The sequence below is a fragment of the Micromonospora sp. CPCC 206171 genome (genome assembly GCF_036906755.1).
GTDB lineage: Bacteria > Actinomycetota > Actinomycetes > Mycobacteriales > Micromonosporaceae > Micromonospora > Micromonospora purpureochromogenes.
The window spans coordinates 111,794-169,464 of record NZ_JBAKHT010000005.1 but is presented as its reverse complement, the minus strand read 5'-3'; the positions used below and the strand labels follow the sequence as shown (position 1 = coordinate 169,464).

Annotated in this window: 43 protein-coding genes, 2 tRNA genes and 3 pseudogenes (1 of these 48 cut by a window edge); 14 read left to right on the top strand and 34 right to left on the bottom strand. The window is 72.9% G+C overall.

Translation table 11 applies throughout. The annotated features are described in order from the left end of the window. Positions 1-347: 347 nt before the first annotated feature. Complete coding sequence (locus tag V6U89_RS09205) at positions 348-902, bottom strand: Uma2 family endonuclease (RefSeq protein ID WP_334570305.1); 555 nt, start codon at positions 900-902, stop codon at positions 348-350. Between the two features lie 84 nt (positions 903-986). After that, on the bottom strand, positions 987-1,364 hold the full coding sequence (locus V6U89_RS09200; protein ID WP_334570419.1) for a hypothetical protein: 378 nt from the start codon (positions 1,362-1,364) through the stop codon (positions 987-989). Between the two features lie 404 nt (positions 1,365-1,768). Between V6U89_RS09200 and V6U89_RS09195 the strand changes: the two genes are divergently transcribed. Then, positions 1,769-4,597 (top strand): ricin-type beta-trefoil lectin domain protein, encoded by a 2,829-nt coding sequence (locus V6U89_RS09195; protein WP_334570304.1) that lies wholly within the window; start codon positions 1,769-1,771, stop codon positions 4,595-4,597. Between the two features lie 157 nt (positions 4,598-4,754). On the opposite strand, the gene V6U89_RS09190 is transcribed toward V6U89_RS09195, so the two are convergent. Continuing rightward, positions 4,755-5,015, bottom strand: coding sequence for a hypothetical protein (locus V6U89_RS09190; protein WP_280838027.1), 261 nt, complete (start codon positions 5,013-5,015; stop codon positions 4,755-4,757). 506 nt (positions 5,016-5,521) lie between these two features. On the opposite strand from V6U89_RS09190, the gene V6U89_RS09185 reads away from it, so the two are divergent. After that, positions 5,522-5,722 carry a hypothetical protein gene (locus tag V6U89_RS09185; protein ID WP_334570301.1) on the top strand — a complete coding sequence of 67 codons (201 nt, stop codon included), beginning with the start codon at positions 5,522-5,524 and terminating at the stop codon, positions 5,720-5,722. Between the two features lie 119 nt (positions 5,723-5,841). On the opposite strand, the gene V6U89_RS09180 is transcribed toward V6U89_RS09185, so the two are convergent. Beyond that, entirely contained in the window at positions 5,842-6,561 is a 720-nt protein-coding gene (locus V6U89_RS09180; RefSeq protein ID WP_334570299.1) for a hypothetical protein, read from the bottom strand. 191 nt (positions 6,562-6,752) lie between these two features. Here V6U89_RS09180 and V6U89_RS09175 point away from each other — a divergent pair, with 191 nt between their 5' ends. Next, a complete protein-coding gene (locus V6U89_RS09175) occupies positions 6,753-7,328 on the top strand; it encodes a TetR/AcrR family transcriptional regulator (RefSeq protein ID WP_334570298.1) in 576 nt (191 codons plus the stop codon). 6 nt (positions 7,329-7,334) lie between these two features. Here V6U89_RS09175 and V6U89_RS09170 read toward each other — a convergent pair. Further along, a pseudogene (locus tag V6U89_RS09170) lies at positions 7,335-7,571 on the bottom strand (transposase); the annotation flags it as partial. Here V6U89_RS09170 and V6U89_RS09165 point away from each other — a divergent pair. Next, on the top strand, positions 7,546-7,773 hold the full coding sequence (locus V6U89_RS09165) for a hypothetical protein (RefSeq protein ID WP_334570426.1): 228 nt from the start codon (positions 7,546-7,548) through the stop codon (positions 7,771-7,773). The pseudogene V6U89_RS09170 and the gene V6U89_RS09165 sit on opposite strands and share 26 nt — an antisense overlap. A 188-nt stretch (positions 7,774-7,961) precedes the next feature. Further along, the gene (locus V6U89_RS09160) at positions 7,962-9,140 is read left to right on the top strand and encodes a hypothetical protein (protein WP_334570297.1); all 1,179 of its coding nucleotides are present in this window, start codon (positions 7,962-7,964) and stop codon (positions 9,138-9,140) included. Positions 9,141-9,182: 42 nt separating this feature from the next. Here the strand turns inward: V6U89_RS09160 and V6U89_RS09155 are convergent, their stop codons facing one another. From V6U89_RS09155 to V6U89_RS09135, 5 genes are all read right to left on the bottom strand, one after another. Next, entirely contained in the window at positions 9,183-9,398 is a 216-nt protein-coding gene (locus tag V6U89_RS09155) for a hypothetical protein (protein ID WP_334570296.1), read from the bottom strand. A 161-nt stretch (positions 9,399-9,559) separates the two neighbouring features. Continuing rightward, positions 9,560-9,636: transfer RNA gene (locus V6U89_RS09150), tRNA-Ile, on the bottom strand. A gap of 129 nt (positions 9,637-9,765) precedes the next feature. Then, a complete protein-coding gene (locus V6U89_RS09145; protein WP_334570295.1) occupies positions 9,766-11,007 on the bottom strand; it encodes an NAD(P)/FAD-dependent oxidoreductase in 1,242 nt (413 codons plus the stop codon). Next, the gene (locus tag V6U89_RS09140; RefSeq protein WP_334570294.1) at positions 10,997-13,120 is read right to left on the bottom strand and encodes an MMPL family transporter; all 2,124 of its coding nucleotides are present in this window, start codon (positions 13,118-13,120) and stop codon (positions 10,997-10,999) included. The genes V6U89_RS09145 and V6U89_RS09140 overlap by 11 nt, the downstream gene beginning before the upstream one ends. A gap of 299 nt (positions 13,121-13,419) precedes the next feature. Continuing rightward, positions 13,420-13,492: transfer RNA gene (locus V6U89_RS09135), tRNA-Asn, on the bottom strand. A 284-nt stretch (positions 13,493-13,776) separates the two neighbouring features. On the opposite strand from V6U89_RS09135, the gene V6U89_RS09130 reads away from it, so the two are divergent. The 4 genes from V6U89_RS09130 to V6U89_RS09115 all read left to right on the top strand — a co-directional run bounded on the left by V6U89_RS09130 (position 13,777) and on the right by V6U89_RS09115 (position 20,224). Beyond that, the gene (locus tag V6U89_RS09130) at positions 13,777-14,166 is read left to right on the top strand and encodes a hypothetical protein (protein WP_334570293.1); all 390 of its coding nucleotides are present in this window, start codon (positions 13,777-13,779) and stop codon (positions 14,164-14,166) included. Positions 14,167-14,449: 283 nt separating this feature from the next. Beyond that, positions 14,450-17,770, top strand: a complete 3,321-nt coding sequence (locus tag V6U89_RS09125) for a ThuA domain-containing protein (protein ID WP_334570292.1) — start codon at positions 14,450-14,452, stop codon at positions 17,768-17,770. Between the two features lie 85 nt (positions 17,771-17,855). After that, positions 17,856-18,929, top strand: coding sequence for a sugar phosphate isomerase/epimerase family protein (locus V6U89_RS09120; RefSeq protein WP_334570291.1), 1,074 nt, complete (start codon positions 17,856-17,858; stop codon positions 18,927-18,929). Positions 18,930-19,039: 110 nt separating this feature from the next. Continuing rightward, positions 19,040-20,224: an ROK family transcriptional regulator gene (locus V6U89_RS09115; RefSeq protein WP_334570290.1), complete on the top strand. Its 1,185-nt coding sequence runs from the start codon at positions 19,040-19,042 to the stop codon at positions 20,222-20,224. A gap of 81 nt (positions 20,225-20,305) precedes the next feature. Here V6U89_RS09115 and V6U89_RS09110 read toward each other — a convergent pair whose 3' ends face one another. The 22 genes from V6U89_RS09110 to V6U89_RS09005 form a co-directional block, all read right to left on the bottom strand. Beyond that, entirely contained in the window at positions 20,306-21,313 is a 1,008-nt protein-coding gene (locus V6U89_RS09110) for a sugar phosphate isomerase/epimerase family protein (RefSeq protein ID WP_334570289.1), read from the bottom strand. A gap of 221 nt (positions 21,314-21,534) precedes the next feature. Then, positions 21,535-22,497 (bottom strand): sensor histidine kinase, encoded by a 963-nt coding sequence (locus V6U89_RS09105; protein WP_334570288.1) that lies wholly within the window; start codon positions 22,495-22,497, stop codon positions 21,535-21,537. Between the two features lie 113 nt (positions 22,498-22,610). Then, positions 22,611-24,722: a ThuA domain-containing protein gene (locus tag V6U89_RS09100; protein WP_334570286.1), complete on the bottom strand. Its 2,112-nt coding sequence runs from the start codon at positions 24,720-24,722 to the stop codon at positions 22,611-22,613. A gap of 74 nt (positions 24,723-24,796) precedes the next feature. After that, complete coding sequence (locus V6U89_RS09095) at positions 24,797-27,664, bottom strand: PQQ-dependent sugar dehydrogenase (protein WP_334570284.1); 2,868 nt, start codon at positions 27,662-27,664, stop codon at positions 24,797-24,799. A gap of 342 nt (positions 27,665-28,006) precedes the next feature. Continuing rightward, entirely contained in the window at positions 28,007-29,074 is a 1,068-nt protein-coding gene (locus V6U89_RS09090; protein WP_334570282.1) for a polyprenyl synthetase family protein, read from the bottom strand. Beyond that, complete coding sequence (locus V6U89_RS09085; protein WP_334570280.1) at positions 29,071-30,594, bottom strand: alkaline phosphatase family protein; 1,524 nt, start codon at positions 30,592-30,594, stop codon at positions 29,071-29,073. Before V6U89_RS09085 ends, V6U89_RS09090 begins: the two co-directional genes overlap by 4 nt. Next, positions 30,591-31,841 (bottom strand): metabolite traffic protein EboE, encoded by a 1,251-nt coding sequence (gene eboE, locus V6U89_RS09080; protein ID WP_334570279.1) that lies wholly within the window; start codon positions 31,839-31,841, stop codon positions 30,591-30,593. Before eboE ends, V6U89_RS09085 begins: the two co-directional genes overlap by 4 nt. Continuing rightward, positions 31,841-32,695, bottom strand: a complete 855-nt coding sequence (locus V6U89_RS09075) for a TatD family hydrolase (RefSeq protein ID WP_334570278.1) — start codon at positions 32,693-32,695, stop codon at positions 31,841-31,843. Before V6U89_RS09075 ends, eboE begins: the two co-directional genes overlap by 1 nt. After that, complete coding sequence (locus V6U89_RS09070; RefSeq protein WP_334570277.1) at positions 32,696-33,295, bottom strand: EboA domain-containing protein; 600 nt, start codon at positions 33,293-33,295, stop codon at positions 32,696-32,698. Positions 33,296-33,325: 30 nt separating this feature from the next. Next, entirely contained in the window at positions 33,326-34,243 is a 918-nt protein-coding gene (locus tag V6U89_RS09065; RefSeq protein WP_334570276.1) for a sugar phosphate isomerase/epimerase family protein, read from the bottom strand. Then, entirely contained in the window at positions 34,240-35,106 is an 867-nt protein-coding gene (locus V6U89_RS09060) for an SCO3242 family prenyltransferase (RefSeq protein ID WP_334570275.1), read from the bottom strand. Before V6U89_RS09060 ends, V6U89_RS09065 begins: the two co-directional genes overlap by 4 nt. A gap of 76 nt (positions 35,107-35,182) precedes the next feature. Beyond that, entirely contained in the window at positions 35,183-36,331 is a 1,149-nt protein-coding gene (locus tag V6U89_RS09055) for an inositol-3-phosphate synthase (RefSeq protein WP_334570274.1), read from the bottom strand. 509 nt (positions 36,332-36,840) lie between these two features. Next, a complete protein-coding gene (locus V6U89_RS09050) occupies positions 36,841-38,016 on the bottom strand; it encodes a Gfo/Idh/MocA family protein (protein WP_442933897.1) in 1,176 nt (391 codons plus the stop codon). Between the two features lie 53 nt (positions 38,017-38,069). Continuing rightward, positions 38,070-39,122, bottom strand: coding sequence for a substrate-binding domain-containing protein (locus tag V6U89_RS09045; RefSeq protein ID WP_334570272.1), 1,053 nt, complete (start codon positions 39,120-39,122; stop codon positions 38,070-38,072). Positions 39,123-39,245: 123 nt separating this feature from the next. Beyond that, positions 39,246-40,358: an ABC transporter permease gene (locus V6U89_RS09040; RefSeq protein ID WP_334570271.1), complete on the bottom strand. Its 1,113-nt coding sequence runs from the start codon at positions 40,356-40,358 to the stop codon at positions 39,246-39,248. A gap of 31 nt (positions 40,359-40,389) precedes the next feature. Continuing rightward, positions 40,390-41,901: a sugar ABC transporter ATP-binding protein gene (locus tag V6U89_RS09035; protein ID WP_280838118.1), complete on the bottom strand. Its 1,512-nt coding sequence runs from the start codon at positions 41,899-41,901 to the stop codon at positions 40,390-40,392. 181 nt (positions 41,902-42,082) lie between these two features. Beyond that, positions 42,083-43,261: an ROK family protein gene (locus V6U89_RS09030; protein WP_334570270.1), complete on the bottom strand. Its 1,179-nt coding sequence runs from the start codon at positions 43,259-43,261 to the stop codon at positions 42,083-42,085. Between the two features lie 212 nt (positions 43,262-43,473). After that, positions 43,474-44,559, bottom strand: coding sequence for a YihY/virulence factor BrkB family protein (locus V6U89_RS09025; RefSeq protein ID WP_334570269.1), 1,086 nt, complete (start codon positions 44,557-44,559; stop codon positions 43,474-43,476). A 64-nt stretch (positions 44,560-44,623) separates the two neighbouring features. Further along, a complete protein-coding gene (locus V6U89_RS09020) occupies positions 44,624-45,433 on the bottom strand; it encodes an ABC transporter permease (protein ID WP_334570268.1) in 810 nt (269 codons plus the stop codon). A 9-nt stretch (positions 45,434-45,442) separates the two neighbouring features. Further along, the gene (locus V6U89_RS09015) at positions 45,443-46,231 is read right to left on the bottom strand and encodes an ABC transporter permease (protein WP_154942545.1); all 789 of its coding nucleotides are present in this window, start codon (positions 46,229-46,231) and stop codon (positions 45,443-45,445) included. 134 nt (positions 46,232-46,365) lie between these two features. Beyond that, positions 46,366-46,902, bottom strand: a complete 537-nt coding sequence (locus V6U89_RS09010; RefSeq protein ID WP_334570267.1) for a hypothetical protein — start codon at positions 46,900-46,902, stop codon at positions 46,366-46,368. Positions 46,903-46,967: 65 nt separating this feature from the next. Continuing rightward, positions 46,968-47,900, bottom strand: coding sequence for an ABC transporter ATP-binding protein (locus tag V6U89_RS09005; protein ID WP_280838061.1), 933 nt, complete (start codon positions 47,898-47,900; stop codon positions 46,968-46,970). Between the two features lie 360 nt (positions 47,901-48,260). Here V6U89_RS09005 and V6U89_RS09000 point away from each other — a divergent pair. The 5 genes and pseudogenes from V6U89_RS09000 to V6U89_RS08980 form a co-directional block, all read left to right on the top strand. Further along, positions 48,261-50,333: pseudogene (locus tag V6U89_RS09000) on the top strand (TRAP transporter permease); the annotation flags it as partial. 127 nt (positions 50,334-50,460) lie between these two features. Then, a complete protein-coding gene (locus tag V6U89_RS08995; RefSeq protein WP_442933893.1) occupies positions 50,461-51,480 on the top strand; it encodes a TAXI family TRAP transporter solute-binding subunit in 1,020 nt (339 codons plus the stop codon). 65 nt (positions 51,481-51,545) lie between these two features. Then, positions 51,546-53,969, top strand: coding sequence for a sensor histidine kinase (locus tag V6U89_RS08990; RefSeq protein WP_334570266.1), 2,424 nt, complete (start codon positions 51,546-51,548; stop codon positions 53,967-53,969). After that, positions 53,966-54,358: a roadblock/LC7 domain-containing protein gene (locus V6U89_RS08985; protein WP_154942541.1), complete on the top strand. Its 393-nt coding sequence runs from the start codon at positions 53,966-53,968 to the stop codon at positions 54,356-54,358. Before V6U89_RS08990 ends, V6U89_RS08985 begins: the two co-directional genes overlap by 4 nt. After that, a complete protein-coding gene (locus V6U89_RS08980) occupies positions 54,355-55,323 on the top strand; it encodes a TAXI family TRAP transporter solute-binding subunit (RefSeq protein ID WP_334570263.1) in 969 nt (322 codons plus the stop codon). The genes V6U89_RS08985 and V6U89_RS08980 overlap by 4 nt, the downstream gene beginning before the upstream one ends. Before the next feature lie 7 nt (positions 55,324-55,330). Here V6U89_RS08980 and V6U89_RS08975 read toward each other — a convergent pair whose 3' ends face one another. Next, a complete protein-coding gene (locus tag V6U89_RS08975; RefSeq protein WP_334570262.1) occupies positions 55,331-55,867 on the bottom strand; it encodes a hypothetical protein in 537 nt (178 codons plus the stop codon). Further along, positions 55,867-57,671, bottom strand: a pseudogene (gene dnaG, locus V6U89_RS08970) (DNA primase) (it continues 92 nt past the right edge of the window). The gene V6U89_RS08975 and the pseudogene dnaG overlap by 1 nt, the downstream one beginning before the upstream one ends.

The following is a 57,671-nucleotide window of genomic DNA, read 5'->3' as shown; positions in this document are numbered from 1 at the left end:
ACGCGCGACGGCGTCGACCGGAGGTGGTGACGTCCTTGTCCGGTGGGAGCTGACCCCGGCCCTGGCGCCCGGGACGGGGTCCACCGGGACGCGACGTGGCCGTGGACGCGGTCGGACCGGCGCGGCCGTGTCCGCCGGGACGGCCGGGCCGAGCCCGGCGATGGCGGCGTCCGACGGCGATGTGCTGTCGCCGTCGGGGTGAGGGATGGGATGTGGCCCGCCATCCGCAGCCTCTCCACCTGCATAAACAATGCGTCGGAAGGGGGTACGGCGTCCTGTCGGCTATCCGTCCACAGGGCTGACCGGGTGGCCGATTGCGACCCCGGCGAGGGCGTGCGGGTGCCGGCTCAGTCGAGGTGGTCGGCGGGCGACGTCTGCAGCAGCCAGGCCAGCGGCATTCTCGCCCGCTCCTCGTACCCGCCCTGCCCGGTGAGCCGGTGCAGCGTGACGGTCTGCCCACCGTCCCGGTCCACCACCCAGTACTGGGGGATGCCCGCCGTGGCGTACTCCCGGACCTTGGTCACGGAGTCCATGGCCTCCGAACCGGGCGAGACGATCTCGATCACCAGGGCGACGTCGGCCACCGCGGACCAGACTCCGCGAGGTGGGGGCTTGCGCCACACGGTCAGGTCGGGGATCCGGCCGCCGTCGCCGTCCGGCCCGGGGATGCGCACACCGGCGGCCTGGAGCACCTGCTCGGCGGGCCATCCGGCCATGATCAGCCAGGCGAAGAGGCGACTGGCGATCATCGCGTGTTCCGAGTCGGGCGGCGGCATGACCGACAGCACCCCCTCGGGGCTCGTCTCGTAGCGATGACCGTTGGGGTCGGCGGCGTTCATCGCCGCAACGTCGTCGAGCGTGACGACAGCGGGCATGTGCATGCCGACGGCCTCAGCGCTCATGGCTCCCATCCTAGGCGACGCGCGGCGCCGACCCGGTCAGGGCGACACTCGGCCACGACGGCGGCGCCTGCGGCGTCCCGTCCGTCAGCCCCGCCGGCGCCGCAGCAGGTGGGCGGCGCCGCTCACCACCGTCGTCCCGAGCCCCGTGCCGACCAGCACCAGCGCCGCCCCCACCGCCCAGAGCCCGCTGTCGTCGGTCGAGGCGGCGTGCACCGTCCAGGCGGCGGTGAAGGCGGCCGTCAGCACCGGGGCGACCAGCCACGGCCGGAACCGCCAGCCGCCCAGGGCGGCGACCAGGGCGAGGGTGAGCACGCAGCCGGCCACCTGCCACGGCTGGTAGGGCCCGCTGACGGCGCCCGTCTCGGGGTCGGTGGTGTAGCCGGTGTCCCACCCCAGCCAGGCCCACCAGGTGGCGACCGCCGCCACGGCGAGGACGAGGGCGGCGAGCAGGGCGCGCGTCATGCTGTTCACGCCCCGATCCTCGCGGTACGGACCGCGTCGCGGATGAGCATTCGTACTCACGATCGGGGTGCCGGTGCGGTCCCCCACGCGCCATGAACCAACCATACGGGCGGTACGGCCCCTGCCGGCGCGCTCCCGGCAGCGGTCCGTGGATGTCCACCGTGGACGTTCCGCTCACAAGCGGAGGTATCCCGCGAACTTCCGCAGGGTGTATCGAACTTTTGCATCTATGAACGAAAGCTATGGGCCTTTAGATAGAAGGCTGTTAATGTTGCCCATCACCGCAGCTCCGGACGCGTCATTCGTCGGCGTCGATGACTCGTCCGGGCTCGCCCGGCGGCTACCGCTCCCCCACCGCATCACACGGCATGCCGCCGGACCACCCCGACCTCCCAGGAGGAGCAATGGGCACACGGCTGCTGCGCCGATTCCGCAGTCCTGTCCTGACCACCATCGCCGCACTCGTCATGGCCACCGGCGTCTGGGCCGTCCCCGCCCAGGCCGCCCCCGCCCAGGAACCGGGCGTCACGCTGCGCGTCTTCGACGTGCAGGTGCCGCTGAACGAGATCTGCACCCTCAAGCCGGGGCAGACGCCGAACGTCGACAAGCTGATGCCCACCATCAACTGGACGTCGACCACCGACTTCGGCTTCGACCAGTACTTCGTCTCCCAGGTGCTCGGCAACCTGAACATCGCCCAGGCCGGCAGCTACACGTTCCGGCTGACCAGCGACGACGGCTCCCGGCTGTCGATCGACGACAAGGTCGTCATCAACCACGACGGACTGCACGGACCGACCCCGGCCAAGGAGGGCACCGTCACCCTCACCGCCGGGCTGCACCCGCTGCGCATCGACCACTTCGAGCGCGAGGGTGGGCAGCAGATCACCCTGGAGTGGAAAGCTCCGGGCTCGTCGGCCTTCGTCGTGGTGCCCAACTCGGCGCTGAGCACCGACGCCGGCGTGGTGCGGGTGACCGCCCCGGGCAGGAAGGAGTGCGAGGGCGGCACCGACTCCCCCGGCGACGGTCTGCCGCTGACCGGCGTGTATCCCGGCTACACCCTGACCAACCTGCGGCCCAGCGGCTTCCAGCCGAAGGTGACCGGGATGGACTGGCTGTCCGACGGCCGCCTGGTGATCTCCACCTGGGGCGGCAGCGACCAGTCCGGCACCTCCCAGGACGGCGAGGTGTACATCCTCAACAACACCGGCGGGTCGACCGGGCCCGGCAGCGTAACCACCAAGAAGATCGCCGGTGGCCTCAAGGAGCCGATGGGGCTGAAGGTCGTCGACGGCGTGGTCTACGTGTCGGAGAAGCAGCGGCTGACGAAACTGGTCGACGCAAACGGCGACGAGGTCGCCGACCGCCTCGACACGGTCGCCACCTGGCCGTACGGGGGCAACTTCCACGAGTTCGCCTTCGGCCTGCTCTACCAGAGCGGGTACTTCTACCTGAACCTGTCGGTGTCGATCAACTACGGCGGCGCGACGACCAACCCGCAGCCGGCCCCCAACCGCGGCACCACGATCAAGGTGAACAAGGACACCGGCGCCGTCTCCTACGTCGCCGGTGGCCTGCGTACGCCGCACGGCATCGGCTGGGGCCCGGAGGACGGCATCTTCGTCACCGACAACCAGGGCGGCTGGCTGCCGTCGTCGAAACTGCTGCACGTCAAGCAGGGCCGGTTCTTCAACCACTACATGAACCCGGCGGGCCCGTTCGACACCAACCCGGTGACCCCGCCGGTGCTCTGGATGCCGCAGAACGAGATCGCCAACTCCCCGAGCACCCCGCTGTACCTGAGGTCCGGCCCCTTCGCCGGGCAGTTCGTCATCGGCGACGTCACCTACGGCGGCCTCCAGCGCGCGTACGTGGAGAAGGTCAACGGCGAGTACCAGGGCGCCCTGTTCCGGCTCACCCAGGGCCTGGAGGCGGGCGTCTCGGAGGTCAACCTCGGCCCGGACGGCGCGATCTACGTCGGTGGCCTCGGCGCCGGCGGCAACTGGGGTCAGAGCGGCAAGCTCGCGTACGGCCTGCAGAAGCTGACTCCCAACGGCACCACCGCCTTCGACATCCTGGCCATGCGCGCGACCACCGGCGGGTTCGAGCTGGAGTACACCCAGCCGCTCTCCACCGACACGGCGGCGAACCTGGCCGGGCACTACAAGGTCAAGCAGTGGCGCTACGAGCCGACCGCCAGCTACGGCGGCCCGAAGATCGACGAGGAGACGCTGACCGTCACCTCGGCCACCCTCTCGACGGACCGCAAGAAGGTCAGCCTGACCGTCGACGGGCGCAAGGCCGGCCGGGTGGTCTACGTCCGCTCGCCCCGCCCGTTCACCTCCGAGAGCGGCCAGTCACTGTGGAGCACCGAGGCCTGGTACACCCTCAACGCCATCCCCGGCAGCACCCCGCCGCCGACCGGCGGAAGCAACCTGGCCCTGAACAAGCCGGCCACCGCCGACAGCTCCTGCACCACCACGGAGGGTCCCGACAAGGCGGTCAACGGCTCCGTCGCCGGCGGCAACACCGACAAGTGGTGCTCGAAGGGCACCACCAGGTACCTCCAGGTCGACCTGGGGGCCAGCACCAACGTGAACCGGTTCGTGGTCAAGCACGCCGGCGCCGGCGGCGAGAACACCGCCTGGAACACGAAGGACTTCACCATCGCCACCAGCCCCGACGGATCGAACTGGACGACCCGGACCACGGTGACCGGCAACACCGCCAGCACCACCACGCACGACATCGCCGCGGTGAGCGCCCGCTACGTACGGCTGAACATCACCGCGCCGACCAGCACCACCGACCCGGCCGCCCGGGTCTACGAGTTCGAGGTCTACGGCCCGAGCGGGTCCGGCACCATCACCGGCGTCGCCGGCAAGTGCCTCGACGTCAGCAACGCGGGCACCGCCGACGGCACGAAGATCCAGCTCTGGACCTGCAACGGCACCACCGCCCAGCAGTGGAGCCGGGTCGGCGACACCTACCGGGCGCTGGGCAAGTGCCTGGACGTCGACAACGGCGGCACCGCCAACGGCACCAAGGTCCAGCTCTGGACCTGCAACGGCACCGGCGCGCAGGTCTGGCAGCCGCAGAGCAACGGATCCCTGCTCAACCCGCAGTCCGGCAAGGTGCTGGAGACGGCCGGCGCCGGCACCGCCGACGGCACCCAGGCCCAGATCGGGACGTACGCCGGGGGCGCCCACCAGCACTGGGTGGTCAACGGCTGAGCGATGACGGCGGGCCGCCGGCGAAGAGGTCCTTCGCCGGTGGCCCGCCGGCTTCCATACGCCGGGTCAGCGCTCGACGCCCGCGTCGCGCAGCGGGATGTCCAGCCCATAGACGGCTCCGGTCCCGGTCACCCGGACGTCGGAGGTCCGTCTGGAGTCAGTCCGCTTCGATGCCGCCGGCCCGCAGGATCTGCCGGACCCGCTCGCGGGAGTAGCCCGTCCGCTTGACCAGATCCACCTGCCGGGTGCCGGCCCGGTACTCCGCCACCATGGCGCGGTGCAGCTCGGCGCGGGCCTGTTCAACCCGGGCGCGGGCGTCGGCCTTGATCTGCCGGGCGGCCTGCGCGGCACGTTCCTCCGCCTGCGGTAGCGCCTCTTCGGCAACCCTCAGTGCGCGCATAGCCCGGTCGAGATCCACTTGGCCATCTTCGCTGGCATCGAGATAGGCCAAACGTGTCGGGGTTCCAAATTGGCCAACCGAGGGCATTCACAGCAGAGGCCAACATAGCTACGGTTGCAAGTTGGCACTGTTGACCGACGCCCCCGGCTCGCGCGCGCACGCTGACCGGGGGACTTGATCGCACATCGGAGGTGCGACCCATGGCGAATCTACCGTTCGTTATCGACGGTTGCGGGGAACCAGCGGCCGTCCGCATCGAGGTCTACAGCGGTTCATCGGACGGCGGGTCGTTGGACGCCGTGGCGTACGCCTGCGCCGACCATCCCGAGCCAGCGGCCGACGCAATAACGGCGGCCGGGTTTACGGCAGCGGCCGCGGCCTCGGTGCCCGGCGTCGAACGGAAATGCGGAGACGTCCACGTATTCGCCACCGGGACGCTGGCGACCGACTGGCCGTTGCACCCCCGCTGGTGCGACCGGTCTGGGTGCCCCCAGCGCGGGGAACACCGGTCGCGGGTGACTGATGTGGACACCAACCGATCCGAGGCGTCGATCCTCACCGTGGGACTGGTGCAGACGACCCACCCGGCGGCCGAACCGGTCGTGGCGTTGACGGCGACAGTGTCCACTACCGCTCACCGGGTGGTGTTGTCGATCGGGCAAGCCCGGGTGCTGCGCTACCGGTTGAGCGCGTTGACCGACGCCACCAAGTACCGGCAGCGCTGATCTCTTGGCCGAACGCTACGAGCGCTCGGCCTCGCACTGCCCTCCAACCGGCGCGTCGAACCCGATGTCCCCCCCTGACCGCGATCGTGCGGCAGGGGGGTATCAGCGGCTACCCGGCGTCAGGCGAACACCACATTGTCGATGTCAATGCTGACCAGCTCGATGTCACGCACCACGGTTCCGTCCTCAGACAGTGGGTAGACGCGCCGCCGGGTCGGGACCATGATGCCGTCGAACTCCTTGTGGTCCGAGCAGTAGTGCGCGGCCGGCCCCGCGTTGAGGACCTCGGCCGTGTAGTCGTGCCGGCGCAGCAGCCCGTCCTGGTCGAAGTAGAAGGTCTGCTCCCGGGAGTGGGTGGCGATGTCCTCGGGGAAGACGGCCTTGAGGCGGTTCCAGGTCTCCCCCTCCTCGGTCACGGGAGACAGCTCCTCGGTCTGGAAGTCGGGCCTCGCGAAGGTGAACGGGGACGTCAGGTACGTCCACATGGCGTAGCCGGCGAAGTAGGCGACGTCCAGGTCGTCCCAGGGGGTCTCGAGGACGTGGCCGGCGAAGGAGGCACGGGGGTTGAGGCGCTCGGCCTTCACCTCGCCGGTGTCGCTCTCCACGGCCACCCGCTGAGCCGTGAACGAGGTGTGCAGGTCAGGCGCCTTGAACGTGAAGTGACTGGCGTGCTGCTGGCGCAGGTCGACCCGTACGGCGGCCTGGTCGAAAATCCCCTCCTGGCCCTTGATGGCCCACAGCGCTCCGCCGGAGCGGAAGTGGGCCGTGGCCGAGCTGAACTGCTGGTAGCGGTCCAGGCCGCCATGGGCCTTGATGACGGTGTTCGTAAGGTCGATCACGATCATTTTCTCCTCGGTGAGGTGGATCCGTCGTCCCGGGGTAGACACCGGTTGACCAGGCGCTGCTTACCCGGCCACCGGTTGAATATGACCGGTCGTCTTATCTGCGGCAACGAGCGCTGGATCACATGACGGTGAGCTTGACGCGGCCAAGACGACCGGTCATATTTCCCCCCGGGAGGTGGTCCGTCTTGGCCAGGAAGAGCACGCGCGAAGAGATCGTCACGGCCGCGCTCGACCGGTTCCACGCCCGCGGGTACAACGCCGCCGGCGTCAACGACATCACCCAGGCGGCCGGCGTACCGAAGGGGTCGTTCTACAACCACTTCGACAGCAAGGAAGCCCTCGCCATCGTGGCGCTCGAGCGGTACGGCGCCGGACGCCGGCTCGAGGACCTCGCCGACAGCTCGGTCCCGCCGTTGCAGCGGCTCCGGGCGCACTTCGAGTTCCTGCGCGACGAGGTCGTCCGGTACGAGTACCACCGCGGCTGCCTGTACGGGAACTTCGGCACCGAGATCGTCGACCACCGGGACGCCATCCGGAACGCCGTACGGGACAGCCTCGACAAGTGGGCCAGCCTCATCGCGACAACCCTGGTCGAGGCGCAGCGCGCCGGGACGATCCGCGCCGACGTCGACCCCGAGGTCACCGCCGGCTTCCTCGTCAACGCCTGGGAAGGCACGCTCATCCGGGCACGTACCGACCGCTCCCCCGCCGCCTTCGACGCCTTCTTCTCGATGTTCGACACCTTGCTCGCGCCGGCCTAAGAGCTCCTAACTCTTTGAGCGTTGGAGTCGGCGCCAGCAGATGATGGCGCAGCCGAGGGTGAGGAAGGCTTCGTGGATGTCGTCGCGGATCTCCCAGCGGATGCGTAGGCGGCGGAACCAGTGCAGTAGGGCGATGGTCTGCTCCACGACCCACCGTCGGGTCCCGAGGCCGGAACCGTGGCCGGTGCCGCGTCGGGCGATGACCGGGTTGATGCCCTTGGCGCGTAACTCACGGCGGTACTTCGACGGCCAGCCCGCCGTGCTGACGTACTGGCACCGACCACTGCACGCGATAGCCAACGAGTTCACCGCAGCCGGCTTCCGGATCGCCGTCGTGAGCGAACCACCTCCCGCACCCGGTGCCCGCAAGGCGTTCCCCGACCTCATGACCTCCCCCTCGGGTTTCATCCTGTGCTTCCTGTTCTTCGTCCTCGAGGCCGCCTAGCGCGACAGCGCAACGAACCGGGCGCACGTAGCCTGGAACGGCACCAGTCGCGCCCTCCGACACGGGTCACGCGGGGGATACCGAACCCGGCCGGGTGCCGATAAGGTCCACGGATCGCACCGCCCGTTCATCCGGAGGGCTCCGTCATGAGGTTCGGACTTCCGTGGCTGCCCCGAACGGTGGCCACCGTGCTGCTTCTTCTCGGAGGGGTCGGCGTGCCCGCAACGTCCGCCTCGGCGGCGCCGGCGGGTCCGGACCTCACTGTCGACCTGGCCGGCGGGACGATTCCGCTGGGGGTCACGAAGAAGACGCTTCACCTGAAGCTCAGCAACCGGGGCGACGCGACCCCGACCCAAGTCGTCGTCCGGGTCGACGCCTCGGATCTGGACAGGTTCGATTTCAGGATCATGTTCTGGCCGACCGGCGGGCCGCGTGACTGCGACGGCGATGTCTCCGGCTGGTACTGCAACCTGCTGCCGGATCAGCTTCCGGGGCCGGGCGAGACGGTGGAGCTTCCCATCCTCGCCACCGTCCAGGCCGAAGAGCCCCTCGCGGGCCGGATCAAGGTGACGGTCGAGGTCAAACCGGAAGACACGAATCCGGCCGATAACACGAAGTGGTTCCCGATCGAGGTGGTGGACAACCCCGAAGCCGACCTCTCGGTGGTCGCGCCGGACGTGACGCAGTCGGTGCGGAGCGCTGCCGACGGCAGCCTCGAACCCACCGGCACGTTGAATCCGGGTGAGACGGGCGCGGTGCGCTACACGATCGCCAACCAGGGGCGCAAGCCGGTCGATGGCGTCAAGGTCGAGCTGCGCGCGCCCGTGGGCGCGACGTTCACCAGGCCGCCCGGTGAATGCGTCCTCGGTGAAGCCGGGCGTGCGGCGGTCTGCACCTACGACCGGCTGGCCCTCGTTCCTGTCGACCAGGACACCGACCCGAACGACCAGCTCCACTCCGCCGTCGAGCTGTACCACCTGGTGACGGTGTCGGCCGCCACGAAGGCGCCGGTCACGTTGCGCGACGGGACCGTCCGGGTCGAGGGCCTGAGCGACCCGCGGTCGGACCTTTCCGCTCCGGCGCGGAGCGACCTTCCCACGAACGCCGTCGCCGTACGGGCCGTCGACGTGGACGACAGCGACAACCAGGACGGGTTCGCGGTCGTGGTGGCCGCGAACAGCAGCGGCGGAGGTAGTGGCGGCGACCCGGGTGACGGCGGCGACCCCGGTGACGATGGTGGCGCTGGTGGTGGCGGCTTGCCGATCACCGGGTTCCGGGCCGGGCTGACCGCCGGAACCGGCCTCGCCATGCTGGTGGGTGGCGGCGTGCTGCTGCTCCTGACCCGACGGCGCCGCGCCATCCGGTGACCCTCGACGGGTGATCGGTGCTGGCGGTGCGCAACTGGCCCTTCAGGACCCCGCCAGGCCGACGATCCCGAGGGCGGCGAGTAGCCGGAACGCGGGGTCCGGCCTGACCAGGGACGGAGTCGCGACCGACAGAGCGGGCGCCACCGCCAGTGGACCGGCGAAGCGCCCGTAGGCGAACACCCAGCGGGGACGTCGACGAGAGGGCCACGCGATCATCGACGCCGCCGCGATCAGCATCCCCGAGCCCAGCAGGTGCATGGCACCCGGACCTTCTCGAGGCCGCCCGCGACCAGGTGGCGGACCGCCTCGACCGGCGGCGGGTCGTGCTGCCGCGGACTCAGTGCGGACCGAGGGCGTCGGTCCGGACCTCGACGCGGTCCGTGCGGACGCCGGCACCATGGTTGAGCAGGGGTTTTGCCTGGTGGGGCGGGCGGGACTCGAACCCGCGACCGAGGGATTATGAGTCCCCTGCTCTAACCGGCTGAGCTACCGCCCCGATACCGCGCCGGATCGTAACCCGCTCGGCGGATCACCGGCCACCACCGAAACGGCCGACACAGACACCCGACCGGCACGATGGGCTACGCGAGGATAACAGTCAGCAGCCGCCGGAGAAGGCCTGGAATCACCCCACCGCGCGCAGCTCCGCCAGCACCGCCCCGGCCGTCCGCCAGCCGCTGGCCAGCGCCCCCTGGATCGACGGGCTGTCCCGGTGGTCGCCGGCCACGAACAGCCCGTCGCCGAGCGCCACCGGCTTGCGCAGTCGCCCCTGCGGCGGCGGCGCGGCGGGCAGCGCGGCGGGGACCTCGACGGTCGTCAGGTGGGTCCAGTCCGCGGTGGAGCGTCCGTAGAGCCGGTCCAGCTCGCGCCGGATCGCCGGCTCGGGCGGGGCGCTCGGGCCGACCACCGAGGTGGCCACCAAATGCCACCCGGCCGGCGCGTACGTCGGGACGGCGTTGCTGACCACGACGGTGTTGGCGACCATCTCCCGCCGGTCCCCGTCGACCAGCAGGATCGGCTCGTCCAGCGGGGCCTCCGGCGTGCTGTGATAGTAGGTCGTGTAGCTGTGCATGCGTACCCGGGCCAGGGTGGGCAGCAGCATTCCCGCCGCCGGCGGGTCGACGGCGACCACGACGGCGCGGCAGCCGACGTCGCCGGCCTGGGTGCGGACCCGGCCGGGCGCCACCTCGGCGACCGGGGTGTCCAGCTCGATCAGGTCGGCGGGCAGCGGTTCGGCGACGGCCCGGGGCAGCGCGGCCATCCCCCGGGCGGGCAGGCCGATCCGGCCGCGCGCGAAGGAGCGCAGGATCATCGCCAGTACGTGGCTGGAGGTCTCCAGCTCCCGGTCGATGAGGACGCCGGAGAGGAACGGCCGCAGCAACTCCTCGATGATCGTGTCGGAGAGCCCGGCCCGGCGCAGCGCGGCCTCGGTGGTGGTCTCCGGTGCGGTGAGCAGTCGGCTCTTCGGCAGGGTGGCGCAGCCGGTGGCGAGCGCGGCGAAGCGGATCCGGTCGAGCAGCGAGCCGATGCCGGCCAGGGCCGTGCCGGGTGCGCCGCCGGGCTCGCGCAGCGGGTTGACGAGCCGGTCGAGCCGGTCGCCGCGGCGCACCAGCACCCCGGAGGTGAACCAGCCCAGCTCCAGGCGGTCGACGTCGAGCAGGGTGCCCAGCCTCGGGTAGGCGGTGTTCAACACCTGGAAGCCGCGGTCGAGCAGGTAGCCGTCGACCGCGTCGGTGGCGACCCGGCCGCCGAGCCGGCCACCGGCCTCCAGCAGCCGCCAGGGCACGCCGGCGCGGTGCAGCCGGCGGGCGGCGGCCAGCCCGGCGAGGCCGCCGCCGACGATGATGACGTCCGTCTCAGCCAGCATGCCCGGCCTCCGTCCCGGTCCGGGCCGTCCGGGCCAGCCGGCTCGGCCACCAGATTTTCGGCCCGATGTCGTACGACAGCGCGGGCACCAGCAGCGAGCGGACCACGATGGTGTCCAGCAGTACGCCCACCGCCACCGCCACACCGAGTTCCACCAGCACCACCAGCGGCAGGACGGCCAGCGCGGAGAACGTCGCGGCGAGCACGATGCCGGCGGAGGTGATCACCCCGCCGGTCACCGCGAGGCCGGACAGCACCCCGGCCCGGGTGCCCCGCTTGACCGACTCCTCGCGGACCCGGCTCATCAGGAAGATGTTGTAGTCGATGCCGAGGGCGACCAGGAAGACGAACGCGAAGAGCGGGAAGGACGCGTCGACCCCGGGGAAGTCGAGGACGTACCGGAAGATCAGCGCGCACAGGCCGAGGGTGGCCAGGAAGGACAGCACCACGGTCGCGATCAGCAGCACCGGGGCGAGCAGGGCGCGCAGCAGCAGGGCCAGGATCACCGCGATGACCACCAGCACCACCGGGATGATCACGTTGCGGTCGCGGGTGGAGGCCGCGGAGGTGTCCACGTTGATCGCGGTGAACCCGCCGACCACGGCGTCGGCGCCGGCGACCCGGTGCACCGCCACCCGCAGGTCGCGGATGGCCCGCTCGGCGCCGTCGCTGTCCGGCGGGTCGGACAGCGTCGCCTCCAGCTGCACCTTGCCATCGACCACCTTGGGGGGCGCGTTGGGGTCGGGCGGACCGGCCCGCTCACCGGCGACCGGCCGTACGGCGGCGACGCCGCGGACGCCCTGCGCCACCCGGGCGACCTCCTGGGCGGCCTGCTGGTTGGTGAAGATGGTCGCCGGGCTGCCGGTGCCCGCCGGGTAGTGCCGGGCGATGACCTCCTGGCCGGCGACCGAGTCGGTCCGGTTGGTGAACAGGTCGGACTGGCCGAGGGTGGTGACGCCGAGCTGGGCCAGGCCGAGGGTGAGCAGGGCCAGGGCCGCGGCGGTCACCAACCAGACCGGGCGGGCGCGCCGGGCGACGAAGCCGGCGACCCGGCTCCAGATGCCGTGCTCGGCCCGCGGGTCGGCCTGGTCCGCCCGGGGCCGGCGGGGCCAGAACGCCCACCGGCCGCCGAGCACCAGCAGCGCCGGCAGGAAGGTGAGCATCACGACCAGCGTGGCGGCGATGCCGACGGCGGCGACCGGGCCGAGCGCCCGGTTGGAGTTGAGGCTGGACAGCAGCAGGCAGAGCAGGCTGACGATCACGGTGGCGCCGGAGGCGATGATCGCCGGGGCGGCGCCCCGCCAGGCGGTCTTCATCGCGTCCCAGGGCCGCTCATGCCGGTGCAGTTCCTCCCGGTAGCGGGCGATCAGCAGCAGCGCGTAGTCGGTGCCGGCGCCGAAGACCAGCACGGTCAGGATGCCCTGCGCCTGCCCGTTCAGTTTGATCACGTCGTTCTTCGCCAGGTGGTAGACGAACACCGACGCCAGCGCGTACGACATCCCGGCCGCGAGCAGCGGAAAGAGCCAGAGCACCGGGCTGCGGTAGACGATCAGCAGAATCACCAGCACCACGACCAGGGTGACCAGCAGCAGCGGCCCGTCGATGGCGCCGAACACCTCGATCAGGTCGGCCAGCAGCCCGGCCGGTCCGGCGACGTCGACGGTCAGCCCGTCCCGGTCGCCACCGGCGATCCCGCGCAGTTCCTCGACCACCCGGCCGATCTCCTCGCCCTCCGACTCGTCGATCGGTACGACGACCTGGAGCGCCTGACCGTCCTGGCTGGGGACCGGCGGCGGCAGCGGCCCGCGCACGCCCGGGAGCTGGGCGAACCGCGCGGTGTCGGCGGCCGCCCGCTGCCGGTCGGCGTCGGTGATGCCGGAGCCGCGCTCGTAGACCACCAGCGCCGGGGTGCTCTCCCGCTCCACGAAGCCGCCGGCGAGGTTCTGCGCCCGGGTCGCCTCGGCGTCGGCGGGCAGGAACGAGGCGTTGTCGTTGGTGGCGACCTCGCCCAGTTTCCCGGAGTACGGCCCGGCGATCCCGCCGACCACGAGCCAGCCGAGCACCACCAGCACCGCGATCAGCGTGGCCGCGGCAGGTCCCCGTCTTCCGGCCATCTCCACCCGTCCCGTGAATCGACGCACCAATCGACGCATCGAAAGACTAAGCCGACATCGCCCATCCTGCCGCCCGAGCACGCCCCGCCGGGCCGGAACTGCACGCCGACCCCACACCCGCCCTTCGTGATCCGTCTGAGTCGGTGATCAAGAGGTTTGCGTCTGGGGACGGCAGGTCGGTGACGCAAACTTCTTGATCACCGGGGAGGTCGCGGCCGGGACGGGGGCGAGGCGTGATCCGGGGGGTGGGAACGAGAAACGCCCGTCGGCGGGGCCGACGGGCGCGGGTGGAGCGGGAGCTCCCCCGTTTGGACTCGAACCAAAAACCTGCCGGTTAACAGCCGGCTGCTCTGCCAATTGAGCTACGGGGGACTGCTTGTCACCGCGCTCCGGATCTCCCCGGCGCTCGGCGACGGCACAAGAGTACAGGATTCCCGGGGGGTCTGGTCCAGGGGGTTACCTCCACAGCCCTCGCCGGGGAGGGCCGCGACACGGCAGGAATAAAACCGGACAAATCGTCATCACGGCACAACCAGGCATGAGCGCGGAGCAGGATGGGTAGTTAGCTGCCGACAGAGGACTAGGGCGCGACATGGTCGGACCCAACCGGATCTCCGGGCGGGAACGGCGGAGCGTCAGGTACGAAAGGAGCCGCCATGCGCGGAAAGATCATGTTCCTTGGCGGGCTGGCTGCGGGCTTCGTCCTGGGCGCCCGTGCCGGCCGGGAGAAGTACGAGGAGCTGGTCGTCCGGGGCCGTAAGGTGCTCGACCACCCGACCGTCCAGGAGGCGGCGGGTGTCGCGCAGGCCCAGGCGACCCGGCTCTACAGCGAGGGCAAGGACAAGCTCGGCCAGTCCAAGCTCGGTGAGAAGCTGGGCACCGGCAACGGCAACAAGCAGGAGCTGACCGCGGCGGACGACGCGTTCGCGGGCACGCCGGCCACCATCGGCGCGAAGTCGGGCAGCTCGTCGAGCTCCCCCAGCTCGTCGTCCACCACCGCGCGGCCCAAGCCGTCGGGCACGGGCACCAACGCCAGCACCCTCTAACCGCACCTTCCACGCGGGCCGGTCGTCGTCGACGACCGGCCCGCTGGCGTGTGGGCCGGAAACACGGCAGGTCAGACCCTCCCCCACCCCAGCCGGTGCCACTTTCGGCGATTTGAAGCAAAAGTTCGCACCAAACATCGAAAACTTCTGCCGTCAACCTCTTCTCTTTGGTCCTCCGCGCAAATATCGTCCTGCGTAGAACCTGGCCAGGCTCTTGGTACTCGTAGCGACCCTCCTCAGCGACGGCGCTGAGGCGGACCCGCCCCGACCAGAGCGAGGTTCGATGCGCAGACCCACCGGCCGAAGGGCCATCGCCTACCTCAGCCTTCTCACCCTCGTCGGCGCGACACTCGTCGCGACCGCACCACCGCAGCCGACGCCGGCGCTCGCCGCCCCGGTGCCGGCCAGCAACGGCATGGACTACAAGGTCCTCGTCTTCACCCGGTCCGCCGGCGGCAGCCACGCCGCCACCGCCGCCGGAGTGGACGCGATCCGGCAGCTCGGCAACGACCGGCGGTTCACCGTCGAGGTGACCGACGACGCCCGCAGGTTCGACGAGCCGCATCTCAAGCAGTTCCGCGCCGTGGTGTTCCTGAACACCGCCGGCGACGTCCTCACCGACGGCCAGCAGGCCGCGTTCGAGCAGTACTACCGCGACGGCGGCGGCTTCGTCGGCGTCCACTCGGCCATCGAGGCCGAGCCCGGCTGGTCCTTCCTGGACAAGGTCCTGGGCACCCGGGCGACCGGCGCCGCCACGTCGGCGAGCCCGGCCACCGTCACCGTGGCCGACCGGGTGCATCCCGCCTCGGAGCGGCTGCCGGAACGGTGGACGCACAGCGACCGCTGGTACAACTTCGCCGACCACGTCCGGGGCGTGTCGCACGTGCTGGCCACCGTGGACGAGAAGACGTACGCCGGCGGGTCGATGGGCTTCGACCACCCGGTCACCTGGTGCAAGGACTACCAGGGCGGCCGCTCCTTCTACACCGGACTCGGCGCGACGCCGGAGAGCTACGGCAGCACCGACCTGCGCGCCCACCTCGGCGGGGCGATCCAGTGGGCGGCCGGCGTGACCGACGGCGACTGCGGCGCGACCGTGCTGGCCAACTACCAGATGACGGTGATCGGGGCCCAGCCGAACGTCAACGAGCCGATCGGCTTCGACACGCTCCCCGACGGGCGGGTGATCCAGACCGACCGCCGCGGCGGCGTACGCCTGCACGACCCGGAGAGCAACCAGACCATCGTGCTGGCCCAGATCCCGGTCTACACCCACAGCGAGGACGGGATGTACGGCCCGGCGATCGACCGGGACTTCGCCACCAACAAGTGGGTCTACCTGTACTACGCGCCCCCGCTGGACACCCCCACCGGCGGCGCGCCGACCACCAGCACCGACCCCACGACCTGGGACCGGTGGAAGGGCTACTTCCAGCTCTCCCGCTACAAGTTCGTCGACGGCGAAACCCCGTCGCTGGACCTGAGCACCGAGCAGAAGATCCTTCAGGTGCCGGTGGACCGGGGCGCCTGCTGCCACGTGGCCGGCGACATCGCGTTCGACTCCAAGAACAACCTCTGGCTGGTCACCGGGGACGACACCCCGGCCGGCGGCGGTGGCTCCGGCGGCTTCTCGCCGCACAACGACTCGGTCAGCGCCACCGGCGTCTACCAGGCGCCCTTCGTGGACGCCCGGCGCAGCTCCGCCAACACCAACGACCTGCGGGGCAAGGTGCTGCGCATCGCGGTGGGGGTGGACGGCTCGTACACCGTCCCGGCGGGCAACCTCTTCCCGGCCGGCGCCGAGAAGACCCGACCGGAGATCTACGCGATGGGGCTGCGCAACCCGTTCCGGATCACCCTGGACAAGAACGACGTCGCGTACGTCACCGACTACTCCCCCGACTCCTCGACGGCCGCGGTCGGCCGGGGACCGGCGGGCACCGGCCGGATGATGGTGATCGACAAGCCGGCGAACTACGGCTGGCCGATGTGCGTGCAGCCGGACCTGCCGTACATCGAGATGAACTGGACCACCAGTCCGATCTCGCCGGTCGCGCCGTTCGACTGCGCGGCGCCGAAGAACACCTCGCGGCACAACACCGGCCTGACCGACCTGCCGGCGGTGGAGAAGTCCGAGCTCTGGTACTCGTTCCAGGCGCCGACCCCGTGCCCGCAGTCCTACCTGTCGACACCGACGCAGACCTGCCCGGTGCTCTTCCCGGAACTCGGCACCGGCGGTGTCGGACCGCACGGAGCCGCCCGCTACGACTTCGACCCGGAGCTGAGGTCGGAGACGAAGTTCCCCGAGTACTACGACGGCGCGGTCTTCTTCGGCGAGTTCACCCGGGACACCCTCAAGGAGGTCCGGCTCGACGCCAAGGGCGACATCCTGAAGATCAACAATGTGCTGAACTGCGGTCAGGCACCCACCACGGCGGCCAAGCCATTCCTCTGCGACAACCCCATGGACATGAAGTGGGGCGCGGACGGCAACTTCTACCTGCTGACGTACGGCGACGGGTTCTTCAACGTCAACCCGGACGCGGCGATGCTGAAGTTCAGCTACGTCAAGGGGCTGCGGGCGCCGAACGCCGTGCTCACCGCGACGCCCACCAACGGCATCGCGCCGCTGACCGTCGCCTTCTCCAGCGAGGGCTCCAAGGACCCCGACCCGGCGGACTCGATCTCGTTCGCCTGGGACTTCGACGGCAACGGCACCACCGACTCGGTCGACCCGAACCCGTCGCACACCTACACCGCCAACGGGGTCTACACCGCCCGGCTGACGGTGACCGACTCCAGCGGCAAGAGCGCGTCGGCGAACACCACCATCACCGTCGGCAACACCGCGCCGACCGTCACGGTCAACACCCCGCTCGAAGGCGGCTTCTTCAGCTGGGGCGACGACATCCCCTGGTCGGTGGCGGTCACCGATCCGGAGGACGGGCCGGTCGACTGCGCCAAGGTGGAGGTGACCTTCGTCCTCGGCCACGACCAGCACGGCCACGGCGAGGCCAACCAGTTCGGCTGCTCCGGGGTGCTGCCCACCGATCCGGACGACGCGTCTCACGGCGGCTACATCTACGGCGTGGTCAGCGCGTCATACACCGACGGCGGCGCCAACGGCCAACCGGCGCTGACCACCGTCGACCAGCAGATCGTCCAGGCGAAGCGGCAGGAGGTCGAGTTCGCCACCGACGAGTCGGGCACCACCGTCGGCACCAGCGCCGACACCGGCGGCGGGCAGCAGCGCGGCAGCCTCGATCCGGGCGACTGGATCGCGGTCAACAACACCGTCAACCTGCAGAACATGCAGTCGGTGACGCTGCGCACCTCGGGCGGCAGCGCGGCCACGGCCGGGCAGCCCCGGTTCGGCGTCGAGTTCCGGCTCGACTCCCCCACCGGCCCGTTGCTGAGCACCGCCACGGTCAACGCGACCAGCGGCAACAACGCCTTCACCAGCACAGGCGTGCCGATCACCGACCCGGGCGGCACGCACCGGCTCTACCTCGTGTTCCACACCGTTCCCGGCGGCCCGACCGGCGGTTTCGGCAACCTCAACTGGGTCGAGTTCACCGGCCAGGGCATCGGCGTCGCTCCGTAGCGCCGCCGTGGTCGCGGGCCGCCGCCCGGCGGTCCGCGGCCCTGGGCACCATCACCCGTCATCGCACCGAGAGAGGCAGCAGCAGATGAACGACAACCAGCACGGAATGAGCCGTCGTCGGATCCTCGGCGCCTTCGCCGGCGTCGCCGGCGCGGCCGCCGTCGGGGCCGCCGGCTGGGCGCCCGCCGCCGGAGCCGACGGCAACGGACTGCTCGTGCCGACCGGCAAGCGCGGCATCATCCTCTACAGCGTCCGGGACCGGATCGGCGCCGCACCGGACGCCACCGGAGTGCCGTACGGCTTCGAGAGGGTGCTCGCCCGGCTCGCCGAGATCGGCTACAAGGAGGTCGAGTTCGCCGGCTACAACCAGCACGTCTCGATCCTGGGCCGGCAGATCACCGCCGCCGAGATCCGCAAGATCCTCGACGACAACGGGCTGCGCGCCAACGGCTCGCACGCCTCCATCCCGAGCACCATCAACCCGACCACCCTCGCCGCGTTCGAGCAGCAGCTCGACATCGCCGAGACGCTGGGAATGACCCACATCGGCACCGGCAACGACCCGACCGGCAGCAACTACAAGGCCGACTGGGACGCGGCGGCGGACCGGTGGAACACCCTCGGCCAGTTGGCCGCCGCCCGTGGGCTCAAGCTCTACACGCACAACCACGACGCGGCGTACAACTTCCTGCTCGACAGCGGGCCGCTGGACGCGCTGGGCCGGCCCACCCGGTCCTCGGGTGTCCGGAAGCTGGAGTACTTCATCGGGCTCACCGACCCGGAGTACGTCTGGTTCGAGATGGACATCTACTGGGCGCACGTGGCCCAGCACCGGTTCCGCAGCTACACCGACCCGGACGGGGTGACGCAGACCGACGTCTTCGACCCGCTGGCCACGGTGGCGGCCCAGCCGATCCGGTTCCCGCTGTTCCACGCCAAGGACGGCGCGTTCAACCCGGCCAGCAGCGCCGGGTACGACATGGTGCCGCTCGGCCAGGGCGACATCGACTACGGCACCTTCTTCGCCAACATGGGTGCCAAGGGCTACCACAACCCGATGTGGGAGCAGGACAACGCGCCGGGCGGCAGCGCCGACCCGGGCCGCTCGCTGCGCTACGCCGAGGTGAGCTACCAGCACATGTCGGGTCTGCGGGGCTGACGGACCCGACCATGGATCGAGTGGCCGCACCCGGGCGGCGTACCGGGTGCGGCCACTCGCGCCATCAGGCGTAACACCGCCGTGGAAGACTCCGGCCGGAGGTGGTGGCGATGGTTCCCGTCCGACCGGAGAACGCGTACCAGGCACGACTGCTGCGGATGCTGCGCGACGACGGCCCGCGGTCGCGGGTGGAGCTGGGCGACGCGGTGGGCCTGTCCCGGTCGCGGCTGATCGCGGAGGTGGACCGCCTCGTGGAGCTGGGCCTGGTCGAGACCGCCGGGCCGGCGGCCTCCCGCGGCGGCCGGCGGTCGTCACTGCTCCGCGTCGCCGGCACGGTCCGCTTCGCCGGCGTCGTGATCGGCACGGACCGGCTCACCGTCGCCGTCACCGACGGCGAGCTGAACGTGCTGGCCGAGCTCCGCGAGCCGGCAGACGTCCGGTCCGGTCCGGGGCCGGTGGTCGCCCGGGCCGCGGAACTCGTCGGCAAGCTCCGGGCCGAACTGGGCCTGGCCCAGCTCACCGGCGTCGGCGTCGGGCTGCCGGGGCCGGTCGCCTTCCGGGCGGGCACCCCGATCGCCCCCGGCGCCCTGCCCGGCTGGCACGGGTTTCCGGTGCGGGACGCCCTCGGCGCCGAGCTGGGCTGCCCGACGCTGGTCGACAACGACGCCAACGTGATGGCGCTCGGCGAGCAGCACGCCGGGATCGGCCGCACCTTCGACGACTTCCTGTACGTCAAGCTCGGCAGCGCGATCGGTTGCGGCCTGGTGCTGCGGGGCGCGCCGCACCGGGGCGCGACGAGCGGCGCCGGCGACATCGCCCACCTGCGGCTCGCCGACGACGGCCCGGGCTGCGCCTGCGGCGAGGCGGGGTGCCTGGAGGCGTACTGCGGCGAGGCCGGGCTGGTCGGCGCGGCGCTGGACGCGGCGCGGTCGGGCCGCTCCCCCGCCCTGGCCGACCGGCTGGCCACCATCGGCACCCTGACCATGGCGGACGTCGCCGGGGCGGCGGCCGGAGGCGACCCGGCGGTGCAGGCCGTCGTGCGGGACGCCGCCCGCCGGCTGGGCCAGGTGCTGGTCGGGCTGGTGAGCTTCGTCAACCCCGGCATCGTGATCATCGGCGGCGCCCCGGACGGTCTCGGGCACACCCTGCTGGCCGAGATCCGGGCCGTGGTCTACCGCCGGTCGGCGCCGCTGACCACCGGCACGATGCCGATCGTCCTGTCCGACCTCGGCGAGCGGGCCGGCATGGTGGGCGCGGCCCGGTTGATCAGCGAACAGGCCTTCGCCACGGACTGACCGGCCTCGCCGGGGCAGCCTGGCCGACCGCCTCCCGCCGCACCATGCGGCCAGGAAGGCGGCCGGTCGGGCCAGGGCCGGTCAGTCCTTGCTGCTGAACGCGGCGTCGAACGCCGCCGCGGGGGCGTCGAAGGCGAGCCGGCGGACGAACTGCAACGCCTCCGGCGCGCCGACCAGCCGGTCCATTCCGGCGTCCTCCCACTCGATGGAGATCGGCCCGTCGTAGCCGATCGCGTTGAGCGCCCGGAAGCAGTCCTCCCAGGGCACGTCGCCGTGGCCGGTGGAGACGAAGTCCCAGCCCCGGCGCAGATCGGCCCAGGGCAGGTGGGACGAGAGCCGGCCGCGCCGCCCGTCGCCGGTACGCACCTTCGCGTCCTTGCAGTCCACGTGGTAGATCCGGTCGGCGAACTCGAGGATGAAGTTCACCGGGTCCAGCTCCTGCCAGACGAAGTGCGACGGGTCCCAGTTGAGCCCGAACGCCGGCCGGTGGCCGATCGCGGCGAGCGCCCGCCGCGTCGTCCAGTAGTCGTAGGCGATCTCGCTCGGGTGCACCTCGTGGGCGAAGCGGACCCCGACGGAGTCGAAGACGTCGAGGATCGGGTTCCACCGGTCGGCGAAGTCCCGGTAGCCGCGCTCGATCATCTCCGGCGGCACCGGCGGGAACATCGCCAGGGTGTGCCAGATGGACGAGCCGGTGAACCCGACCACCGTCTTCACCCCGAGCTTCGCCGCCGCGCGGGCGGTGTCCTTCATCTCCTCGGCGGCGCGCCGGCGTACCCCCTCGGGTTCGCCGTCGCCCCAGATCCGGGCGGGCAGGATGCCCTGGTGCCGCTCGTCGATCGGGTGGTCGCAGACCGCCTGCCCGACGAGGTGGTTGGAGATGGCGTGGACGCTGAGGTGGTGCTTGGCGAGGGTCTCCTTCTTGCGCTCGACGTACGAGTCGTCGGCGAGGGCCTTGTCGACCTCGAAGTGGTCACCCCAGCAGGCGATCTCCAGCCCGTCGTAGCCCCACTCGGAGGCGAGCCGGCAGACCTCGTCGAACGGAAGATCGGCCCACTGGCCGGTGAAGAGCGTGATCGGTCGCGCCATCGTCGTTGTCTCCCCTGTCGTGATGGGGATTCCTCAGCGTGGGCGGGGCGGGGCGAGGGGCCACCGGTGCGGAGGCGTCACGGATCGCCGGTGGGTGCGGCACACACCTGGGCCCGACGGGTTGCGCCTCCCGCCGGGTCACCGGCCACCTCGCGGTCGCCGCCCTCACTCTAGGACCGCCGGGACCGGCTGGGAAGGGCCCCGTCAGGACCCGCGGACGGTCAGTCGGCCTGCTCCTCGGCGGCGGGCAGCTCGGCGCGCACCGACCAGCCGCCGTCCGGGCGGGGGCCGGCGGTGAAGGTGCCGCCGACCGCCTCGGCCCGCTCGCGCAGGCCGCGCAGGCCGAGCCCGGCGCTCGGCCCCGGCGACGGGGCTGTCTCGGCGCCGGCGTCGCGTACCTCGATGGCGACGCCCGCGGGGTCGTAGCGCAGCCGGACCGCCACCGCCGCGCCCGGCGCGTGCCGGTGAGCGTTGGTCAGCGACTCCTGGATGATCCGGTACGCCGCGACGTCCACCTCGGTGGGCAGCGGGCGGGGCTGGCCGGCCACGCTCCAGCGCACCGGCTCGCCGGTGCGGAACCCCTCCACCAGCGCGTCCAGCCGGTTCAGGCTGGGGGCCGGCTCGGTGGGCGTGCCGGTCTCCTCCTCCGGCCGCAAGGTCCGCTCGGCGCGCCGGTCCCTTTCCTCCCGCACCGCCACGTACGCCCGCCGGCTGCGCACCGCGTCGCCGACGGCCACCGCGACGCCGAACCAGAGCAGCAGCACCACCACCGCCGGGTCCGGCCCGACCACGCCGAGCGTGGCGACCGCCGCCGCGCCGACGGCCAGGGCGCCGACCAGGCCGGCCACGGCGGCGGTCCGCCGGTCGGCGCGGGTGGCGACGGTGTACGCGGCGATCGCCACGGTGAGCACCATGGGCCCCCGGGCGACCCCGGCGAGCTGCGCGAGCACCACGCTGACGGTGGTCAGGGCGAGCACCGGCAGCGGGTGGCGGCGGCGCACCGCCAGCGCTCCGGAGCCGATGGCGGCGAGCAGCACGGCGGCGAGGCTGAGCGGCGCCCCGGGCGGCCCGCCGGGCGGGTTCACCGGCAGCAGGCCGGCCAGGAAGAGCGCGGCGGCCAGCAGCGCGTCGACGACCGCCGGGTGCGCCCGCGCGATCCGGCGCCACTCCGCGAGCCGTCCCATGCGGTCAAGGTACGGCAGCCGCCCGGCCCCGGACGCGGCACCGCCGGGGTGCGTGGGCACCCCGGCGGCGTCACGTGCACCGGATCGACATGGTGGACGACCCGGTCGGTGGGTCAGGGCAAGGTCCACTTCTGGTTGGCCGCGCCGTTGCAGGTCCAGAGCTGGACCGGGGTGCTGTCGGCGGAGTTGTTGCCGGCCACGTCCAGGCACTTGCCGGACTGCGGGTTGCGCAGCGACCCGTCGGCCTGGGCCGACCAGTTCTGCGCGCCGCTGCCGTTGCAGGTCCAGAGCTGGATCTTGGTGCCGTCGGCCGAGCCGCCGCCGGAGACGTCCAGGCACTTGCCCAGCGCCTTGATCGTCGAGTTCGGCGTCACCGTCCAGGTCTGCGCCCCGCTGCCGTTGCAGGTGTAGAGCTGGATCTGCGTGCCGTCGGCGGTGCCGCTGCTACGGACGTCCAGGCACTTGCCGGCGAGGCCCTTGATCGGTCCGGTGCCGCCGGTGCCGCCGCCACCGCCCCGGATCAGGGTGAAGTCGTCGACGTCGAAGAGGCCGGTGCCGGTGCCGGTGTAGGTCAGGTACAGGTTCTGGGTGCCGGACGGCACCCCGGTCAGGGCGGTGGTGACGTCGGCGTACGTCGTCCAGCTGCCGGTGTTGGGCACCGCGACCGAGCCGAGGACGGTGCCGGTGGTCGATCCGGTACGCACCTGGATGGTGCCGCCGGGCCCGCCGGAGACGACCCGCGCCTTGAACGACGTCACCCCGGTCAGGTCCAGCCCGTTGTACGCCGACCAGTCGCCCGGGTCGATGTAGCCGAGGGTCTGCCCGCCGTTCGCGCCGGCCTTGGTGAACGGGGTGACCCCGCTGGCCGAGCTGAACGCCTCGGCCTGGACGGTGGTGTTACCGCCCGGGGTGGAGCCGAGTTCCTTGATCCGGATGTTGCGGAACGAGGCGTCGTCGCCGGTGCCGTGGTTCTGCAGGCCGATGTGCCCGGCGAGCGAGCGGACCGGGTTGGTGTTGGTGAAGTCGTTGATCTTCACGCCGTTGAGGAAGACCTGGAGCCGCTCGCCCTCGACCAGCAGCTCGTAGGTGTTCCACTCGCCCGGCGGGTTCAGCGCCGCGTCCCGGGCGGCGATGTCCGCGGACTTGAAGGTGTAGACCGCGCCGGTGGTGCGGTCGGCCGCGTCGGTGGCGTCGATCTGGATCTCGTAGCCGTTGTTGACCGCGGACCAGGGATCGGTCGACGGCGGGAAGCCGATGAAGACCCCGGAGTTGTCGTCGCCGGCGAGCCGCCAGTCCAGCTTGAGCGAGTAGTTGGTGAACTGCTTCGCGCTGTACCAGTAGAGCCCCATCCCGCCGACCGAGGTGAGCGTGGCGTCGGCATTGGTGAAGCTGCCCGGCCCGGCCTGCGACCAGCCGGTGGTGGAGCCGTTGTAGAGGGTGGTGTAGCCGGTCTCCGGCCGGCAGTCGGCCTTGGCACGGCCGGCCGCGTACCGGATGCCGCCGAGCAGGTGGGCCCGGAACGCCGGTTCGGCGTACGACGCCTGGGTGTGCCCACCGCCGGTGTAGAAGGCCCGGCCGCCGCTGTAGGTCTTGCACCAGGAGTGCGGATGGTCCGCGCCCATCCCGCCACCGGAGTACGACGACTCGTCGAGGGTGGCCAGCACCCGGGCGGTGGAGCGGGCGTTGGTCTGGTAGTTGTACCACTCGTCGGTGCGGGTCCAGGTCTGCGGCAGGTGCGCGCTGGCCGGGTGCGCCCGGTTCTCCACCTTGACGTTGGCCTGCTGGATGGCCGGGTGCGAGGCGAAGTACGCCCCGACCAGGTTGCCGTAGAACGACCAGCCGTACTCGGTGTCGGCGGCGGCGTGCACGCCGACGTACCCGCCCCCGGAGCCGATGTACGACTCGAAGGCGGTCTGCTGGTTGGCGTTGAGCACGTCGCCGGTGGTGTTGAGGAAGACCACCGCCTCGTACTGGGCCAGGTTGCCGGTGGTGAACGCGGCGGCGTCCTCGGTGGCGGTGACGGTGAAGCTGTTGGCCGCGCCGAGGTCGCGGATGGCCTGGGTGCCGACGGCGATGGAGTCGTGCCGGAACCCGGCGGTCTTGGAGAAGACGAGCACGTCGTACGGGGTGTCGGCGGCGGACGCCGGGGTGGCGGGGGTGGTGCAGGCGAGGACGGCGAGGACGGCGGTGGCCGCGCCGAGGACGGGACGCAGGAGTCTGCGCATGTCGCTCTCCTATCGGTGGGCGGGAGCCCCGGGCGGGCCGGCGGGCCGGGCGGGGCCCCCGCGCGTTCACTCGGTTACGGCAGGGTCCACTTCTGGTTGGCGGCGCCGGTGCAGGTCCACAGGTGCACCGGGGTGCTGTCGGCGGAGTTGTTGCCCGAGACGTCGAGGCACTTGCCGGACTGCGGGTTGCGTACCGTGCCGTCGGCCTGGGCGGCCCAGTTCTGCGCGCCGCTGCCGTTGCAGGTCCAGAGCTGGATCTTGGTGCCGTCGGCGGACCCGCCGCCGGAGACGTCCAGGCACTTGCCCAGCGCCTTGATCGTCGAGTTCGGCGTCACCGTCCAGCTCTGCGCCGTGGTGCCGTTGCAGGTGTAGAGCTGGATCTGGGTGCCGTCGGCGGTGGCGGCGTTGCGGACGTCCAGGCACTTGCCGGCGAGCCCGACCACCGGCCCGGTGCGCACCGTCGCGCCCGTGGTGAAGGTGAACGCGTCGACGTCGTAGAGCGCCCCGGTGCCCGACCCGGCGAAGGTCAGGTAGAGCGTCGTGGTGCCCGCCGGCGCCCCGGAGATCGCGCCGGTGACCGTGGTGAAGGAGTCCCAGGCGCCGGTGACCGGCACCGTCGCGGAGCCGAGCACCGTACCGGTGGCCGACCCGGCCCGGACCTGGAGGGTGCCGCCCGCGCCGGCCGAGGAGACCCGGGCGTTGAACGAGGTGACGTCGCCCAGCTGGTACGGCTGGAAGGCGATCCAGTCCCCGTTGTTGATGTCGCCGACGGTCTTCCCGCCCTCGGCGGTCGCCTTGTCGAAGGTGTTGATGCCGGACGAGGTCTTGAAGTGCTCGGCCTGCCGGTGCCGGGGCTGGAGGGTGTGCTGGGTGTGCGTCGTCAGCCCGCCCGCGTCGGTGTACTCGGCGTCGAAGATGGCGAAGATGTTCGCCGCGTCGTCGTGCTCACCGTCGACCGGGATGGCGATCGAGCCGGAACAGCCGGTCTTCGAGGTGATCTGGTGGCCGTGCTGGTCGTGGCCGAGCACGTAGGTCATCTTGACCTTGGTGCAGTCGATCGTGCCGTCCTCGGGGTCGGTGACGGTGATGCTGAAGGGCACCGTGTCGCCGTAGGAGAAGAGCTTGCCGTTGCCGGGGCTGTTGATCGTCACGGTCGGGGCGGTGTTGCCGACGCTGATCACCACGCTGGCGCTGCCGGTGGCGTTCTGCGGGTCCTTGACCGTCAGCGTGGCGGTGTACGTCCCGTTGGCGGTGTAGGTCTTCGACGGGTTGGCGGCGGTGGAGGTGGTGCCGTCGCCGAAGTTCCACGCGTACGTCAGCGCCCCGCCCTCCGGGTCCGACGACCCGGCCGAGGAGAAGTTGACGGTCAACGGGGCGGCGCCGGAGGTCTTGTCCGCGGTCGCCTTCGCCGTCGGCGCCCGGTTGCCGCCGCCGATGTGGTCGAAGCGGTAGAGCGCCGAGTTGGCGTCGCCGTTGAAGTAGCCGGTGCCGTAGTCGAGCACGTAGTACGCGCCGTCCGGGCCGAAGGCGGAGTCCATCACCTGCTTGCCGGTCCACGGGAAGCTGTCGATGGTGCCGCGCGAGCCGTCGGTGTTGACGTGGATCGGCTTGATCCAGCCGCGGCCGAACTCGGTGGCGAAGAACTGCCCGTCGAAGGACTGCGGGAACTTGGTGGTCGACGTCGACGACGCGTTGTAGCGGTAGACCGGGCCGGCCATCGGGGACTCGGAGCCGCCGCCGAACTCGGGCGGGCTGCCGGCGTCGCCGGCGTACCGGATCCAGGCCGGCTTGGCCGCGGGCAGTGTGCTCTGGCCGGTGTTGCGGAACGAGTTGTTGGTGGGGCCGCCGGTGCAGTTGTACTTGGCGCCGCCGGTGCCGGTGGCGAAGTCCCACTCGTTGTAGGTCTCGGTGCTGGTGTTGGTGCCGGTGCAGTACGGCCAGCCGTAGTTGCCGGGCGCGGTGACCCGGTTGAACTCGACCTGGCCGGAGGGGCCCCGGGTGGCCGAGGTGGTGCCGGCGTCGGGGCCGTAGTCGCCGACGTAGACGATGCCGGTGGCCTTGTCGACGCTCATCCGGAACGGGTTGCGGAAGCCCATCGCGTAGATCTCGGGCCGGGTCTTCGCGGTGCCGACCGGGAAGAGGTTGCCGGACGGGATCGAGTACGAGCCGTTGGCGTTCACCTTGATCCGCAGGATCTTGCCGCGCAGGTCGTTGGTGTTGCCGGCGCTGCGCTGCGCGTCGTACCCGGGGTTGCGGTTGGTCCGCTCGTCCAGCGGGGCGTAGCCGGCGGAGTCGAACGGGTTGGTGTCGTCCCCGGTGGACAGGTAGAGGTTGCCGGCGGCGTCGAAGTCGATGTCGCCGCCGACGTGGCAGCAGAGCCCCCGGTCGGCGGGTACGTCCAGCACGTCGACCTTGCTGGCCTGGTTGACGGTGAAGTCGGCGTTGAGGGTGAACCGGGACAGCCGGTTGACGCCCTGCCAGGCGGAGAAGTCGCTGCCGGTGGCCGGCGCGTCGCCGGCGGGGGTGGACAGCGGCGGGGCGTAGTAGAGGTAGATGTGCCGGTTGGTGGCGAAGTTCGGGTCGACGCCGACGCCCTGCAACCCCTCCTCGTCGTGGGTGTAGACCGACAGGGTGCCGATCACCGAGGTGGTGCCGTTGGCGTCGGTGCGCCGGAGGGTGCCGTTGCGGGCGGTGTGCAGGACCGAGCGGTCCGGCAGCACGGCCAGGGACATCGGTTCGCCCGTCTCGGCGACACCGCGGGCCAGCTCGACCTGCTGGAAGTCGGTGGCGCTGATGACGTGGGCGGCGGCCGGGGCGGGGCCGCCGAGGGCGGTCGGGCCGGCCGTGACGCCGACGGTGCCGACGGCCGCCACCAGGAGCAGGGCGGACGCGGCGGAGGACCATCGTGGGGAGCGGTGGGTGGGTGCGTCCTTCATGGACATTCTGTGCTGTCCCTTCCTGACGAGTGACTGCCAGGGTGGGGCGCGCGCCGTCGCGCCGGTGCCGGGTACGGGGATGCGGCAGGGCCGCCCGGGCGGCGCCGGAGGCGGCCGTGACCACCGGTCGGGGCGGGGGGACCGCGCGCCCGGGGGCCACCAGTCGATGGGTTACCGCGCCGCCGGTTCACCTCGACGAAACATGTTCGTGATGCCACGAACATTAAGGCTTGTGAATTTGTCTGTCCATACCTTCTGCCCCGTGGAAGCGAACTTTTGTCCAATTGGCTGAAAGCTCGCGGGCGCGGCGAGGAAAGGGCCCGGCGGGCCCGTGGCGCGCTGCCGGCGTCAGCTCCGGCGGTGCACCGCCTGGTCGCCCAGCGCGGCCAGCGCCGCCAGCGCCGGCTCCGCCAGTGGCAGCCGGTCCAGCGCCGCCCGGGCGGCGTCCGCGCGCAGCAGGATCAGCCGCTCGATCTGCTCCCGGGCCCCGGTCGCCTCGATGATCGCGCGCAGCTCGGCCGCGCCGTCGGCGTCCAGGTCGGGATTGCCGAACAGGTCGCGCAGCCGGGCGCTCTGCGCCCGGTCGGCGGCGTCGCGGGCCAGCGCCATCATCACCGTCGGCTTGCCCTCGCGCAGGTCGTCCAGGACGGACTTGCCGGTCACCGCCGGGTCACCGAAGACGCCGAGCACGTCGTCGCGGAGCTGGAACGCGTCGCCGAGCGGGTCGCCGAAATCGGTGAGCGCGGCCACCAGCTCCGGCTCGGCGCCGGCCAGCGCCGCGCCGATCTGCAACGGGCGGGTGACCGTGTACCGGGCGGCCTTCATCCGGATCACGGTGAGCGCGCTGGCCACCGAGCCGTCGCCGACGCCGGAGACCAGGTCCAGGTACTCCCCCGCGATCACCTCGGTGCGCATCCGGGCGAAGACCGGGTACCCCCGGCAGACCTGCGCGGTGCTCAACCCGCACTCGTGGAACATCTGGTCCGACCAGGCGGCGCAGAGGTCCCCGCAGAGCAGCGCGGTGTTACGCCCGTACGCCTCCGGGTCGCCGCGCCAGGCGGACCGGGTGTGCAGGTCGGCGAAGAGCCGGTGCACCGACGGCGCGCCCCGGCGGCGGTCGCTGCCGTCGAGGATGTCGTCGTGGATCAGGGCGAACGCGTGGAACAGCTCCAGCGCCGCCGCGGCGACCACGATCGGCCGGTCGTCCCCGCCGCCGGCGCCGCGCCAGCCCCAGTAGCAGAACAGCGGGCGCAACCGCTTGCCGCCGGCCAGCACGAAGCGGTGCAGGGCGGCGAAGATGCCGCGCGGCGCGCCGTCCGGCCAGTCCGGCCCCTGCCGGTCCAGGAAGGCCACCAGTTCGGCGTCGAAGCGCGCCCGCAGCCCGCTGGTGTCGGTCGGGGGCGCGGTGACGGTCACCGCCGCTCCCCCGGTCCCGACGGCGGTCCGGCCGGACCGGGCGGTCGCCCGCCCGACGACGCCACGGCGGCCGGGGACGGCACCGGCGCCGCACGGGCCGGGGACGGCACCGGCGCCGCGCCGCCCGGGGCGGACGGCGGGGCCAGCCCGGCCAGCTCCAGCAACAGCGCCTTCACCTCGGTGGCCGCGAGCCGGTCCCGGGCGGCGGCCGGGTCGGAGCAGAGCAGCACCGGGGCGTCCGCCGGGTCGGCGGGAAGCCGACCGTGCGAGCCCCGGACCGCCCGCGCCCCGGCGTCGAGGCCGACCACCCTCATCAGGTACCGCATGCCCAGCTTCTTGCGGGCCAGCGCGACCGCCGCCCGGCGCTTCGCCGCCCCCGGCGCGGCCGGGTCGAAGAAGAGCTCCGCCGGGTCGTACCCGGGTTTGCGGTGGATCTCGACGAGCCGGGCGAAGTCCGGGGCGCGGGCGTCGTCGAGCCAGTAGTAGTACGTGAACCAGGCGTCCGGCTCGGCCACCAGCACCAGCTCGCCGGCGCGCGGATGGTCCAGCCCGGCCGCCGCCTTGCCGTCGGCGTCGAGCACCTCGGCCACCCCGGGCAGGCCGGCGCAGAGCTTCGCCACCGCCGGCACGTCGGCCGGGTCGCGGACGTAGACGTGGGCCACCTGGTGGTCCGCCACAGCGAAGGCCCGCGACGTCCACGGGTCCAGGTACTCCATCCCGGCCTGGGTGTAGACCCGCAGCAGCCCCTCGGCGCGCAGCATCCGGTTGACGTCCACCGGGCGGGAGACGTCGGTGATGCCGTACTCCGACAGCGCCACCACGGTCGCGTCCCGCGCACGGGCGGCGTCCAGCAGCGGGCCCAGCACCGCGTCCAGCTCCGCCGCCGCGGCGGCGGCCCGCGGCGAGGACGGACCGAAGCGTTGCAGGTCGTAGTCGAGGTGCGGGACGTAGACCAGGGTGAGGTCCGGGGCGTGGTCGGCGAGGATCCGCTCGGCGGCCCGGCAGATCCACGCGGAGGAGGGCAGCCCGGCGCCGGGCCCCCAGTAGGTGAAGAGCGGGAAGGTGCCCAGCGCGTCGGTGAGCGTGTCGTGCAGCTCCGGCGGGTCCGTCCAGCAGTCCGGCTCCTTGCGACCGTCGGCGTGGTAGACCGGGCGGGGGGTGACCGTCCAGTTCACGTCCGCGCCCATCGCGTACCACCAGCAGACGTTGGCCACCGTGTAGCCCGGTTCGGCCCGGCGGGCGGCCTGCCAGAGCTTCTCCCCGCCGACCAGGGCGTGGTGCTGCCGCCACAGCAGCACCTCGCCGAGGTCGCGGAAGTACCAGCCGTTGCCCACGATCCCGTGCCCGGCGGGCGGCTCCCCGGTGAGCAGGGTCGCCTGCGCCGAGCAGGTCACCGCGGGCAGCACCGTGCCGAGGCCGGCGGCGAACCCCTCGTCGGCGACCGCGCGCAGCCGGGGCATGTGCGCCAGCAGCCGCGGGGTCAACCCGACCACGTCCAGCACCACCAGTCGACGGCTCATGCCGGCACCCCGGAATGTCGGTCGGTCACTCGTTCGCTCATCGTCGTACCCCTCCGGTCGTCGGGACGGGACTCCCCCGCCGGTGTCAGGCCGAGCGCGACCAGCTCGTCGCGGGCGAAGGCCAGCTCGGCGGCGATGCCGGCGGCCAGCTCCGCGTCGGTGCGCGGCCGGCGCGCCGCCGGCAGCACCCCCCACGTGTACGTCTCGACGTCGAGGTGGTCGCAGCCGGCGGCGGGACCGGCGAACAGCTCGGCCAGCGCGGTGCGCAGCACCGGCACGGTCGAGGTCAGCGGTTCCTCGGGCGGGGCGTGCAGCGGCACGTGGTAGTGCACCCGCCACGGTCCCGGCGGCCGCCCGGCCAGCGCGCCGTCCAGGTCGTCGGTGGCGTACGCCGGGTCGGCCGGGTCGGCGGCGTGGGCGGTTCCGGCGGCCCGGGTCTGGTGCAGGAAGCGGGGCTCCACCCAGCGCGCCAGCGCGTCGGCGGCGGTGGGCGGGTGGGCGGCCTCCAGGGCGGCGGAGACCTGCACCTTGACCACCGGGAGCCCGGCGGCGCGCAGCCGGCCCAGCGCCTCGGCCGGCTCCTCCCAGGCGCAGGCGAGGTGCGCCAGGTCCAGGCAGACGCCGAGCCGGTCGGTGTCCACGCCGGCCAGCGCGGTGACCGCCTGCCCGGTGCGCTCGACCACGCAGCCCGGCTCCGGCTCGAAGCCGACCCGCACCGGGCGGCCGGTGTCCCGTTCGATCGCGGCGAGCCCGGCCGCGAGGTCGTCCAGCCGGCGGCGGGCGGCGTCGGCGCGGGCGGCGTCCCAGGGCTGCCGCCAGGCCAGCGGCAGGGTGGAGACCGAGCCCCGGGCCGCGTCGTCGGGGAGCAGGTCGGCCAGGACCCGGGCCAGGTCGAGGGTGTAGCGCAGCCGGGCGTCGGTGGTCCAGTCCGGACGGTAGACCGCGCCCTTGACCACGGGTGCCTGGAAGGCCGCGTACGGGAAGCCGTTGAGGGTGACCACCTCCAGCCCGCGACGGGTCAGCTCGGCGCGCAGCCGGCGCCGGGCGGCCGGGTCGGCGGCCAGTTCGGCGGCGACCGGCGCGGCGAGCCAGAGGCCGAGCCCGAGCAGGTCGGCGCCGAGCGCCTCGCGCACCGGCTCGGCGTGGGTCCCCAGTTGGGCGAGAATGCCGGCGGCGTCCTCGGCGGGGTGCACGTTGGTGCAGTAGCCGAGGTGGACGGTGCTGCCGTCGGCGTGCCGCAGCCGCATCAGTCGCCGCCGCGCAGGATCGAGTTCCCGGCGAAGGTCCCGGCCGGCACGGCGTCCAGGTCGGTCAGGTCGAGCCGGCCGGACTGCCCGTAGAACTCCACCGGGTTACGCCAGAGCACCCGGTCGACGTCGTCGTCGGTGAACCCGGCCAGCAGCATCGCCTCGCCGGTGGCCCGGGTCAGCAGCGGGTCCGAGCGCCCCCAGTCGGCGGCGGAATTGACCAGCACCCGCTGCGGCCCGTACGTGCGCAGCAGCTCCACCATCCGAGGCGGGGACATCTTGGTGTCCGGGTAGATGGAGAAGCCCAGCCAGCAGCCGGTGTCCCGGACCAGTTTGACGGTGACCTCGTTGAGGTGGTCCAGCACCACCCGGCCGGGGTCGATACCGGACTCGGCGACCACCGCGAGGCTCCGCTCGACGCCCCGGGCCTTGTCCCGGTGCGGGGTGTGCACCAGCGCCGGCAGGTCGTGCGCCACGGCCAGGGCGAGCTGGGCGGCGAACGCCTCGTCCTCCTGCGGGGTCATCGAGTCGTACCCGATCTCGCCGACCGCCACCACGGTGTCCTTCTCCAGGTAGCGCGGGAGCAGGTCGAGCACCGGCCGGCAGCGCGGGTCGTTGGCCTCCTTCGGGTTGAGCGCGACGGTGGCATGGTGCCGGACGCCGAACTGCCCGGCCCGGAACGGCTCCCACCCGATCAGCGAGTCGAAGTAGTCGGCGAAGGAGGCGGGGCTGGTGCGGGGCTGCCCCAGCCAGAACGCCGGCTCCACCACCGCGCGGACCCCGGCGGCGGCCATCCGCTCGTAGTCGTCGGTGGTCCGCGACGTCATGTGGATGTGCGGGTCGAAGATGCGCATTCACGCCTCCCTGATGGTGAGCCGGTCGAGCAGGTCGGTGGCGTCGGCGGGCAGCTCCCGGCCGGCGGCGTGCCGCTCCGCGGCGAGCGCGGCGAGCATCGCGGCCAGCTCGCCGTCGGCGCGGCGGTCCAGGTCGGCCACGACGGCGAGCGGCACGCCGGCGAAGACGCACTTGAGCACCGCCTGCCGCCAGGACGCCGGGTCCAGGTGCCGGGCGTACGGGCCGAGGGCGGCGGCCACCAGCCGGGTGTCGTTGGTGCGGATCGCGTCGTGCAGCAGCGGCACCCCGGCCGCGCCGACGGGCAGCAGCGGCAGGGCCTTGAGCACGGCCCGCTTCTCGGCGGCGTCGCCGTGCCGGTACAGCGCCTCGGCGTGCGTGGCGTGGTCGGCGGGCAGCGCGGTGAGCAGCAGCGCCCGGGCCGCCTCGTCGGCGGTCCAGCCGGGCACGCCGGCCAGGTCACCCCGACCGCAGTGCCGGCCGGCGGCCGGGAAGAACCGCGCGATCGTCGCGGGTTCGGCCGCGACGCGGCGCAGCGCCGCCGCCAGCCAGTCGGGATCGGGTACGCCCTCGAGCGCGGTCCGCAGTCGATCCGGTGTCATCCGTCTCTCCTCCCTCGTGCTGGTCGGTGTCTAGGCCACCTCGGCGGCGGCGCGCAGGAAGTCCAGCGACCGGGCGGCGACGGTGGGCGCGGCGTGCGAGTGCCGGGGCAGCTCCACCGCCACCAGCCCCCGGTAGCCGGCGTCGGCGAGGGCGCGCAGCACCGGCGGGAAGTCGATCTCACCGGTGCCGAACTCCAGGTGTTCGTGCACGCCCCGGCGCATGTCGTCGATCTGCACGTTGACCAGGTGCGCGGCCACCTGGTGGACGCACTCGGGCACCGGGCGCGGCTCCAGGCAGCGGCAGTGTCCGATGTCGAGGGTGCTGCCGAAGCGCGTCGGATCGCCGAGGGCGTGGCGGAGCCGCCGCCAGCCGGCGATGTCCTCGACGAGCATCCCGGGTTCCGGCTCGAAGCCGAGGGTCACCCCGGCGCGGTCCGCGGCGTCGAGCACCGTGGCGCAGCCGGCGACCAGCCGGTCCCAGGCGACGGCCGGCGGTACGGCGTCGGGGCGTACGCCGGCCCAGAAGGAGACCGCCTCCGCGCCGAGGTCGGCGCCGATCCGGACCGCCCGGGTCAGGAAGTCGATCCGGCGGGCCGGCTCGTCGTGCAGCAGCGTCGGCGCGTGCTTGTGCCAGGGGTCGAGCAGGTAGCGGGCCCCGGTCTCGACGACCACGGCGAGGCCGAGCGAGTCCAGCCGGCGGGCCACCTCGTCGACCCGGCGGGCCAGCCCGGGCGCGAACGGATCGAGGTGGTCGTGGTCGAGGGTGAGCGCGACGCCCTGGTAGCCCAGCTCGGCGATGACCGCGAGGGCGTCGTCCAGCCGGTGGTTGGCGAAGCCGTTGGTGCCGTAGCCGAACCGCGGCCCCGCCCCGGCCCGGTGCTCCCGGCCGACCGGTTCGGGGGTCGGCCGCGGCGGCGGCGCCGGCGGGTGGGGCGGCGGGGTGGTCATGTCGGGGAGACCCTGCGGGCCAGTCGGCGGCCCAGCGGCGCGGCGGCCGCCACCGCCAGGCCGAGCAGTCCGGCACCGGCCCGGGCGGTGAGCGCGCCCTGCAACGCCGGCAGCCCGGTGATCCCGGCGCCGACCGCGGCGCCCACCCGACCGGCGGACGGGTCGGCCGCCACCCGGGCCTGCGCCCCGCCGTACCGGGCGGCGTACCAGCCGGCCAGCGCGACGGGCAGCGCGGAGTCGGGGCGGGTGATGGGGGTCGCGGACCGGCGGGCGGCGGCGAGCGCGACCAGGGCGGTGCCGGCGAGGGTGCGCAGCGGCAGCGCGGTGTCCGCGCCGGCCACCTCGCGCCGGGAGAGCACGGTGACGGTGACGGTGTGCGCGGCGACGGTGAGCGCCGCCGGCAGCGCCCGGACCGGCCGCCCGCCGGTGGCGCCGAGCAGCACGTCCAGCCCCCGGCAGGCGGCCATCACGGCCGGGCCGGCGGCGGTGTTCTTCGCCGCCAGGTCGTACCCCCAGATCGTCGCGGCGAGCGGGATCGCGACGGCGGCGGCCCGCCGGCCGCCCGTGACGGCGGCCAGGCCCAGGCCGGCGGCGGTGAGGCCGGCGGCGAGACCGAGCGCGGCGGCGGGCGACACCCGGCCGCTGGGGATCGGCCGCTCGGGGCGTTCGACGGCGTCCAGCCGGCGGTCGGCCCAGTCGTTGGCGGCCATCCCGGCCCAGTAGAGCAGCACCGACGCGCCGGCCAGCCCGGCGGTACGCGGACCGAGCGCCCCGGCCGCGGCGGCGCCGGCGACCACGTCGCCCGGTACGGAGAGCGCGGCCGGCGCCCGGACCAGCTCGGCCAGGTCACCCAGCGTGCTCATGCCGTCGCCTCCCTTCGGTCGGCCACGCCATGAGGCTCCACCGCGCTGCGCTGAATGAGTCGCTCGCTGCGCTCGCTCATGCCGTCGCCTCGGCGTGCAGCCGTCCGGTGAACTCGACCAGCCGCTGCCACTGCTCGGCCAGCGAGTGGGTGGGTGAGCCGAGCGGGTCCTTGAAGAAGAACGCCAGGTCGGTCAGGGGGCCGACCCGGCCGGCGGCGTGCGCGGCGGCGGTCAGCCGGGCCAGGTCGAGCACGAGCGGGGCGGCGAGCGCGGAGTCGCAGCCGTGCCAGCTGAACTCCATCCGCATGCCGGTGCCGAGGAAACCGGTGAAGGTGATCAGGTCCCAGGCGGTCTTGAAGTCGCCCAGCTCCTCGACGTACTCGATGCGGGTGCCGCCCTGCGGCAGGTAGCCGAGGGTCTCGCCGAGGACGCGCTGCTTGCTGCTCACCTTGGCGGCATTGGCGGCCGGGTCGGCGAGGGTGGCGCCGTCGCCGCCGCCGAGCAGGTTGACCCCGGACCAGGAGCGCACGGCCAGGTGCCGCATCGCGAACATCGGCGCGAGCACCGACTTGACCAGCGTCTCCCCGGTCTTGCCGTCGTGCCCGGCGTACGGCAGGCCGCGCGCGACGGCCAGCTCGGCCAGCGCCGGCAGCCGCAGCCCGGTGGACGGGGTGAAGTCGACGTACGGGCAGCCGGCCTCGACGGCGGCGTACGCGTAGAGCGAGCTGGGCGGCAGCACCTCGTCGGGGCCGGCGAGCGCGGCCCGCAGGGCGGCCGGGTCGGCGTGCCCGGGGTGCGGCCGGGCGGCCGGTTCGGTGGCGGAGACGTCGACCACCACCACCCGGTCCAGCCGGTGCCGTTGGCGGAACGCGGTGAGGTCGGCGACGACGGCGGCGGCCCGGTCGGCCTGGGTGCCGCCGGTGGGGGCGGGTCGCAGGTCCTCCTCGACGGCGGTCAGCTCGGCGGCGAGGGTGGCGGCCAGCCGGCCGGGCAGCACGCCCGCGTCGGCGAGCGTCTCGGCCCGCTTGGTCAGCGGGGTGGTGGCCAGGTCGTGGCCGCCGAAGAACAGGTCGGCGAAGGTGGGCAGGGCCGGCCCGCGCAGCGCGGGCAGCTCGGTGACGCAACCGGTCGGCGCGGTGAGCCCGGCCCGCAGGGCGAGACCGCCGACGATGCTGGTGGTCGCGACCGAACCGCGCGCCCCCACCAGCCAGACACCCGTACGCATGGTGCTCCTTCCGTCCGGAGGAACCGCCCTTGCATTTAGCAGAATCAATATCAGATCGTGCGGTGGAAAGACACCGGTCCGCCGGGGCCCCGTCCGCCCGGACGTCCGGGGCGGGCCGGGCCGCGGCGGCGACGTCGGCGGCGCGACGCCGGACCCGGTACCCCGCACGGCGTGCGGACGGGGCTGGCAGGCAGGGTCGGTCGGCGTCTCGGCCCTGCCTCCCCCGTATCCGGTCGACGGGCGGCGGCGCGCCCCGCGACCGGACGTGTGGTGGTGGCGGCCCGGGCCCGACCGGTGGTGGCCGGGCCTGCTGCGGGTCGCCGGGACGGTGGTGGCGGTCCTCCGGTGCGGCCGGGGAATCCCGGTCCGGTCGCACCGGACGACCGTCGTACGCGTGCACCGCCGGCCGTGGTGGCCGGGGCGGCACGCCCTCCGGTGCCGATCCCGTCCCCGTCCGCGGGGCGCAACCGCGGTCGGGTCCTCGCCGGTCGGCGCCGGAGGTGGCCTGGTCAGACGGCGATCGCGGCGAGCGCGGGCTCCACCTCCGTCCACCGGGAGCCCAGCTCCGCCGAGCGGGTCACCGCGTCCAGCACCAGCTGGACCTGCAACGCGTCGGCGAAGGAGGGCGTCGGGTCGGCGCCGGTCGCGACCGCCTCGACGAAGTCGCGCATCTGGTGGGTGAAGGAGTGCTCGTAGCCGATGATGTGCCCCGGCGGCCACCAGGCCGACAGGTACGGATGCTCCGCCTCGGTCACCAGGATGCGGGTGAAGCCCTGCTCGGCCGTGGGCCGGGTGGCGTCGTAGAACTCCAGTTCGTTGAGGCGTTCCAGGTCGAAGGCCACGGTCCCGAGGGACCCGTTGATCTCCACCCGGAGGGCGTTCTTGCGACCGGTGGCGAACCGGCTCGCCTCGTACGTGGCCAGCGCCCCGTCGTCCAGCCGGGCGACGAAGACCGCCGCGTCGTCGACGGTGACCGCACCGGTGGCCCGGCCGTTGCCGTCGGCCTGCGCGGCCAGGCCGCTCGACCCGCCCGGCAACGGCCGTTCCTTGACGAACGTCTCGGTCACCGCACTGACCCCGGTGATCCGCTGGCCCGTGACGTACTGGGTCAGGTCGATGATGTGCGCGCCGATGTCACCGAGCGCGCCGGAGCCCGCCCTGTCCTTCTGCAACCGCCACACCAGTGGGAACTGCGGGTCGACGATCCAGTCCTGGAGGTACGCCGCCCGGACGTGCCGCAGCACCCCGAGCCGGCCCTCGGCGACGAGCTGCCGCATCAGGGCGACCGCGGGCACCCGGCGGTAGTTGAACCCGCACATCGACCGTACCCCCGCGGCCTGGGCGGTGGCCGCGGCTGCGGTCATCTCCCGGGCCTCGGCCACCGTGTTGGCCAGCGGCTTCTCGCAGATGACGTGCTTGCCGGCGGCGAGCGCGGCGAGCGCGATCTCGGCGTGGCTGTCCCCGGGCGTGCAGATGTCGACCACGTCGATGTCGGCCGAGGCGACCAGCTCGCGCCAGTCGGTGCGGTACGCGTCCCAGCCGAGCCGGTCGGCCGCCGCGGCGACCTTCCCGGCGTCCCGGCCGCAGATCGTCGCCATCCGGACCCGTGCCGGCAGCTCGAACACCCGGTTCACGGTCCGCCACGCCTGCGAGTGCGCGGCGCCCATGAACTCGTAGCCGACCATGCCGACCCGCAGTTCACTGTGCTGTGTGGACAAGGTGGGTCTCCCCCCGTGTGTCAGAACCCGAGCTTGAGGTAGTTGCCCGCGTTCTCCTTGGTGATCGTCTCGGAGGCGAGCACGATCTCCTTGGGCACCTGGAGTTCCACCAGGTCGGACATGCCCTTGCCCTGGCCGATCAGGCGGGCCAGCGAGATGGCCGAGGAGGCCATCGACGGGCTGTAGGTGACGGTCGCCTTGAGCACCGTGTTGTCGGACTGGATGTCCTCCATCGCCTTCTTCGAGCCGGCGCCGCCGACCATGAAGAACTCCTTGCGGTTGGCCTGGTTGACCGCCGCGAGGACGCCGATGCCCTGGTCGTCGTCGTGGTTCCAGAGGGCGTCCATCTTCGGCAGTGCCTGGAACAGCCCGGTCGCGGCCTGCTGGCCGGAGTCGGCGGTGAACTCGGCCGGTCGGCGGTTGGCCACCCGCAGACCGTTCGCCGCGAGGGTGTCGGCGAAGCCCTTCGACCGCTCCTGGGTCAGCTCCAGCGAGTCGATGCCGGGGATCTCGCCGATGATCGGGTTGCTCACGCCCTTGGCCTTGAGCTGCTCGACGATGTACGTGGCCGCGGCCACGCCCATGCCGTAGTTGTCACCCTTGATCTGGAGCCGGTAGGCGCGGGCGTCCGGGAAGGCCCGGTCCAGGTTGACCACCGGGATGCCGGCCTTCATCGCCTCCAGGCCGAAGGCGTTGAGCTCCTTGCCGTCGTGCGGCAGCAGCACGATGACGTCGGGCTTCTGCGAGATCAGCGTGGACAGCGCCGCCCGCTGCGCCGCCGCGTCCGCGCCGGCCTCGACGGACTTGAACTCCACGTCCGAGTACGCCTGGGCCTGCGCCTTGGCGTTGTTGGTGATGGCGGCGATCCAGCCGTGGTCGGCGGCCGGGGCGGAGAAGCCGAGGACCACCTTCTTGCCCGGCTCGGCGTTGCCGCCGGCCGCCGCGGCCTTGGTCTGCGCGGCGGTGGGCTCGGTCTCGTTGCTGGTGCAACCGGCGAGGAGCACGCCGGCGCCGACGGCGGCCCCGCCGAACAGCAACCGGCGGCGGGACAGGTCACGACTGTGCTGGGTCATGACGACCTCCAAAGTGACGGTGATGGGGCGAAAGTGGGTGTGCGGATCCCGGCCACCGTCGTCAGGTGGCCGCCGAGATGCGGTGTGTCGTGAGGAGGGCGGCGCGTCACCGCGCCGCGGCGGTCAGGCGGTGGTGGCCCGGTTGCGGCCGAGGAACTGGGCGAGGCTACGGAACTGCACCTGCTGGACCAGGACGGCCGCCACGATGATGCCGCCCTTGACCATGTTCTGGGCCTCGGTGGAGAGGCCGTTGATGGCGAAGAGGTTGGTGATCGTCGAGAAGATGATCACGCCGAGCAGGGAGCCGACGATCGTCCCCCGCCCGCCGCTGAGCAGCGTGCCACCGATGATCGCGGCGGCGATCGCGTCCAGCTCGTAGAGGTTGGCCATCGCCGCCTGGGCCGAGTTGGCCTGGGCGGTGAGCATGATGGCGGCGATGCCGCAGCACAGCCCGGACAGCGCGTACAGCAGCACGGTGTGCCGCCGGACGTTGATGCCGGCCAGGCGGGCCGCCTCCGGGTTGCCGCCGACCGCGACCGTACGCCGGCCGAAGGTGGTGCGGTTGAGCAGCACCCAGCCGGCCGCGACGACCGCGGCGAGGATGTAGACCAGCAGCGGGATGCCGAGCAGTTTGTTGGCGGCGATCCCGTTGATGAAGGTGTTGTTCGAGACCTGGGTCTGCTTGTCGGAGATCTCCGCGGCCAGACCGCGCGCCGCGACCAGCATCGCCAGCGTGGCGATGAACGGAACCAGCCGGCCGTACGAGATGAGCACCCCGTTGACCAGGCCGACCGCCAACCCGACGACCAGCGCCGAGAAGATCATGCCGCCGGCGCCGTAGCTCTGGGTGGCGACCGTGGTGCACCAGACCCCGGCGAGCGCGACGATCGCGCCGACGGAGAGGTCGATGCCCCCACCGATGATCACGAAGGTCATCCCGACGGTCACCACGCCGACCACCGAGGCCAGCTTGAGGATGGTGAGGGTGTTGTCCCACACCCAGTCCGGGTTCGAGTAGAGGTCCGAGCGGGTGGCGGCGCCGATCACGACCAGCACCACCAGCACCGCGATCAGACCGAGGTTGCGCTTCGCGCCCTCGCCGCCGTCGCCGTGCCACCAGGACAGCCGGCCCGGCGCGGCGGCCTTGTTGGTCGCCGCCGCCGTCTCCGCCGGGTCGACCGGCGGGGACTGCGCCGGCAGCTCCGCCCGGCTCTCCGGCGTCGCGGTCTCGCTCATGCCGCCACCTCGCTCCGCTGTGTGCGCTCGTTCATGCCGGCGCGCCTTCCATCAGGGACCCCGCCATGACGAGGTCGAGCACGGTGTTCTCGTCCAGTTCGCCGGCGGGCGCCTCGCGCACCATCCGGCCCTCGCGCATGACCAGCACCCGGTCGGCCAGGCCGAGCACCTCGGGCACCTCGCTGGAGACCAGCAGCACCCCGACGCCCTGCGCGGCCAGGTCGCGGATCACCCGGTACAGCTCGGCCCGGGCGCCGACGTCCACCCCGCGGGTGGGTTCGTCGAGCAGCAGCAGCCGGGTGTCGCCCAGCAACCAGCGCCCGACCACCACCTTCTGCTGGTTGCCGCCGGAGAGCGTGCGCACCGGGCGGCGTACGTCCCGCGGCCGGAGCTGGAGGCGGTCGGCGATCCGCTCCGCCTCGTCGCGCTCGCGGCCGGCGTCGGTGAACCCGAGGCGGGCGTACCGGCTGAAGGTGGCCAGCGTGACGTTGCGGTGGATCGGCTCGCCGAGCAGCAGCGCCTGGCTCTTGCGCTCCTCGGGCGCCATCCCCATGCCGGCCCGAACGGCCGCGCCGACGCTGCCCGGGCGCAGCGCCCGGCCGTCCACGTGGACGGTGCCGGTCTCCGCGCGGCGGGCGCCGAAGATGGTCTCCAGCAGCTCGGAGCGCCCGGAGCCGACCAGGCCGGCGATGCCGACGATCTCGCCGGCCCGCACGCGCAGCGAGACGTCGGCGAACTCGCCCGCGCGGCCGAGCCCGTCGACGCGCAGCAGTTCCGCGCCGGTGTCGGTGCCGGCCGGGCGGTCCGGGAAGACGTACTCGATGGTGCGGCCGGTCATCTTCGAGACCAGGTCGCGGGTCGGGGTCTCGCGGGCCGGCAGGTTCGCCGCCGTGGTCCGGCCGTCCTTGAGTACGGTCACCCGGTCTCCGATCTCGCGGATCTCCTCCAACCGGTGCGAGATGTAGATGACCGCGATGCCCTGCGCGGTGAGCTCCCGGATGATCCGGAACAGGTTGCCCACCTCGTCGTGGGCCAGCACCGCGCTCGGCTCGTCCATGATGATCAGTCGCGCCTCGTGGGAGAGCGCCCGGGCCATGCTGACCACCTGCTTGCCGGCGGCCGGCAGGGCGCGGACCATCCGGCCGGGCGGGATCTCGCCGTGGCCGAGCCGGCTCAGGATCTCCCGGGTACGGCGGGCCATCTGCCCACGCCGGACGAAGCCGAGCCGGCGCGGCTCGTGCCCGAGGAAGGCGTTCTCCGCCACCGACAGGTCCTCGACCAGGTCGAGTTCCTGGTAGATGGTGGCGATCCCGGCGCGCATGGCGGCCTGCGGGTCGGCGAAGGCGGCGGGCTGGCCGCGCCACTCGACGTGCCCCGAGTCCGGCCGGTGCACCCCGGCCAGCACCTTGATCAGGGTGGACTTGCCGGCGCCGTTCTGCCCGAGCAGGCAGTGCACCTCGCCCGCCCGCACCTCCAGTTGCACCCCGTCCAGCGCCCGTACGCCGGGGAAGGTCTTCACCACGTCCGTCAGGCGCAGGACCACCTCGCCCGCGACGGTGTCGGCGGGCGGGGTGACCAGCGGAGCCGTCCCGCCCTCGGCCGCGCTCACCGGGCCGCCTCAGTTCGCGACTGCGGGGCTCGCCGGCCCGGCTCACTCCTCGCGCTCACGATGGCGTCTTCCGTTCGCGACTGCGGGGCTCGCAGGCCCGGCTCACTCCTCGCGCTCACGATGCCTCCCCGAAGGCGACGTCGCTGGCCAGGACTGCGGCGCCGGCGACGCCGGCGCGGGGGCCCAGCTCGGACAGGACGACCGGCAGGTTGCCGGTGGCCAGTGGCAGCGACCGGCGGTAGACCACGCTGCGGATCTCGGCGAGCAGGATGTGGCCGAGCTGGGCCAGGCCGCCGCCGATCACGATCATCGAGGGGTTGGTGAAGCTGACCAGGCCGGCCAACACCTGGCCGACCCGCCGGCCGCCATCCCGGATCAGCTGGATGCAGGCGACGTCGCCCTCGACCGCCCCCTCGGCGACGTCCCGGGCGGTGACCACGCCCCGGGTGGCGAGCCGTTCGGCGAGCGCCGGGGAGGTGCCGGCCCGGGCGGCGGCGATGGCCTCGCGGGCCAGGGCCGCTCCGCTGAAGACCGCCTCCAGGCAGCCGACGTTGCCGCAGGAGCAGACCGCGCCGTGCGCGTCGACCTGGATGTGGCCGATGTCGCCGGCACAGCCGTCGGTGCCCCGGTAGACCTCGCCGCTGAGGTAGATGCCGCACCCTATGCCGGTGCCGATCTTGACGAACAGGAAGTCGTCGATCGAGTGGGCGACCCCGCCGTGCCGTTCCCCGATCGCCATGATGTTGACGTCGTTGTCGACCACCGCCGGGCAGCCGTGTTCGCGGGTGAGCAGCTCACGGACGGGGAACCGGTCCCAGCCGGGCATGATGGGCGGCGAGACGGGCACCCCGTCGCGGAAGCTCACCGGCCCGGGCACGCCCACGCCGACGCCGTCCAGCTTCTCGTACGCCCCGTCCACCCGGGCCTTGTGCAGCAGCTCATTGACCCGGTGCAGGATCACCTTCGGGCCGGAGCGGATGTCGGCCGGCTCGGCGTACGCGGCGACCGGCTCCAGCCGGCCGTTGACCACCTCGACGTCGATCGAGCTGGCGCCGAGGTCGACGGCGGCGAAACGCAACCGGGGGTCCAGCTCGACCAGGGTCGAGCGGCGCCCGCCCCGGGAGGCGGCCAGTCCCGCCTCGGCCACCAGCCCGAGCCCGACCAGCCGCTCCAGCTCGGCCAGCAGCCGGGGCCGAGGCATCTGGAGGCGGTCGCCCAGCTCGGCCCGGGAGGCCGGCCCCGCGTCGCGGAGCAGCCGCAACAGCCGTAGGTGCAGGGGTTCTACCGTCCGCACGGGATCCACCTCCGCGTCGGGGTTCACATCGATGTGACGTCGATGTTGTTGTGTCCGACACAGTAGGAGCCTTCCGTGCCTCCTGTCCATAGCTTCGGTCAATCCGCCGCCAACTTTTGTCCGTTAGGACAAAAGCTATTAGTGGATCAAGAAAAGGTCGACCCCGTCGCGCCGGACGCGCGACGGGGTCGACCTCGGGCCTGCCGGAGGGGCTAGCGCTCCCCGGCGGCGTTGCGCTTCTTCTTGAGCTTGCGGTCGTCGCGCAGCTCGACGTAGGGCTCCTCGTCGGGCGAGTGGCCGGCCGAGATGGCCCGGCCACGCTCCAGCTCCGCGTCGAACTCGGCGCCGAGCAGGATCGCGATGTTGCTCAGCCACAGCCAGACCAGGAAGATGATCACGCCGGCCAGCGCGCCGTAGGTCTTGTTGTAGGACGCGAAGTTGCTGACGTACAGGGCGAAGAGGCCGGAGATCACCAGCCAGATCACGACGGCCAGCACGCCGCCCGGGCTGACCCAGCGGAAGCCGCCGTGCCGGGCGTTCGGCGAGGCCCAGTAGAGGATCGCGAACATCAGGCTGACCAGGAGCAGCAGCACCGGCCACTTGGCGATGTTCCACACCGTCACCGCGGTGGAGCCCAGTCCGATCGCGCTACCGGCCTGCTCGGCGAGGCCACCGGTGAAGACCACGATCACCGCGCAGGCCAGCAGCATCACGCCGATCACCGCGGTCACCCCGAGCCGGATCGGCAGCGTCTTCCAGATCGGCCGCCCCTCGGGCACGTCGTAGATGGTGTTCGAGGCGCGCATGAAGGCGGCGATGTAGCCGGAGGCGGACCAGAAGGCCGCGAGCAGACCGACGATCGCGGCGATGCTGGCCAGCCCCCCTGAGGCTCCCGCCTGCTCGATGGCGCCCTCGATGATCTTCCGGATGTTCTCCTCCGGCACCGCCTGGTTGACGGTGTCCTTGACCCCCTGGGTGGCGCGGTCGCCGAGCAGCCCGAGCAGGGAGATCAGCACCAGCAGCCCGGGGAAGATGGAGAGCACCCCGTAGTAGGTCAGCGCGGCGGCCCAGTCGGTCAGGCTGTCGTCCTGGAACTCCTTGACGGTGCGCTTCAGCGCCGCCATCCAGCCGGAGCCGGGCAGCTCGGCCGGGCTCTCCGGGCCCTCGTCGGGACCGACCGGCCGGCTGTGGCGCGGGTTACGGCCCCCCGGGTCGCCCGAACGGGACCCGGCCGCGGTCGCGGTGTTCTGGTCGTCGCGGTCGCGCCCGGCCCGGGCGGAGGTGTCATCGGAGGCCATCGCCCCTCCTCGTGGTCAGCGGTTGTCCCCCCGACATGCCCCGGGAAAGCCAGCCGTTAACCCATCACTTGTAGAGCAGGCCCACCATCCGCCGGGACGCCACGGCCAGCCCGAGCGCGGTCAGCGCCAGCAGGTAGAGCAGGTCCAGCAGCCACAGCCAACCGGACCCGCCGACACAGATCTCCCGGATCAGGTGCACCGAGCGGTAGAGCGGGGTCACCTCCACCAGCCAGCGCAGCAGCGCCGGGTAGTCCTCGGCCGGCACGAAGGTGCCCGAGAAGAGGAAGAGGGTGAACTGCGCCGAGCCCATCAGGTCGAAGTCCTGCCAGCTGCGCATGAAGGTGGCCAGCGCCATGCCGATCGCGCCGAAGCTGAAGCCGACCAGCACCGCCGCCGGGAACGCCAGCAGCGCCCGCCCCACGGAGGTCAGCTCCATCGCCACCATCACCGCGAGGAAGGCCGCCGAGTAGGCCGAGCCGCGTACCATCGCCCACCCCAGCTCCCCGAGCGCGATCTCGAAGGGCCGCACCGGGGTGGCGATGATCCCGTCGTAGAGCTTGAGGTACTTCATCTTGCCGAAGAAGTTGAAGGTGGTCTCGGCCAGCGCCCCGGTCATCGCCGAGGAGGCGAGCATGGCCGGGGCGACGAACGCGGCGTACTCCACCACCCGGCCGTCGGGCAGGGTGAGCCCGTCGATCAGCTGGCCCACCCCGACCCCGATGGAGAACAGGTAGAGCACCGGCTCGACGAACCCGGAGAGCAGCAGCAGCCAGTAGACCGACTTGAGCGCCGCCACGTTGCGCTCGACCACCGAGGCCGACCGGCGGGACGTGCCGGAGACGTCGAGCAGCCGGGGCAGGACGAGAGTGACCACGCGAGCCTCCTAGACCACGAGCCGGCGACGGAAGAGCCGGGCGGCCAGCAGCCAGCCACCCAGTGCCCAGGCCGCGAGGTAGAGCAGGTGGCCGGCGACCGACCACTGTGGGGCCACGCCGAGCGTCGCCGCCCGGCACAGGTCGACGGCGTGCCAGAGCGGAGTCGCGTACGCCAGCCAGCGCAGCACGCCGGGCAGCGACTCGACCGGGAAGAAGATCCCCGCGAAGAGCGTCATCGGGATCACCGCGAACCGGAACAGCATGGCCAGCCAGCTGTCGCTGTCCACCACCGCCGCGTACGCGAAGGTCGGCGCGGCGACCGCCAGGCAGAGCAGCGCCACCACCGGCAGGGTGGCCACCGCCCAGCCCGAACGCAGCGCCCCGAACAGCGCCGTCACCAGCAGGAACGCGACGCTGGCGGTGAGCGCCCGGAACAGCACGAAGGCCAGGTGGCCGGCGAGGATGTCGCGGATCCGCAGCGGCGCCGCGGTCTGCGCCGAGTAGGTCTTGATCCACTGGAAGTTGCTGAACACCGGCCAGGTCGATTCGCCGATGGTCACCTGGAGCGCGGTCGAGGCGAGCAGCCCGGGCACGATCCAGTCGAGGTAACGCACCCCGTCGACGCCCTGGTCGACGTACGCGCCCACGCCCAGGCCGAAGCCGACCACGGTCAGCGTCGGCAGCAGGAAGGACGAGAAGACCCCGGCCCGCCAGGTGCGGCGGTAGCCGGTCAGGTAGTGCGCCAGCACCGCCAGCGCCGGCACCCTCGGCAACGGGGGCCGTTGCGCCACGCTCACCCGGACCTCCTCTCACCCGCCGTCCACCACGGCCTTCCTACCCCGGGGGTACGACAGGCCGCGGCAACCCTACGGCCGGCCGCCCCACGTGTCGCGCCCTTTAGCCAGCGCGGTGGACCGCCGTGGGGCGCCGTTCAGGCGGTGCGGGTCGTGGTGAGCAACGCGCGCGCGGCGTAGCCCCAGAGCAGCAGCCCGGCTCCGGTGCCGACGACCAGGCCGGCCTGGACCGACGAGGTGAGCGCGACGACCAGCCCGGCCAGCGCCACCAGGCACAGCGTGACGCCCAGCGGCACCAGCAGCCGGTCGCGCAGCACCGGGGCCAGCGGCACGAAGTGCAGCCCGACCACCGCGCAGACCAGGACCGGGACATACTCCGACCCGCCGAGCCCGGCCAGGGCGAGGGCACCGAGCCCGGCCACGGCGAACTCGACGGCGACGATGACGCCGTACCGGCGGTCGGCGGCCCGGTCGCGGGGCAGGGCGGCGGCCGCGCGCCCGGTACGGACCACGACGACCGCGCCGAGCAGCGCCGTGAGCAGGGCCAGGCCGCTGGCCACCACGAGCGCGGCGCGCAGCGGCGGGTCGGCCGCCGGCACGCTGAACCAGATCGTGGCGAACACGCCCAGGTAGAGCGCGGTCAGCCCGGCCCGGCGTCTCGATCCAGCATCCATCGTGGACTCCTCCCCCGTCGACCACCGATGCTATGCAGCGGCCGGGGCGGCCCCGCCCAGGGCCGTCAGTCGACCAGGGTGCGGCCGGTGAGGTGCAGGAAGACGTCCTCCAGGCTGCTGCGCCGGACCAGGACGCTGGCCGGCGTCAGGCCACGCGCCTCCACCTGGCCGACGGCGGCGTCCCCGTCGGTGACGTAGAGCAGGATCCGGTCGGGCAGCACCTCGACCCGCTCCCCCAGCCCGTCGAGCTTGCCGGCGAACGTCTCCTGCGACTCGGCCGCGAAGCGCAGCTCCACCACCTCGCGGGTGGAGTGCCGCTGGATCAGCGCCCGGGGCGAGCCCTCGGCGACGATCCGCCCGCCGTCCATCACCACGAGGCGGTCGCAGAGCTGCTCGGCCTCGTCCATGTAGTGGGTGGTCAGCACCAGCGTCACCCCCTGCTGCTTGAGTCGGAACAGCCGCTCCCAGACCAGGTGCCGGGCCTGCGGGTCGAGCCCGGTGGTCGGCTCGTCGAGCAGCACGATCTCGGGCTCGTTGACCAGCGCGCGGGCGATGGTCAGCCGACGCTTCATGCCGCCGGAGAGCGGCTCGACCTTGCTGTCGGCCCGCTCGGTGAGCTGCACGAAGTCGAGCAGCTCGGCGGCGCGCGCCCGGGCCACCGCGCGGGGTACGCCGAAGTAGCGGGCGTAGGTGGTGAGGTTCTCCCGGACGGTCAGCTCGGGGTCGAGATTGTCGAGCTGGGGGCAGACGCCGAGCCGCGCCCGGATCGCGGGGCCGTCGCGCACCGGGTCCATGCCGAGGATGCGCAGCTCGCCGCCGCTGGGCGGGGATATGCAGCCGATCATGCGCATGGTGGAGGACTTGCCGGCGCCGTTCGGCCCGAGGAAGCCGAACGCCTCGCCGGGGCGCACCTCGACGTCGATGCCGTCGACGGCGGTGAAGTCGCCGAACCGCTTCACCAGCCCCCGAGCCTGGATGAGTGGTTGAGCAGTGGTCACCGGCCGACCCTACCGGCGACGTCCGACACCCTCGACGGGTTTCCGGCCCGCCACAGCCGGCTCGGATCCAGCGACACAGAGTAGTTGACACTACGGACAGTCACTGCCCGGTACGCGCTCGTACACCGGGGCGTCGGGCCGTCAACGCGGCGGACCAGAGGGGCGATGCCGGCCATACCGGACAGATCCTTTTCGGACGCCCTCCGGCCCCCGACGCCTGTCAACAGTTCAGCTCCATCAATTTGTTAAATCCTTCTTTACTCAGATTCCGCTGCGTGATTGAAATAGATCGTCATTACCGACCGCAATGATAATCGGCAATGTTCCGTGACGTAGATAATTGGCGTATCGTGCCCCCTCGTGTCGTCCGTACGCTTCTCCGACGGTCCCGCCCCACCGGTGCCGCACACCGGCTCCAGGGGGGCGGGAGCCGCCCTCAAGGACGCTCCGGAACCCCTTTCACCGCAGGTCACCGCGGGTACCCCAACCCGCGTCGCGGTGCCGGACACCCGCGAACTCGCGGCGCAATTCGAGGACGAGAAACCGGGGCGCTTGCTCACCGGCCCGGTCGGTCTCCTGGTCACCGGCACGACGGTGGGGGTCGCTCTGCTGGCACTTGTCCAGGTCTTCCAGCCACTTCCGCAGGGCAGCAAGTATTACCTGATCATTTTCCTGGCCGGCGTGCTGCCGACGGTGTTCCTGGCGTACCCGGCGGGCCTTTCGATTCCCTGGCGGCCGGGCCGCACACCGGCCGCCGGCGACGGGCCCGACCCGGGCGGGCCGACCCGGGCGGACTGGCTGCTGGCCGCCGCGGCCCTGGTCGCCTGCCTCTACCCGGTGCTGCCGTTCACCCTCGGCGGCGGGGGCGGCGGATACGACGCCTTCCTCGACCGGCAGGGCCTGCTCGTCGGGCTCGACGTCGCGATGGGCACCGTGCTGCTGCTCCTGCTGCTGGAGGCCTGCCGGCGCACCACCGGCTGGATCCTGCCCGCCGTCTGCCTGCTGTTCCTGGCCTACGGCTACTACGGCGGGCTGCTGCCGCAGTCCTGGCCGGTGGCGCACGCCGGGCTCGACTTCGGCCAGCTCGTCGACGCGTTCTACAACTCCGACAGCGGGTTCTACGGCACCCCGCTCGACGTCGCGGCCTCGTACATCGTGCTGTTCACCATCTACGGCGCGGTGCTGGACCTCTCCGGGGCCGGGCGGTTCTTCGTAAAACTCTCCGCCGCCGCCTTCCGGCGCTCCCGGACCGCCGCCGGGCGCACGGCGGTCGCCTCCGGCTTCCTGCTCGGCACCGTCTCCGGATCGGGCGCGGCGACGACGGTCAGCATCGGCGCGGTGACCTGGCCGGTGCTGCGCCGGGCCGGCTACCCGGCCGAGCGCGCCGGCGGGATGCTCGCCGCCGCCGGCGTCGGGGCGATCCTGTCCCCGCCCACCCTCGGCGCGGCCGCCTTCATCATCGCCGAGTACCTGGGCGTGTCGTACCTGCAGGTGCTGGGCTGGGCGACCATCCCGACGGTGCTGTACTACCTCGGCATCCTGCTCGCGGTCGAGATCGACGCGCGGCGCTCGGGCGTGCGACCGGTGGTCGTCCGCACCGACTCGCCCTGGCGGCTGCTGGGCCGCTTCGGCTACCACTTCCTGTCCCTGCTGGTGATCACCGGCCTGCTCGCCCTGGGCGTCTCGGCGACGAAGGCGGTGGTGGGGGCGACCGTGCTGGCCGCCGCGCTGTCCTTCCTGGACCGCCGGCACCGGCTCACCCCGGCCCGGTTGGTCGAGGCGCTGGGCACCGGCGCGCGCGGGGTGCTCGCGGTCAGCGCGGTCTGCGCCGCGGCCGGCATCATCACGGCGACCACCACCAAGACCGGGCTCGGCCCGCAGGCGGCGGCACTGCTGGTCTCCGGCGCGCAGGCGGCCTCGTCCGACCCGGCCGTGGTGCTGGCGCTCACCGCCGTGCTGGCCGCCGTCGCGCTCAGCCTGCTGGGGCTGGCGGTGCCGGTCACCGCCTCGTTCGTGATCGGCTGGGTGATCATCGGCCCGGCCCTGCTGGACCTGGGCGTCGCCGCGCCCGCCGCGGCGATGTTCGTCTTCTACTTCGCGGTCCTGTCCGAGGTCTCCCCGCCGACCGCGCTCGCCGCGGTGGCCGCCGCCGCGGTCACCGGCGGCCGGCTGATGCCGACCATGTGGCAGACCCTGCGGTACGCCCTGCCGGCCTACCTGATCCCGATCGCCTTCGTGATCACGCCGGCCGGACTGGGGCTGCTCGGGATCGGCGGGCCGCAGCGGGTCGCCGTGGCCGCGGTGGTCTCCGCGCTCGGCGTCGCCGTGCTGGCGGTGGCGGCGGGCGGCTGGCTGCCCGGCGTCGGCCCGGCCGGCGTACCGGAGCGGATCCTCGGCGCGCTCGCCGGGCTGACGCTGCTCTGGCTCGAACCCGTACCCGTCACGGTCGGCGCGGTCCTGGCCGCCGCCGTGGTGGCGGGTGTCCTCGTACGACGCGGCTCCGCCAACCGGATCGGCGAGCCGTCGGCAACATCACCGGTGCACCCTGGGGAGGAAAACAGTGAGACGGATCAACGTGCGGCTGGCCGCGGGAGTGGGGGCGCTCGCCCTCGTCGCGAGCGGCGCCGCCGGCTGCGGGGGCAAACAGGACGGCGCGACGAAGGACGACGCCGCCAGCGAGATCACCTGCAAGGTCACCGACAGCACCCGCGTCGGCATCGCCACCGGTAACGCCACCGGCGTGTACTACCCGGTCGGCAACGCCCTCGCCGGCCAGCTCGCCGCGACGACCGACGGCAAGCTGACCGGCACCGCCGCCGAGACCGGCGCCTCGGTGCAGAACATCGAGCAGCTCGTCGGCGGCCAGTACGACGTGGCCTTCTCGCTCTTCGACACCGCCGTCAACGCGGTGCAGGGCAAGGGGAGTTTCACCTCGCCGCAGCCGGTGCAGGCGCTGGCCCGGATCTACGACAACTACACCCAGGTGGTCGTGCGGGCCGACGCCGGCATCGGCTCGGTCGCCGACATGAAGGGCAAGAAGATCTCCACCGGCTCTCCCAAGTCCGGCACCGAGGTCATCGCCAACCGCCTGCTCACCGCCGCCGGTCTCGACCCGGCCAAGGACGTCCAGGCGCAGCGACTCGACCTGGCCAAGACCGTCGAGGGGGTCAAGGACGGCAGCATCGACGGCTTCTTCTGGTCCGGCGGGGTGCCGACCGGCGGCGTCACCGACCTGTTCACCACGGCCGGCGACAAGGTGAAGTTCCTGGACATCGCCCCGCTGCTGCCCAAGATGACCGAGCTGAACCCCGCCTACCAGGCCGGGACGATCCGCGCGGACGTCTACAAGACGGCGACGGACACCCCGACCATCGTGGTGCCGAACGTGCTGCTGGTCCGCAAGGACCTCGACGCCGACGTCGCCTGCGCCGTCGCGCGGACCGTCTTCGACAAGAAGGACGCACTGGCCCAGGCCAATCCGGCCGCCAAGGGCATCAGCCTGGACAACGCCCGCAAGACCGACCCCGTACCGCTGCACCGCGGGGCGGCCAAGGCCCTGCAGGACCTCGGCGCGAGCTGACCGACGGCGCCGGGTCCGGGCCACCGCCCGGGCCCGGCGTCCCCGACCATTCCCGGGAGACCCGCGTGCCGCTCCCCCGCCCCGCCCGCGTACGCCGGCACAACCGGCCGGCGGACCACACCGACCGGCTCTGGTCGGTCCGCACCCAACTGCTCGCACCGATCCTGGTCGCCACCATCGGCCTGGTCGTGCTGGGCGCCACCCAGACCAGCACCGCGCTGGACGCCTCCGCCGACGCCGACCGGGCCCGGGTCCTCGCCGGCACCGCCACCGCCACCGTGCGCCTGGTGCACGAGCTGGAGCGGGAACTCGGCGAGACGGCTGCCCTGCGCCAGCGGGGCGGCTCCACCGGCCGGCCGCTGGTGGACGCCCAGCGGCTGCGGGTGGACACCGCCGTCGACCGGTTCCGCACCGCCAGCCGGAACGCCCGCCGGGCCGCACCCGACCTCGGGCGGGTGCTCGACACCGCCGACGACCAGCTCTACCAGCTCGACCCCGCCCGCCGGTCGGCGCCCACGTCGGAGGGGGCCGACCCCACCTACGTCGCACTGGTCGAGTCGCTGCTCACCGTCGCCGACGCGCTGCCCGCGCAGCTGCGCGACACCGAGCTGGCCAACGCCGCCCGGGAGGTGGCGGCGGTCGCCAGCCAGGAACACCTGGCCGCGCTGGAACGCGACCTGCTCCGGACGGTCTTCGTCCGTGGCGAGCTGGCCCAGGGCGAACTGGTCCGGCTCGGCCAGCTGCGGGGTGCGCGGGAGCAGCGTCAGGCCGAGTTCTCCCGGATCGCCGACTCCGACGCCGAGGCCGCGTACGCCCGGCTGGTCGCCGGCGCCGACGTGGCGGCCGCCCAGCGGATGCGGGACACCGCCGTCAAGGGCGAAACGCTGACCGCCGCGCTGAAGGTCGACGGCGACGCCTGGTACGTGGCCCAGAGCGGCACGATCCGGCGCTACAACCTGCTCGGCCGGGAGCTCTCCGAGGACCTGGACCAGCAGGCCGCCAACCTGGCCCGGGACGCCCGCCAGCGGGCCCTGGTCACCGGCGGGGCCACCACCGCCGTCGCGGCGGCCTCGCTGCTGGCCGCCGCGCTGCTGGCCGTACGCACCAGCCGCCGGCTGCGCCGGCTGCGGGTGGCGGCGCTCACCGTGGCCAACTCGGAGCTGCCCGAGCGGATCACCGCGATCGCGGCCGGGGAAGGCGCGCCGGCCGAGGGCGAGTCGACCCGGCTGACCGAGGACATCCGGCAGGGGCGGGACGAGGTCGCGCAGGTGGCCGAGGCGTTCGACACGGTCAACCGGGCGGCGCTGCGGCTCGCCGGCGAGCAGGCCGAACTGCGGCTGGACGTGACCCGGATGGCCGAGGCGCTGGCCCGCCGGATCCGGACCCTGATCACCCGGCAGCTACGCCTGCTCGACGACTTCGAACGCGACGAGACCGACCCGGACGCGCTGGCCCGGCTCTTCGCGCTGGACCATCTCGCCGCCCGGATGCGCCGCAACGGGGAGAACCTGCTGGTCCTCGCGGGTGGCGAGCCGGGGCGGGCGTACGAGGGGGACCACCTGCTCGCCGACGTGGTGCGCGCGGCCTCCTCGGAGATCGAGGACTACACCCGGGTGGAGATCGACGTGCCGGCGGCCGCGGTGCACGGGTCGGCGGTGGGTTACCTGGTCCACCTCCTCGCCGAGCTGCTGGAGAACGCCACCAACTACTCGCCGCCGCACACCCTGGTGCAGGTCGACGGCCGGCGGACGGTCGACGGGCTCACGCTGCGCGTGCACGACCAGGGCATCGGCATCAGCGAGGGCCGGCTCGCCGCGATCAACAAGCGGCTGCTCGCCCCGGCGGTGCTCTCCAGCGCCGCCGCCGGCAGCATGGGCCTGCACGTGGTGGCCCACCTGGCCGCCCGGTACGGGATCCGGGTGCAGTTGCACAACACCGGCACCGGCACGGTGGCCCAGGTCGAGGTGCCCGAGTCGGCGCTCGTCCGGGTGGAGGCGGTGTCCCGGCGTCCCGTTCCCGTCCGCCAGCCCCCCTCGACGGCGGCCTGGTTCCGGGCCGGGGCCGGTGCGCCGGCCCTGGCGGCGACCGTGCCGAACCCGACGCCCGCGCCCCGGCTGACGCCGGCGTACGGCGGCAGCCTGTTCCGGCCGGACCCGACCGACGTCCACCACGCGCCGACGGTGACGTTGCCGGTGGTCACCCCCGGTACCCGGGTCGCGGCCCCGCCCCGGCCGCCGGTGCTCCGGGCCGCCGTGGTGCCCCCGCCCGGCCCCGCCCACCCGGTGACCGGGCCGGCGGCGGCCGCGGGCCTGCCCCGCCGGACCCGCGGCGGTCAGCTCCCGACGCTGCCGGACACTGCGCCGGCCCGGCCGGCGGAGGACCTGCTCGACCCGGAGGTGGTGCGGGCCCGACTGTCCGCACTCGCCGAGGGGGTGGCCAGCGCGATGCGACGTAACCAGCAGACGAGACCCAACGGGAGACACCGATGACCACACCCGTGAGCGCCGGCCTGGACTGGCTCCTGGCGAACTTCGCCGAACAGGTGCCGGACGTGTCGCACGCCGTAGCCGTTTCCGAGGACGGGCTGCGCCTGGCCTCCTCACCGCACCTCTCCCCCGACCAGGTGGACCAGCTCGCCGCCGTGATCAGCGGCCTGGCCAGCCTGACCGTCGGCGCCGCGCGGCTGATGTCCGCCGGCCGGGTACGCCAGCAGATCGTCGACATGGACGGCGGGGTGATGCTGGTGATGGCGGTCGGCGAGCGGGCCCTGCTCGGGGTGCTCGCCGCGCCGGGCTGCGACCTGGGTCAGATCGGCTTCGAGACCGCGACCCTGGTGCAGCGGGTGGCGGAGGCGCTGGAACCGGCGGTCCGGGCGTGACCCGCCGGCCACCGCCCTGGCTGGCCGCCCTGCTGGTGACGCTGCTCGTGGCGGGCTGCGGGCAGTCGGCCGCGCCGCCGCAGGCCTGGCACGGCGGCCGGATCTTCCTCGCCACCGGCAACACCACCGGCGTGTATTACCAGCTCGGCGGCGGCTACGCCGACGTGATCAGCCGCCACCTGCCCGGGTACGAGGCGCGGGCCGAGCCGACCGGCGCCTCGGTGGAGAACGTCACCCGGCTGGCCAGCGGCGACATGGAGATCGCCTTCAGCCTCGCCGACACCGCGGCCGACGCGGTCACCGGCCAGGGCGCCTTCGTCGGGCAGCCCCAGCCGGTCCGGGCGCTGGCCCGGGTCTACAGCAACTACACCCACGTGATCGTGCGGGCGGACGCCAAGGTGAAGGACTTCGCCGGGCTGCGCGGGAAGCGGGTCTCCACGGGTTCACCGAAGTCCGGCACGGACATCATCGCCGGACGGCTGCTGACCGCCGCCGGGATGGACCCGGACCGGGACGTGGACCGGTTCACCCTGTCCCTGCCGGAGACGGTCAAGCGGATGCGGGCCGGCACGCTGGACGCGATGTTCTTCTCCGGCGGGCTGCCCACCCCGGGCATCGCCGACCTGCTCTCCAGCGCACCGGGCAGGTTCACCCTGCTGCCGATCGCCGAGCTGATCGAGCCGCTCAACGCCCGGTACGGCTCGGTGTACACCACCGCCGAGCTGCCGAAGGACGCCTACCGCACGCCGTCGGGCACACCGACGGTCACGGTGTCGAACATGATCCTGGTCAACGCCGACATGCCGGACGCCCTGGCGTACGACCTGACCCGGCTGCTCTTCGCCTACCAGGGCGACCTGATCGGGGTGCACCCGGAGGCGGGCAACTTCACCCGGCAGAGCGCGTCCAGCACCGACCCGATCCCGCTGCATCCGGGCGCGGCCCGGTTCTACCAGGGCGGGTGAGCGGCGTTCAGGCGTCGGCCGGGGCGGTCGCGGCGCGGGCGGCGGCCACCAGCCGGTCGGCCTCCGCCAGCACGGCCTCGTCGTCCGAGGGGGTGCCCGGGTCGAAGCGCACGGTCCAGCTCAGCCCGTCCACCCCGGCCACCCGCCGGGCCGCGACCCGCCCGGCGCCGCCGGGCACCGGGTGGTGCGCGGTGTACGCCACCGACCGGGTGACCCGGGCCCGCACCTGGTGCGGCAGCTCGCCCGGGTCGACCAGCAGGTAGGTCTCGGCCGGGCAGTCCGCCACCACCTGATAGCCGTCGCGCTCGGTGACCCGCTCGGCCGGGGTGACGGTCAGCTCGTGGCCGGACCACACCGCCTTGAGGATGTCGTGCCAGCCCAGCCGGTGCGGGCGGCCGGGCAGCCAGAGCCCGAGGTTGCTGGCCACCACCACGCCGTCGCCCTCGCCGTTGCCGGCGGTCGCCCAGGCGAGCACCCGTTCGTCGTCGGCGAGCGGGGGCCGGGCGGCGGGCGGCAGCTTCGGCTTGCGGCTGAACAGTCCCATCACAGTCCTCCCGCGGCCTGCTCGCGCAGCGCCCGCGCGTGCTGCTCCAGCGAGAGCAGTTCCCCGAAGAGGGCGAAGTACTCGTCCTTGTTGTTCACCGGGTTGACCCGCTGGATCTTGGATTTGAGGTCCCGGATCCGGGCGGTGACCGAGCCCCACTGCAACCGGGCCATGGTGATCGAGACGTACCGGGGGTCGGGTTCGCCGTCGATGCGCAGCGGCTCCACGGCCAGTTCGCCGACGAGCGCCCGGGCGGCCAGGTCCTCGCAGGCGTCGCGGACCGATTCGATCCAGACCGCGCCGGCGGTGGCCGCCGCGGCCCCGCCCGCCGCGGCGATCGCCGCGCGGACCGCCGCGTGCACCGGGTGCCGGTACTCCGGGGCCTCGACCGCGTCGAACATCGGCCCGGCCAGCACCGGCTCCTGCAGGGCCAGCTTCAACGCCTCGCGCTCGACCATCGACTGCGGGCTGTCCACCGCCGGCGCGGGCGCCGCCGTCGACCGGGTCGGGGCGGGCGAGCGCCGCTCGGCGGTCGGGGTGGCATCGGCGGCGAGCACCGCGCGCTGCACCGGCTCGATCTCCATGCCGAGGTCGCCGGCGAGCTTGCGGACGTACTCGGGGCGCTTCTCCCGGTCCTTGATCTTGGCCACCAGCGGCGCGGCCCGGCGCATCGCCTCCACCCGGCCGTCGACGGTGTCCAGGTCGTACCGGTTGATCACGTGGCGCAGCGCGAAGTCGACCAGCGGCTCGCGGCGGGCGACCAGGTCCCGCACGGCCAGGTCGCCCTTGGCCAGGCGCAGCTCGCACGGGTCCATGTTGTCCGGGCTGACCGCGATGAAGGTACGCCCGACGAAGCGCTGGTCGTCCTCGAAGGCGCGCAGCGCGGCCTTCTGGCCGGCGGCGTCCCCGTCGAAGGTGAAGATGATCTCGCCGGCCACCGCGTCGGTGTCCAGCAGCAGCCGGCGCAGCACCGCGATGTGGTCGGCCCCGAACGCCGTGCCGCAGGTCGCCACGGCCGTCGGCACGTCGGCGAGGTGACAGGCCATCACGTCGGTGTAGCCCTCGACGACGACCACCTTGCCCTGCTTGGCGATCTCCCGCTTGGCCTGGTCGATGCCGTAGAGGACGTGCGACTTCTTGTAGATCGGCGTCTCGGGGGTGTTCAGGTATTTCGGGCCGTCGTCGTCCTCGAAGAGCTTGCGGGCCCCGAAGCCGATCACGTCGCCGGTGATGTCCCGGATCGGCCACATCAGCCGGCGGCGGAACCGGTCGATCAGCGTCCCGGAGCGCGACGGCCGGGACAGCCCGCCGGTGACCAGCTCGTCGTGGCTGAAGCCCTGCTGGCGCAGGTGCTTGGTGAGCAGGTCCCAGGCGTCCGGGGCGAAGCCGCAGCCGTACCGCTGGGCGGCGGCCCGGTCGAAGCCCCGCTGGGCCAGGAACTCCCGGGCCGGCCGGGCGCCGGCCGTGGTGAGCTGGGCCTGGTAGAACTCGACGGCGGCGGCGTGCGCGGCCACCAGCCGCTGCTTCTGCCCCTGCTGGGGGCGGGGGCGCGGGGCGGCGTTGTCGCCCTCGACGTAGCGCAGCTGGATGCCGGCGCGGGCGGCGAGCCGCTCGACGGACTCGATGAAGCTGAGGTGCTCGGCGTCCATCAGGAACTTGATGGCGTCACCGCCGGCCCCGCAGCCGAAGCAGTACCAGACGTTGCGGGCGGGCGAGACGTTGAACGACGGGCTCTTCTCGTCGTGGAACGGGCAGAGGCCCTTGAGGTTGCCGCCGCCGGCGGACTTGAGGGTCACCGTGTCGG

Excerpts from the sequence above, each read along its gene's own strand:
- V6U89_RS09205 (WP_334570305.1), bottom strand. The coding sequence starts at position 902 with ATGAGCGCTGAGGCCGTCGGCATGCACATGCCCGCTGTCGTCACGCTC.
- V6U89_RS09200 (WP_334570419.1), bottom strand. The coding sequence starts at position 1,364 with ATGACGCGCGCCCTGCTCGCCGCCCTCGTCCTCGCCGTGGCGGCGGTC.
- V6U89_RS09195 (WP_334570304.1), top strand. The coding sequence starts at position 1,769 with ATGGGCACACGGCTGCTGCGCCGATTCCGCAGTCCTGTCCTGACCACC.
- V6U89_RS09155 (WP_334570296.1), bottom strand. The coding sequence starts at position 9,398 with ATGCACCTGCTGGGCTCGGGGATGCTGATCGCGGCGGCGTCGATGATC.
- V6U89_RS09145 (WP_334570295.1), bottom strand. The coding sequence starts at position 11,007 with ATGCTGGCTGAGACGGACGTCATCATCGTCGGCGGCGGCCTCGCCGGG.
- V6U89_RS09140 (WP_334570294.1), bottom strand. The coding sequence starts at position 13,120 with ATGGCCGGAAGACGGGGACCTGCCGCGGCCACGCTGATCGCGGTGCTG.
- V6U89_RS09130 (WP_334570293.1), top strand. The coding sequence starts at position 13,777 with ATGCGCGGAAAGATCATGTTCCTTGGCGGGCTGGCTGCGGGCTTCGTC.
- V6U89_RS09125 (WP_334570292.1), top strand. The coding sequence starts at position 14,450 with ATGCGCAGACCCACCGGCCGAAGGGCCATCGCCTACCTCAGCCTTCTC.
- V6U89_RS09120 (WP_334570291.1), top strand. The coding sequence starts at position 17,856 with ATGAACGACAACCAGCACGGAATGAGCCGTCGTCGGATCCTCGGCGCC.
- V6U89_RS09115 (WP_334570290.1), top strand. The coding sequence starts at position 19,040 with ATGGTTCCCGTCCGACCGGAGAACGCGTACCAGGCACGACTGCTGCGG.
- V6U89_RS09110 (WP_334570289.1), bottom strand. The coding sequence starts at position 21,313 with ATGGCGCGACCGATCACGCTCTTCACCGGCCAGTGGGCCGATCTTCCG.
- V6U89_RS09105 (WP_334570288.1), bottom strand. The coding sequence starts at position 22,497 with ATGGGACGGCTCGCGGAGTGGCGCCGGATCGCGCGGGCGCACCCGGCG.
- V6U89_RS09100 (WP_334570286.1), bottom strand. The coding sequence starts at position 24,722 with ATGCGCAGACTCCTGCGTCCCGTCCTCGGCGCGGCCACCGCCGTCCTC.
- V6U89_RS09095 (WP_334570284.1), bottom strand. The coding sequence starts at position 27,664 with ATGTCCATGAAGGACGCACCCACCCACCGCTCCCCACGATGGTCCTCC.
- V6U89_RS09085 (WP_334570280.1), bottom strand. The coding sequence starts at position 30,594 with ATGAGCCGTCGACTGGTGGTGCTGGACGTGGTCGGGTTGACCCCGCGG.
- eboE (WP_334570279.1), bottom strand. The coding sequence starts at position 31,841 with ATGCGGCTGCGGCACGCCGACGGCAGCACCGTCCACCTCGGCTACTGC.
- V6U89_RS09075 (WP_334570278.1), bottom strand. The coding sequence starts at position 32,695 with ATGCGCATCTTCGACCCGCACATCCACATGACGTCGCGGACCACCGAC.
- V6U89_RS09070 (WP_334570277.1), bottom strand. The coding sequence starts at position 33,295 with ATGACACCGGATCGACTGCGGACCGCGCTCGAGGGCGTACCCGATCCC.
- V6U89_RS09065 (WP_334570276.1), bottom strand. The coding sequence starts at position 34,243 with ATGACCACCCCGCCGCCCCACCCGCCGGCGCCGCCGCCGCGGCCGACC.
- V6U89_RS09060 (WP_334570275.1), bottom strand. The coding sequence starts at position 35,106 with ATGAGCACGCTGGGTGACCTGGCCGAGCTGGTCCGGGCGCCGGCCGCG.
- V6U89_RS09055 (WP_334570274.1), bottom strand. The coding sequence starts at position 36,331 with ATGCGTACGGGTGTCTGGCTGGTGGGGGCGCGCGGTTCGGTCGCGACC.
- V6U89_RS09050 (WP_442933897.1), bottom strand. The coding sequence starts at position 38,016 with ATGGTCGGCTACGAGTTCATGGGCGCCGCGCACTCGCAGGCGTGGCGG.
- V6U89_RS09045 (WP_334570272.1), bottom strand. The coding sequence starts at position 39,122 with ATGACCCAGCACAGTCGTGACCTGTCCCGCCGCCGGTTGCTGTTCGGC.
- V6U89_RS09040 (WP_334570271.1), bottom strand. The coding sequence starts at position 40,358 with ATGAGCGAGACCGCGACGCCGGAGAGCCGGGCGGAGCTGCCGGCGCAG.
- V6U89_RS09025 (WP_334570269.1), bottom strand. The coding sequence starts at position 44,559 with ATGGCCTCCGATGACACCTCCGCCCGGGCCGGGCGCGACCGCGACGAC.
- V6U89_RS09010 (WP_334570267.1), bottom strand. The coding sequence starts at position 46,902 with ATGGATGCTGGATCGAGACGCCGGGCCGGGCTGACCGCGCTCTACCTG.
- V6U89_RS08985 (WP_154942541.1), top strand. The coding sequence starts at position 53,966 with ATGACCACACCCGTGAGCGCCGGCCTGGACTGGCTCCTGGCGAACTTC.
- V6U89_RS08975 (WP_334570262.1), bottom strand. The coding sequence starts at position 55,867 with ATGGGACTGTTCAGCCGCAAGCCGAAGCTGCCGCCCGCCGCCCGGCCC.